The following is a 57,671-nucleotide window of genomic DNA, read 5'->3' as shown; positions in this document are numbered from 1 at the left end:
CCGGAACCCACGGAGACCCCGGAGACCACGGCGGCCTCGGAAACCCCGAGGACCCCGGAGACCCCGCTCGCCCAGGAGACCCGAACCGCCCGGGAAGCCGTGGCCGCCTGTGCCACCGCCGGAGATCTGCCCGGCGACTGGGACAACGAGCTGCGCGACCCCAGGGACCGCCGGCTGCCCCGTATCGCGGGCCCCTCCGGCCTGGTGATCTTCGGCGTGACGGGCGACCTGTCCCGCCGCAAGTTGATGCCGGCCGTGTACGACCTGGCCAACCGCGGTCTGCTGCCGCCCGGCTTCTCGCTGGTCGGGTTCGCCCGCCGGGACTGGGAGGACCAGGACTTCGCGCAGGTGGTGCACGACGCGGTGCGCGAGTACGCCCGTACGCCGTTCCGCGAGGAGGTCTGGCAGCAGCTCGCCGAGGGCATGCGGTTCATCCCCGGCGACTTCGACGACGACACGGCGTTCAAGCAGCTCCGCGCGGCCGTCGACGAGCTGGACGCCTCCCGCGGCACGTGCGGCAACTACGCGTTCTACCTCTCCGTGCCGCCGAGGTTCTTCCCCAAGGTCGTCCAGCAGCTCAAGAAGCACGGGCTCGCGGACGGCCCGCGGGGTTCCTGGCGGCGCGCGGTGATCGAGAAGCCGTTCGGCCGGGACCTGGCGAGCGCGCGTGAGCTGAACAAGATCGTGCACGAGGTGTTCGCCCCGGACCAGGTCTTCCGGATCGACCACTACCTGGGCAAGGAGACCGTCCAGAACATCCTGGCGCTGCGCTTCGCCAACCAGATGTACGAGCCGATCTGGAACCGGTCCTTCGTGGACCATGTGCAGATCACGATGGCCGAGGACATCGGCATCGGCGGCCGGGCCGGCTACTACGACGGCATCGGTTCGGCGCGCGACGTCATCCAGAACCACCTGCTCCAGCTCCTCGCGCTCACCGCGATGGAGGAACCGGCCGCGTTCGACGCCGAGTCGCTGCTGACCGAGAAGCTGAAGGTGCTCAAGGCGGTCCGGCTGCCGGAGGACCTCGGGGCGCACACCGTACGCGGGCAGTACGCGAGCGGCTGGCAGGGCGGCGAGCCGGTGCCCGGGTATCTGGAGGAGGACGGCATCGACCCGAAGTCGAAGACCGACACCTTCGCCGCGATCAAGCTGGAGATCGACAACCGCCGCTGGGCGGGCGTCCCGTTCTACCTGCGTACCGGAAAGCGGCTCGGCCGCCGCGTCACCGAGATCGCGGTGGTGCTCCAGCGGGCCCCGCACTCGCCGTTCGACTCGACGGCCACGGAGGAGCTGGGCGCGAACGCGATCGTCTTCCGGGTGCAGCCCGACGAGGGCATGACCGTGCGCTTCGGCTCCAAGGTGCCGGGCACCTCCATGGAGATCCGGGACGTGACGATGGACTTCGCCTACGGCGAGTCGTTCACCGAGTCCAGCCCGGAGGCGTACGAGCGGCTGATCCTCGACGTACTGCTCGGCGACGCCAACCTGTTCCCGCGCCACCAGGAAGTGGAAGAGTCCTGGAAGATCCTCGACCCGATCGAGGGGTACTGGGACGCGCACGGCACGCCCGCGCAGTACGCCTCGGGCAGCTGGGGCCCAAAGGAAGCCGACGAGATGCTCGCACGAGACGGACGGAGCTGGCGCAGGCCATGAAGATCGACCTGACCGACACCACGGCAAGCAAGATCAACAAGGCGTTGGTACGGGGGCGCCGTGCCATCGGCACCCCTGCTGTGGGCATGGTCCTGACGATGGTGATCGTCACGGACGAGGAGAACGCCTACGACGCGCTGAAGGCGGCAGAGGAGGCCTCGCACGAGCACCCCTCGCGCACCCTGGTCGTCATCAAGCGGCACGCCCGCACCCTGCGCGACCGCACCCATTCCCGGCTCGACGCCGAGGTGCGGGTCGGCTCCGAGGCGGGCACCGGCGAGACCGTGATCCTGCGGCTGTACGGCGAGGTCAACGGGCACGCCGACTCGGTGGTGCTGCCGCTGCTGCTGCCGGACGCGCCCGTCGTCGTCTGGTGGCCGGTGGACGCGCCGGAGAACCCGGTGAAGGACCCGCTGGGCGCGCTCGCGCAGCGCCGGATCACCGATCTGTACGCCGTCGACTCCCCGATGGACGTGCTGCACACCCGGGCCGCCTCCTACGCGCCCGGCGACACCGACCTGGCCTGGACCCGGCTCACCCTGTGGCGTTCCATGCTGGCCGCTGCCCTGGACCAGGCCCGTACGCCGGTGACCTCGGCCGCGGTGGAGGCCGAGGCGGACAACCCCAGCGCCGAGCTGCTGGCGCGCTGGCTGGAGGCCCGGCTGAAGGTGGACGTGGACCGGGTGGTGAGCGGCGGCCCGGTGGTGACGACCGTGCGGCTGGGCACGGACAAGGGCGAGATCGTCCTCGACCGCCCGGACGGCCCGCTGGCCACACTCACCCTGCCCGGACAGCCGCCTCGCTCCCTGGCGCTGAAGGTGCGCCCGCTGTCCGAGCTGATCGCCGAGGAGCTGCGCCGGCTGGACGCGGACGAGATGTACGAGGTGGCCCTGCGCAGCAAGGACGCCTCCGCCGAGGAGGCCGTGGCCGGTGTCTGAGCCCACGTCGAAACCCGCACCCGAAACGGTGACCCGGTCGGTGTCCGGGCCCGCCTCCGCCCCCTTTGGCCATCACCCCTGGCTCACCCGCCGCCCCGAGTGGACGGCGCTGGAGGACCACCGTGCGCAGGGGATACCGCGTCCCCGGCTGCGCGAGCTGTTCGAGACGGACCCGGAACGGGCCCGGCGCTACCGGGTCCGGGCCGGCGATCTGCTGATCGACTACTCCAAGCATCTGATCACCGACGAGACGCTGGCCCTGCTCCAGGAACTGGCCACCGCCACCGACGTGTTCGGGCTGCGGGACGCGATGTTCCGCGGCGAGCGCGTCAACACCACCGAGAACCGGGCCGTCCTGCACACCGCGCTGCGCGCCCCGCGTGACGCGGTGATCGAGGTCGACGGCGAGAACGTCGTGCCCAAGGTGCACGAAGTCCTCGACAGGATGGCCGACTTCGCCGGGCGGGTCCGCTCCGGCGAGTGGACCGGACACACCGGCCGCCGCATCCGCACCGTCGTCAACATCGGCATCGGCGGCTCCGACCTGGGCCCCGCGATGGCCTACGAGGCGCTGCGCGCCTTCACCGACCGCGACCTCACGGTCCGCTTCGTGTCGAACGTGGACGGCGCGGACCTGCACGAGGCCCTGCGGGACCTGGACCCGGCGGAGACCCTGTTCATCGTCGCGTCCAAGACGTTCACGACGATCGAGACGATCACCAACGCCACGTCGGCGCGCTCCTGGCTCCTCGCCGGGCTCGGCGCGCAGGGCAGGACGGGCGAGCAGGGCAGGACAGGGGACGAGGCGGAGGACAAGGCGGTCGCGAAGCACTTCGTGGCGCTGTCGACGAACGCGGAGAAGGTCGCCGACTTCGGCATCGACACGGCCAACATGTTCGAGTTCTGGGACTGGGTCGGCGGCCGCTACTCCTACGACTCGGCGATCGGCCTGTCGCTCATGATCGCGATCGGCCCCGACCGGTTCCGCGAGATGCTCGACGGCTTCCACGTGATCGACGAGCACTTCCGCACCGCACCCCCCGAGTCCAACGCCCCGCTCCTGATGGGCCTGCTGGGCATCTGGTACGGCAACTTCCACGACGCTCAGTCGCACGCCGTGCTGCCGTACTCGCACTACCTGTCGAGGTTCACGGCCTACCTCCAGCAGCTCGACATGGAGTCCAACGGCAAGTCCGTCGACCGCGACGGGCGGCCGGTGGAGTGGCAGACCGGACCCGTGGTGTGGGGCACGCCCGGCACCAACGGGCAGCACGCCTACTACCAGTTGATCCACCAGGGCACCAAGCTCATCCCGGCGGACTTCATCGGCTTCGCCGAGCCGGTGGCGGAGCTGGGCGAGGACCTGAAGGCCCAGCACGACCTGCTGATGGCGAACTTCTTCGCCCAGACGCAGGCGCTGGCGTTCGGCAAGACGGCGGAGGAGGTGCGCGCCGAGGGCGTGCCGGAGGAGCAGGTGGCGCCCCGCACGTTCCGCGGCAACCACCCCACCACCACGATCCTCGCCCCGGAGCTGACCCCCTCCGTCCTCGGTCAGCTCGTCGCGCTCTACGAGCACAAGGTGTTCGTGCAGGGCGCGGTGTGGAACATCGACTCCTTCGACCAGTGGGGAGTCGAGCTGGGCAAGGTCCTCGCCAAGCGGGTCGAGCCCGCGCTCAGCGAGGGCGCCGACGTCCCCGGCCTCGACCCGTCCACGGCCGCGCTGGTGGCCGACTACCGCGAACTCAAGCTAAGGGAAGTGAAGTGACATGCAGCTCGGCCTGATCGGTCTCGGCAAGATGGGCGGCAACATGCGGGAGCGGCTGCGCCGCGCCGGCCACACCGTCGTCGGCTACGACCGCAACCCCGACGTCTCCGACGTCAAGGACCTCGCGGAACTCGTCGGCAAGCTCGAAGCCCCGCGCACCGTCTGGGTGATGGTCCCGGCCGGCCACGCCACCCAGTCCGTCGTCGACGAGCTGAAGGACCTGCTCTCTGCCGGTGACACGGTGGTCGACGGCGGCAACTCCCGCTGGAGTGACGACGAGAAGCACGCCGCGGAACTCGGGGTCAGGGAGATCGGTTTCGTCGACGCCGGTGTCTCCGGCGGCGTCTGGGGCCTGGAGAACGGCTACGCGCTCATGGTCGGCGGCAGCAAGGAGCACGTGGACCGGCTCCGGCCGATCTTCGACGCGCTCAAGCCGGAGGGTCCGTACGGCTACGTCCACGCGGGCAAGGTGGGCGCCGGGCACTTCTCCAAGATGGTCCACAACGGCATCGAGTACGCCATGATGCAGGCGTACGCCGAGGGCTGGGAGCTGCTGGAGAAGGTCAAGTCGGTGGACAACGTCCGCGAGGTGTTCCGCTCCTGGCAGGAAGGCACGGTCATCCGTTCCTGGCTGCTCGACCTCGCGGTCAACGCCCTGGACGACGACGCCCACCTGGACGGGCTGCGCGGCTACGCCGAGGACTCCGGCGAGGGCCGCTGGACGGTGGAGGCCGCCATCGACAACGCGGTGCCGCTGCCGGCCATCACGGCCTCCCTGTTCGCCCGGTTCGCCTCGCGCCAGGACGACTCGCCGCAGATGAAGATGATCGCCGCCCTGCGTAACCAGTTCGGCGGCCACGCGGTGGAGTCCGCGAAGAAGTAGGCCGACGGAAGCGGGCCGCGCGGAGGTGCGGCCCGTCCCGTGAGGGCGGGCCGCACCTCCGCGCTGTCAAGGCGCTGTTGACACGCGGGGGCGGCCGGGCGAGAGTCCCCCGTGATGGAGATCGACGAGCTGACGGCGGCCGAACGCCGCGTGTGGGAGGCGTTCCCGGACGGCACGGAGGTGGACTTCCGGCGAACACCGGACGAGAACCCCGCCGACGGCACCGGCGGCGCCGACTGGGGCCCCGAACGCACCGTACGCGCGAGGGTGTTGCGGTCCCTGCTCCTGGACGGTCCCACCCGCGCCGGCGAGATACCGGTACTCAAGGTCGTGGGCGCCCGCATCACCGGCACGCTCGACCTCAAGTACGCGACGATCGACCACGCCGTGGAGCTGAAGCACTGTCACTTCACGGACGGGCCCGCGCTGTACGACTTCCGGGTGCGCCAGCTCAACCTGCGCGGCTCCGTGCTGCCCGGACTGCACGCCGCGCGCCTCCAGGTGGACGGCGTCCTGCGGCTGACCGACTGCCGCATCACCTATCAGGTGCGGCTCGGCGGCGCACGGATCGCCGGGGCCCTGTTCCTGGACGGCGCGCACCTCACCTCCTCGGACACCTCCGAGCCGGTGCTCCAGCTCAACCAGGTCACGATCGGCGACGCGCTGTGGGCACCGGGACTGCGGGTCGAGGGCGAGACCCGGCTGGAGAGCGCCACCGTCACCGGCTCGGTGATGCTGCGCGACGCCCGCTTCGAGAACCCCGGCGCCACCGCGCTCCAGGCCCGCACCCTCACCCTGGACGCCGACCTCCAGGCGGGCTGCCTCGTCGCGCGCGGCATGCTCGATCTGCGCGGCGCGCGGATCCCCGGGCAGTTGAACCTGTCGTACGCACGGCTGTCCCACCCCGAGGGCATGGCGCTGCGGGTGAGCAGCGCGGTGCTCGGCGAACTGTGGCTGCGCGAGCCCGAGGGGATCGAGGGCGCCCTGAACCTCCGCCGCGCCCGCGTCGACGCGCTGCACGCGGCGCCGGAGGTGTGGCCCGGGGAGCTGAATCTGGACGGCCTCACCTACACCGCGCTGACCCCGCACGCCCCGGCCGCCCGGCGCCTGGCCGTCCTCGAGCGCGACTCGGACGGCTATGTGCCCTACGCCTACGAGCAGTTGGCGGCGGCCTACCGGCGCGTCGGCGACGAGCGCGCCGCCCGCACGGTGCAGCTCGCCAAGCTGCGCCGGCACCGGGGGACGCTGCCGTGGTACCGGCGGCTGTGGGGGCAGGTGCAGGACGCGACGGTGGGGTACGGGTTCCGGCCGCTGCGGGCGGCCGGGTGGCTGCTGTCGCTGCTGGCGGTGGGGGCGGTGGTGTTCGGTCTGCACCCGCCCGCCGCGCTGAAGCCGGACGAGGCCCCGCCGTTCAACCCGGTCTTCTACACGCTGGACCTGATGCTGCCGGTCATCTCCTTCGGCCAGGAGGCCGCGTTCGCCCCGGCGGGCCCGTACCAGGCCCTGTCCTACGGCCTGACCCTGACGGGCTGGATCCTGGCGACGACGGTCCTGACGGGCGTCACCCGGGCAGTGAGCAGGCAGTAGTCTCCTCACCCACCCCCACCCCCACCCCGCGCCGCATCCAGCACCGGCCCCAACTCCCCCACCACCGCCTCCAACGCCCGTACATCCCGCTCGGCCCGGGCCACCACCACCGCCCCCTCCACCGCACTCACCACGACCACCGCGAGCCCCCCGGCCCGCCCCGCCGGCACCCCCATCCCGACCAGTGCCTCCCGCACCGCCCCCGTCCACCGGCCGAACGCCTCCGCCGCCGCCTCCCGTGTGGACTCCACCGACTCCGCGCACCCCACGGTCGCCGCCGCGACCGGGCACCCGCCCGCGAACCCCTCCCGCGCGTACTCGTCCGTCCACTGCCCCACCATCGCCGCGAGCAGCCCCGAGGGCGTCGGCTCCGCCATCCCCGCCATGAACCGCGGGACGCGCCTCGCCGCGTACCGCCCGGCCCACCGCACCGCCTCGTTGACGAGCTGTTCCTTCCCGCCCGGGAAGTAGTGCTGGAGCGACCCGCGCGGCGCGTGGGCGTGCGCCACGACGTCCCGCATCCCCGCCCCGGCCACTCCGCGCCGCCGGACGAGCTGAGCGGCACTGAACACCATCCGCTCCCGGGGCCCCCGCTCGGACTCCGTCATCGTCCACCTCCTCACCCGCCCGAACCGCACGGCGCGGCGTGACGCGGGCGGACAGCTTACGTCCCTCTCACCACCCGACCATGACGCCTGTCATAATCACCTCGCTATGACAGCCGTCATAGATCTGAGCCCCGACCCGGCGGTGATCGTGATGCACACGGTGGGATTCCTCGGCCTCGGCGTCATGGGCACCCCCATGGCCCTCAACCTGGCCCGCGCGGGCACCCCCCTCCTCGTCTGGAACCGCACGCCGCACCGGACGGAGCCGCTGCGGGCGGCCGGCGCGGCGGTCGCGGCCTCGGCCGCGGAGGTCTTTGCCGGGGCGGACACCGTCCTCCTCATGCTGGCGAACGACCGCGCCATCGACGCCGTACTGGAACGCGGCACCCCCGCCTTCGCCGGCCGCGCCGCCGGCCGCACGGTGGTGAACATGGGCACGACCGATCCGGAGTACTCCCGCGCTCTGGCGGCCGACGTCCGGGAGGCGGGCGGCCGCTATGTCGAGGCCCCCGTCTCCGGGTCGCGCGTCCCGGCCGAGCAGGGCCGTCTGGTGGCCATGCTGGCCGGGGACCCGGAGGACGTGGAGGACGTCGCTCCCGTCCTCGCGCCCATGTGCCACGAGGTGTTCGCCTGCGGCCCCGTACCGAACGCGCTGCTGATGAAACTGTCCGTGAACCTCTTCCTGATCACCCAGGTCACCGGTCTCACCGAGGCGTTCCACTTCGCGGACCGGCACCACCTCGACCGGCGGCTCTTCCTGGACGTCCTGGACGCGGGCCCCATGGCAAGCGCCGTCTCCCGTATGAAGGCGCCCAAGCTGCTGCACGGCGACTTCGCGGTGCAGGCGGCCGCCGCGGACGTCCTGATGAACAACCGCCTGATCGCCGACGCCGCCCGCGCGAGGGGCGTGGCCTCCCCGCTCCTCGACGCCTGCCACGCCCTGTTCGCCGAGACGGTCGCACTCGGCCACGGCGGCGAGGACATGGTGGCGGTCCTCCACGCCCTGGAGGACCGCACCCGCGGCCTCTGACGCCCGCCCTCAGCGTTTCGGGATGCCGTACGCCCGCTCGACCCGCAGGCGCAGCACCAGCCGCCGGTCGCGGACCATCGCGGCGCGGTAGTCGTCCCAGTCGGGGTGCTCGCCCTGGATGTCGCGGTAGAGGCGCACCAGTTCCTCGACGGTGTCGTCGTACGGGTCCGCCGCGACCGGTGTCAGGTCGGCGGTGCCCTCGGCGACCGCGTACGCCCACCGGTCCGCCGTCGTCACGTGGTACGAGGCGCGCGGGTCCCGCCGGAGGTTACGGGTCTTGGCGCGGTCGTCGGTGAGGGAGACCCGGAGGAGCCGCTCGTCCGGGTAGTACACATGGCCGACATTGGACAGCTGGGGCCGTCCGTCGCGCTTGAGGGTGACCAGCACCCCGCCCTTCTGCTCGGCGAGCAGCGCGAGCAGGGCGTTCTGCGTGGCATCGTCCTGCGCGGCATCGTTCCGTGTGGCGTCGTTCCGGGCCATGGTGACCAGCCTCCTGAGCGCGGCATCGTCTCCGGGAGGAGTACCCGGCAGGCGCCCGGCCACCCCTGCGGACGGACACCGCGACCGGCACGGCCGGGAGAGGACAAGGCGCGCCATCGGCCGGAGCGGCGGAGCGGCCGCGCGCCGCGCACCGGCGCACGACGGCCCCGCTCCCGCCGCCCCCGCGTCACGAGGACTGCACGACCGCGTCCAGATGCGGCAGGTAGTGGTCCATGCGCTCCCGCTTCGTGCGCAGGTACGTGATGTTGTTCTCGCACGGCGGTATGAGCAGCGGCACCTGCGTCTCGACCTTCACCCCGTGGCGCTCCAACGACTCCCGCTTGCGCGGGTTGTTGGACAGCAGCCGCACCGACCGCACCCCCAGGTCCCGCAGCATCTCCGCGGCCACCGTGTAGTCCCGCGCGTCCACCGGCAGTCCGAGCGCGAGGTTCGCCTCGACCGTGTCCAGCCCTTCCGACTGGAGCTTCATCGCGCGCAGCTTCGCCAGCAGTCCGATGCCCCGGCCCTCGTGCCCGCGCAGATACACCAGCACGCCCCGCCCCTCGGCCACGATCTCCCGCAGAGCCGTGGTGAGTTGGGGCCCGCACTCGCAGTGCGTGGAACCGAACGCGTCTCCCGTGAGGCATTCGGAATGCAGCCGGACGAGCATTCCCTCCGCCTGGATGTCGCCGTACACCAGGGCCACTTGCTCGTCACCGCGGTCGTTGTCCTGGTAGCCGACCGCTTCGAACTCTCCGTACTTCGTGTGCAGCGGGGCATTCACGACGCGAGTGACCCCGGTGGCGCCGGCCGGCGCTTTCACCACACGCGCGACCGGTTCGCCGACAACGTCTGTCATGATCAGTTCCTATCTGCTGAGCACAGGCGGTACATGAGGAAAGGAAGTTACGGAATGGAGAGGCCAGAAGGAACACCGGCGGACGACACCAGCGCCGCACCGGCCGTCCTCACGAGCACTTCACCGGCCGGCGTCGCGGGCGTCCTGCCGGCCGACACCACCGAGGACGTACGGCGCCGGGGCGAGGGCCTGCCGCGGCAGGTCGCCGTCCTTCCCGTCGGCAGTTTCGAACAGCACGGCCCCTGCCTGCCGTTGGCGACGGACACCCTGGTCGCCTGCGCGATCGCCCGCGCGATCGCCGCACGGTACCCGGTGCACCTCCTCCCCCCGGTGACGATCGGCTGTTCGCACGAGCACGCGGACTGGCCGGGCACGGTCAGCATTTCCTCCGTCACTCTCCACGCGGTGGTACGGGACATCGCGCACTCGTTGCGCCGCTCCGGTGTCGAGGCCCTGGTACTGGTCAACGGCCACGGCGGCAATTACGTGCTGGGCAATGTGGTGCAGGAATCCACCGCCGGCACGGGACCCGACATGGCGCTTTTCCCGGCTGCGGAGGACTGGGAATCGGCACGGGAACGGGCCGGTGTGAGCACCTCGTTGCTGACCGACATGCACGCGGGGGAAATCGAGACCTCCCTCCTCCTCCACTGTCATCCGGAGATGGTCCGCAGCGGATACGAGACCACCGATTTCGTCGCCGACGACCGCCGGCATCTGCTGACGACCGGTATGGCCGCCTACACGGAATCCGGGGTCATCGGCCGTCCCTCGCTCGCCTCGGCGGAGAAGGGCGAACGGCTGCTGGCCGCCCTGACCGACTCCTTCGGCCCGTACTTCGACCTGGTGACCGGTGCGGCGAATCCCACGGCGTGACCGGGATGCCGCCTCTCCCCCGGCTCCGGTTGCGGGGGCGACCGGGGTGAGGGGGCGTTCCGCACGGGCTCGTCGCGCACGGGGCGGGCACCTTCGGTCCGCCGCTCGCGCAGTCCGCCCCACCATCGCACCACCAGGGCGACGGCTCCCGGCAGAGCGGCGACGAAGCTGAGCACCCCGTAGACGACCGCGACGCTCAGACCGGTCCCCGCGCCGAGCCCCGCCGCCCCGAACGCCCAGGCGGTGACGCCCTCCCGGGGCCCCCAGCCGCCGACGTTCAGCGGCAGCCCCATCGCGATCAGCGCGAGCATGGCGAGCGGAAGGAGCCGCAGCGGGCTCACGTCCGCCCCGGCGGCCCGCGCCGCGACCCAGAACATCAGCAGGTACCCGCCGAGCACGGCGAGGGAGGCCGCGAGCACGCCCGGTCCCACGCGCCGGTCCAGCAGGACGTCCCGCGCCTCGGCCAGCCCCGTGCGCACGGCCCGCCCGCGACGCGCACCGCGCCCGGCCGGACGACCGTCCACCACGTTCTCGGACGCCGCGCCGTCCGACGCCGCCCGCCGCGTACGCCCCATCCGCACCGCGACGACGACCGCCGCGACACCGACGAGCACGGGGACGAGCACCGCGACGGCGTGCCGCGCCTCGTGCAGCACGGGCGACTCGGCGAGAAGCAGCACCGGCACCCCGGCGGCGACCAGGGCGAGTTGCCCCGCCGTCCGTTCCATGACCACGGCGCGCACCCCGCGCCCCAGGTCCCCCGCGTCACGTCCGTGCCGCACGGCCCGGTGCACGTCGCCGAGGACGCCGCCGGGGAGGGCGGCGTTGAGGAACAGGGCCCGGTAGTAGTCGGCGACCGCGCCGCGCAGGGGCAGCCGGATGCCCAGGCGCCGGGCCACGAGGCACCAGCGCCAGGCGGAGAGGACGGTGGTGAGCAGTCCGATGCCGAGCCCGGCGAGCAGCGTCGGGGTGTCTACGCGCCGGAGCCCGTCCACGAACACTCCGGTGCCGAGCCGCCAGAGCAGCACGATCATGATGGTCACGCCCGCCACGCTCCCGAAGTGCCGCCGCACGGCCGCCGGCACCCGCGGCCGTCGTGCGGCCCGGGACGCCTCGGGGGCCACCTCGGACACCGGAGAGCCCGCCGGTGCCTGTGCCGTGACGCCCGCCACCGGCACCCCGGCCGTCACGCTCGTCACCGCCGTCGTCATGACACCTCACCCGCCCCCGAGTCCTCCCGCGCACCGGACGCACCGGAGGCACCGGAGGCACCGGAGGCACCGGAGGCACCGGAGGCACCGGGCAGTGCGAGCACATCGCTGTGCCCCACGACCACCCGCAGCTCCCCGCCCTCGCACTGGGCGAGCCGCTCCCGCAGATACGTATCCGCACGCGCCGCCAGCTCCGGTCGCTGCTCGACGGCCGCGCCGACCCAGCCGCGCAGCCACTCGCCCGCCAGTTCCTTGTGCTCGGCCCCGAGCCGCCACGGGCTCGGCTGCACCCGCACCGTCGCACCGAGCCTGCCGAACGCCTCGCAGGCCGCGGTGACCGCGTCGGGGCCGAGGAGTTCGCCGCGGCGCTGGTGGGCGTCGAACGCGGCGGCGATCTCCGGGTCGAGCGGGTGGGAGGGCGTGAGCTCGACCCGCCCGACGACCGACAGCGTCAGCAGTGCGGGGACGCCCGCCTCGACGCAGGCCGCCGCGAGCGTGCCGATCTCCTCGCGGGTGAGCACGTCGAGCAGTGCGGACGCCGTCACGAGGGAGGCCCCGGCGAGGGCGTCGGCGGTGAGCCGGGCGAGGTCGCCGCGCTGCGTGGTGACCTCGATGCGGCTGCCGTCGGCGGCGGACCGGGGCGCTCCCACTGCGGCGAAGTGCAGCAGGTAGGGGTCGTGGTCGTGGAGGAACCAGTGCTGGGGCCCGTCGAGCCGGGGCGCCAGCCAGCGGCCCATGGAGCCGGTGCCGCAGCCGAGGTCGTGCACGACGGTCCCGGCGCCGCGCCGGCCGGGCCGGTTGGCGAGCCGGATGCGCAGCGGATCCAGCAGTTCCCGGGCGCGCGCGTCGGCGTCGGCGGGCTCGCGCAGCCGCAGCCACTGGGGGGCGTAGCGGGGCACGTCCGACTCACCGTCGACGGGCCCGGCACCGGACGCGGGACCGACGGAAAGCGATCCGCCGGGCCCCGCCCCCGCGTCCGCACCCATGTCCGCCTCCGCACTCGCACTCGTCGTCACGCCGCCTCCCGGGACTCGGGCCGCAGCCGCCCGAAGACCCCCGCGAGGCTGCGCGCGGTGGTGGCCCAGCCGTCCAGCGCGGCCCGGCGGCCACGGGCGGCGGCCTTCAGCCGGCGCCGCACGTCGGCCTCGCCGAACCATCCGCGCAGCTCGGCGGCGAGCGCGGCGGGGTCCTCCGGCGGTACGAGGATGCCGGGCACCCCGCCGTCCGGGGCCCGCCCCACCGCTTCGGGCAGCCCGCCCACGTCGGTGGCGAGGACGGGGATGCCCCGGGCGAGCGCCTCGGTGACGGCCATGCCGTAGGTCTCGGCGTAGGAGGCGAGAACCATCAGGTCGGCGGCGGCGTAACTGGCGTCGAGCGCGGCGCCGGAGCGCGGCCCGACGAGGTGGAACCGGTCGCCGAGCCCGTACGCGGTGATCAGCTCCCGTACCCCGGCGACGTACTCGGGGTCCTGTGTGAGCGAGCCGACGCACACGCAGCTCCACGGCAGGTCGGTGGCGGTCGCGAGCGCCTCGACCAGCCGGTGCTGCCCCTTGCGCGGGGTGACGGAGGCGACGCACAGCAGTTGCGAGAGGCCGTCAGTGCCGGAGGCGAGGGGGGCGATGTCGGCGCCGGGGGCGGCGACGTGCACGCGGTCGGGGGCGAGCCCGTGGTGGGAGACGAGCCGGCGCACGGCCCAGTCGCTGGTGCCGATCACGGCGGACACGGCACGCAGCGTCTCGCGCTCCTTGGCGTCGAGCGCGGCGGCGACGTCGGCTTCGAGCCCGGTCTCGTCGCCGAGCGGGAGGTGGACGAGGACGGCGAGGCGGAGCCGCCCGGCCTCGGGGACGACCACCTCGGGGACGCCGCAGGCGACCAGCCCGTCGAGCAGCACGACGGTGTCGTCGGGCAGTTCGCGCAGGGTGCGGGCGAGGGCGGCGCGGCCGTCGGCGCCGGGGTCGGGCCAGTCGCCGCCGACGGTGTGCTTGACGACCTGCCAGCCGAAGCCGGGGAGGTCGAGGCAGATCCGGCGGTCGTAGGCGTTGCCGCCGCTGGGCCTGGCGGGGTCGTCGACGCCGGCCGGCAGCACGAAGTGCAGGGTGTGCAGGGACATGGGGATGATCTCGGCGTTCGTGAGGGCGGCGTGCTGGACGGGGACGTAGTCCAGCGTGGGACGGGCCGTCGGGGCCACGGGAACTGCCGTCGGGGCCACCGAAGCCGTCGGCGCCACCGGAGCCGTCTGCATCGTCTGCGCCGTCGGGGCTGTCTGGGCCGTCGGGGCGCTCCGGTCGATGATCACGTCGCTCACAGCGCACGCTCGTAACTCGCCCAGGCGATGTGCGACTCGTGCAGGGTGACGGTGAGTCCGGTCAGCCCGCGGGCCCCCTCGCCGAGCCGCCCGTCCTCGATGCGCCGGGCCAGCCGGTCCGCGACGACCTTCGCGAGGAACTCCGTCGAGGTGTTGGTCTCGGCGAAGTCGGGCTCGTTGTCGAGGTTGCGGTAGTTCAGCTCGGCGACGACGGCGCCGAGTTCCTGCGTGGCCAGTCCGATGTCGACGACGATGTTGTCGTCGTCCAGCTCGGGGCGGCGGAAGGTGGCGTCCACGAGGAACGTCGCTCCGTGCAGTCGCTGTGCGGGGCCGAAGACCTCGCCGCGGAAGCTGTGGGCGATCATCAGGTGATCGCGGACCGTGATGCTGAACAACGGACGACCCTCCAGGTGCGGTGCGTCTGATCGCCCGGCGGGTGCCCCCGTTCCGGGAACGGAGGCCCTCGCCGGGCCAGGCATGCCGTGTAGTACGGCCGATCGGCGCGGGTTGTTCAGCGCGGGTTGCGCGGCTTGATCAGCGGTGGCTACGGGACCGGCCGACGCGGAACGCGCACCGGGGCACGGACCGGACCGGGCACCGAAGCAGACGCCGAGGGAACGCTCGCGGGAACCGGCCCGAGCAGCCGCCCGGCCCCGACTCAGCCGTACGTCACCCGATGACAAAGCCCGCCCAGCGCGCCCGAGGCGAGCCGGGGCAACAGTTCCGGCAGCTCCTCGAACGGGCTGTCCCCGCTGATGAGCGCGTCGAAGGCGGGGTCGGCGAGCAGGTCGAGGGCGAGGGCGAGCCGGTCGCCGTACGTCCGCCCCGACCGCGCCCGGGGCGACACCGTGCCGACCTGGCTGCTGCGCACGGTGAGCCGCCGGGAGTGGAACGCCTCGCCGAGCGGCAGCCCGACGATCCGGTCCCCGTACCAGCTCATCTCGATCAGCGTGCCCTCGTGCGCGAGCAGTTCGAGGGAGCGTCGTGCTCCCGCCTCGCTGGCGCTGGCGTGCACGACGAGGTCGCACTCGCCGAGCGCGTCCGCCGGTGCGGCGAAGTCCACGCCGAGCGCGCGGGCGACGTCGGCCCGCGCCGGATCCGCGTCGACGAGCTGGACGCGCACGCCCGGGAACCGGGCGAGGAGCGCGGCGACGCTGCACCCGACCATCCCGCCCCCCACCACGGCGACGCGGTCGCCGAGCAACGGCGCGGCGTCCCACAGCGCGTTGACGGCGGTCTCGACGGTCCCCGCGAGCACGGCCCGCCCGGCGGGCACGCTCTCGGGCACGAGGGTGACGGCGGAGACGGGGACGACGTACCGCGTCTGGTGCGGGAAGAGGCAGAAGACGTTCCGCCCCACCAGGTCGTCGGGCCCGCGCTCGACGACCCCGACGCTGAGGTAGCCGTACTTGACCGGGGCGGGGAAGTCGCCGTCCTGGAAGGGCGCGCGCATGGCGCCGTACTGGTTACCGGGCACGCCGCCCCGGAAGACGAGGGTCTCGGTGCCCCGGCTGACCCCGGAATACAGCGCCCGGACGAGCACCTCTCCCTCCCCCGGCGCGGGGAGTTCGAGCTCTCGGATCTCGCCCTGTCCCGGCTGCCGCAGCCAGAACGCCCGTGCGGTGAGTTCCGCGCGTTCCGTGATTTCCATGTGCGCCCCTCTGAACGATCGACGGATTCGCCACGTACCGCAGCTACGAGAAGTCACGAAGGCCGCGCACAAGGTACGCGGCGAAGATCCAATCTGTCACTTGTCTGAACTGTCACTCGGTGACACATGGCCGGAGGGTGAGCGGTGGCCCTGAACCACACATACGACGCGAGGCTTTTGCAGCAGGAGACGACCGTGGGGGCGGGCGTGCAGGTGTTGCTGCTCGCCGTGCTGGGCACGGCGACGGGCATGAGCCCGGCGGGCTGGCTGACCGGCCTGACCTTCGCGCTCGCCACGTGGGCCGTCCTCACCCGCGCCGTGCTCCGCTCCCGGCTGACCTCGTTCGGCCCCGCCAACCGGGTCACGCTGGGCCGCGCCACGCTGGTCGGCGGGGTGACGGCGCTGGTCGCGGACTCCTTCGAGACCGCGCCGCCGGTCACCCTGTTCGTGGGCCTGACGGCGATCGCCCTCATCCTGGACGGCGTCGACGGCAAGGTCGCCCGCCGCACGGGCACGTCCTCGGTACTGGGCGCCCGCTTCGACATGGAGGTCGACGCGTTCCTCATCCTCGTGCTGAGCGTGTACGTGTCGATGTCGATGGGGCCGTGGGTCCTACTGATCGGCGCGATGCGCTACCTGTTCGTGGCGGCGGCCTACTTCCAGCCCTGGCTGAACGCCCCCCTCCCGCACAGCATGGCCCGCAAGACGGTCGCCGCGTACCAGGGCATCGCCCTCCTGGCGGCGGCGTCGGGCTGGCTGCCGTACCAGGCGTCGGCGGTGGTGGTGTCCTCGGCGCTGGGCTGGCTGGTGTGGTCGTTCGGACGGGACATCGGGTGGCTGTGGGGCGAGCGGGGCGAGCAGCGCGAACGGCTCGCGGAGCGGGCGGAGGAGACGGCGTCGGCCGCGCAGCCGGGCGCGGGTACGGGCACGGGCGCTGGTACGGCCGCGGGTACGGGCTCGGCTGCGGCCCCGGTGACGGTGTCGGCGTCCCTCCCGGGTACGGTCCCGGCCACCGCCTCGCTGCCGGTCCCGGTCCACGTCCACGCGTCGGCCGTGTCGGCCGTGTCGGCCACATCGGCAGCCGCGCGCATCCCGCAGCCCGCGCCCGCGGAACGGACGAGGCCGGCCGCGCTGGCCGGCCACGCCTGACCGCGCACCGGCGTACTCACGCGCCCGCACACCGGCGCACCCGCGCGTCCGCCGAGCCGCATGACCGCCCGTCCGCCAGGCCGCCCGGCTCAGCCGTCCCGGCCTCCGGGCCCGGCGTCCCGGAGCCCGTCGACAAGCATGCCGAGCATGCGCCCCCGCCGCTCCAGAAACTCCGAACGCTCCAGCCGAACGGCACCGACACCGGCACCGGCACCGACACCGACACCGGCACCGGCACCGGACCCAGCACCCGCACCGACCCCGCCCCGGTCACGGCCACCACCACGACCAGCACCGTCTCCGCCTCCGCTTCCGCCTCCGGGATCGTCCGCAGGGCCCCCGCCCCCACCCGTCTCCCACAGGACCGACCCGAGCAGCAGCACCTCCTCGGCGGTGGCCTCCGCCCGCACCTGCCCGGCGTCCCGGCCCGCGGCGAGGAGCCGGTCCAGCGCGGCGACGACCGGCGGATGGCACCGCCCGTACCGCCCGCCCCCGTCGGCGAGCCGCTCCAGCCACTGCCGCAGCGCGACGAGCGGTTCGTGCCGGCTCAGCAGCTCCGGTACGGCCTCGACGAGCGCGGCGACCTCCGCCTCGTGGACGGCGAGCAGCAGCTCCTCCCGTCCGGAGAAGTGCCGGTAGAGCGTGCCCTGCCCCACCCCGGCCGCCCTGGCGATCGAGGCGAGGCTCGCGGCGGGGTCGGCGAGGAGGGCCGCGCGGGCGGACGCGACGAGGCGCGCACGGTTCTCCCGCGCATCGGATCGCGAGGCACGCGCCGCACACTCCCCATGGGGACCGGAACGCGGGCTCGGGTGAGCAGGGGGCATGGTGGGGTCCGGCGCCTCTCGGGTTGCCTGGCCTGATGCCCGCCATACTCATCCATTTGTTGGTCGGCTGACAAGTAAGTCGTCTAGGCTGTCCCCATGACCGCCCCCGCCCGCACCCAGAAGCAACGCCGTGACGAAGCCGAGTCCGCCCTGCTCGAAGCCGCCGCCGAACTGGTCGCCGAGCAGGGACTGCGCGGGCTCACCCTGGCCCGCGTCGGCGAGCGCGCCGGCTACAGCAGGGGCCTCGTCACCCACTACTTCGGCTCCAAGCAGGCCCTGGTCGAACGCCTGGCCCGCGCCGCCCAGTCCGGTTTCGTACCCGGCCTCGCCGACCTGCCCCCCGGCCTGGACCGCCTCATCCGCCTGATCGACGGCTACCTCGCCCAGCAGGCCAAGCACGCCCGCCCGCTGAACAAGGCCTTCCTGATCCTCTGGATGGAGGCGGCGACCTCCCCCGACCTGGCCCCCCTCTTCCGCGACCGCACCGAGGCCTTCCGCGCCGACCTCCGCGAGGACCTCACCGCCGGAATCGCCGACGGCACGATCCGCCCCGACCTCCCCGTCGACGAGACGACGGCCGCGATCGTCGCCCAACTCCGCGGCCTGGCCCTCCAGTCACTGGTCGACCCCGACTCCGCCCAGGTGCACGTGCACGACATGCGCCCGTACCTCACGAACCACTGGCGCCGGGCGCTGACACGGGAGTGAGCGGAACGAACGCCGGGCCGGAAGCGCCACCACGCAAGCAATGAACTGAAAGCACCGTCAAACACCTTGACGCCCTCCGTGAGTGCTGTAGGTTGTGGACCGTCCACCACCGAGAGGCCCGGAAACCGTCATGCCAGAGCAGCCGTCCGCGCAGGTGACCGCCGCCGAGATCTCCCGCATCGCGGGGGTCACGCGCGCCACCGTCAGCAACTGGCGCCGCCGGCACGAGGACTTCCCGAAGCCGTCCGGCGGCACGGAGAGCAGTCCGCTGTACGACCTCCAGGCGGTGCGCGCCTGGCTGGCCTCGCGCGGCCACGCCTCGGCGGCGAGCCCGGCGGAGGAGCTGCGCACCACACTCCGCCTGCACGGCGGCGACGGCGGCGGAAGCGGCCGTGGCAGCGGAAGCGGAAGCGGCCGTGGCAGCGGCAACGGCAGCGGCAACGGCAACGGCGCGAACGGCACCGCCGAGCTGCTGCTCCTCGTCCTGGCGGCCGCCCGCCGCTCCCCCGACGACCTCGCGGCGGCCGTCCGCCTCCCCGACGCGGACCTCGCGGCCCGCGCGGAGCGCGACGCGAGGTCCGTCGCCGACGCGGTCCCGGGGGACGACACCGGCCGGGCCCCGTTCACGGCCGCCGACGCCCCCGTTCTCCGCGCCCTGTACGCGTGTGTACGCGACGAGGGCGGCCAGGCCGCGCTCGGCGTCCTCGCGGAACGGCAGTTGGAGGACAGCGCGGCCAGCGGCGCCTACCGCACGCCCGCCCCGCTCGCCGACCTCCTCGCCCGCCTGCTCCCCGGCACCCCGGCCCGCGTCCTCGACCCCGCGTGCGGCAGCGGCACCCTGCTCGCGGCGGCCGCCCGGCGCGGCGCCCGCGCGCTCTACGGCCAGGACCTGCTCCCCGTCCAGGCCCGCCGCAGCGCGGTGAGCCTGGCCCTGACCGTGCCCGACGACGCCGACGCGACCACCGTCACCCCGGCCCGCGCCACCACGGCCGACACCCCCACCCCCCGCACCACCCCGGCCGAAGGCACCACCGCCCACGCCCCCGCAGCCGACGGCACCACCGCCGACGGCGCCACCATCACCGTCCGTGCCGCCGACAGCCTCCGCGCGGACGCCTTCCCGGATCTTCTCGCCGACGCCGTCCTGTGCAATCCGCCCTACGGCATCCGCGACTGGGGCCACGACGACCTCGCCTACGACCCCCGCTGGGCGTACGGCGTCCCCGCCCGCGCCGAGTCCGAACTCGCCTGGGTCCAGCACGCGTTGGCCCACCTCACCCCCGGCGGATACGCGGCCCTGCTCCTGCCCCCGGCGACGGCCGGCCGCGCCTCGGGGCGCCGGGTGCGGGCCGAACTCGTACGCGCCGGCGCCCTGCGCGCGGTCGTCTCCCTGCCGGTGGGCGCGGCCGTGCCGCTGCACGTGCCGCTGCAGATCTGGCTCCTGCAACGCCCCGAACCGGGCGGCGCCGACCGCACCTCCGTCCTCTTCGTCGACACGGCCGAGACCGCGTCCCCCACGGACCCGACGGCCGGTACGACATCCCGCACCCGGAGCAGCGGCGGCGGCCGCACGGCCCTCCTCGACTGGACCCGGATCGCCGACCGTGCGCTGCGCGCGTGGCAGGCGTTCCTGGAGAACCCGGACCCGGACACCTTCGACGGCGAGCCCGGCGTCGCCCGCGCGGTCGGCGTCGTCGACCTGCTGGACGACGTGGTCGACCTGACCCCCGCCCGTCTCGTACGGGCCTCACGCGCCGGGGCCGACCCCGCCGAACTGTCCGCCGAGATCGACGCGGCCCGCCTGGACCTGGTGAAGACGGCCAGGTCGCTGGGGCGCGCGGCCGGCTACGACGACTGGCACCCCGCCGACGGCCCGGCCCGCGACTGGCGCACGGCGACCGTCTCGGACCTCGCCCGGGGCGGCGCGCTGACGCTGCTGCGTACGGTGCCGGAGGGGGCGCGGGGGCGCGACGGGGACGGCGGCGGAGGCGGGACCGAAGTCGGGTCCGGGGCCGCGACCGGTGACGGCAGCGAATCCGGAACCGTGGCCGGTGACGGAACCCGGCCCGTGCTGACCGGCACGGACCTCGCGCACGGCTCAGGACCGACCGGAGACCCCGCACAACTCCGCAGCGCGACGGCACCGTTGATCGCCACCGGTGACGTCCTCGTACGGGCGGTGGCCAACGGCGGCGGAACGATGGCCCGGGTGGCGGGCGAGGCGGAGGCCGGGGCGCTCCTCGGCCCTCAGGTCCACCTCTTCCGCCCGGACCCAGCCCGCCTCGACGGGTGGTTCCTCGCCGGGTTCCTCGGCTCGGAGGACAACATCGCGGGCGCGTCGACCGGCAGTACGGTCGTGACCGTCAACCCCGGCCGACTGCGCGTCCCCCTCCTGGCACTGGAGGAACAGCGTCGTTACGGGGAGGCGTTCCGCCGCGTGCACGAACTGCGGGCGGAGGCGCAACGGGCGACACGGCTCGCCGAGGAGACGGCGAGGCTCCTCGCGGGCGGGCTGACGGGCGGGCAACTGCTGCCGTCGGCAGGCGCGAATGCGTCGCGGCAAGTGCGGTGAGTATCCGCACGTTCACACATCGACCACAATGGGGCACCACCCGCGCCGGGTGAACGAACGACCGAGCGGCGCGACGGGGCGGGGACAGCAACACCGGAAGGAATCTGGGGATTCAGTTGAACAGCAGCAAACACACGGAGTTGGCGAACCACGCATGGTCCGTCGCCGACCTCCTGCGGGGGGACTACAAGCAGTCCGACTACGGCAAGGTGATCCTGCCGTTCACGGTGCTGCGACGCCTTGAGTGCGTGTTGGAGCCGACGCGTGACGCGGTCACGGCGACGGTGGAGAAGTTCGCGGGCCAGGAGGTCAACGCGGACAGGTTCCTCAGCAAGGCCGCCGGCCACGCCTTCTACAACACCTCCACGCTGACGCTGAAGAAGATCGCGGACGACCCGGGCAGCGCGGCGAAGAACCTCCAGGTGTACGTGGCCTCGTTCTCCGACAACGCCCGGGGTGTGCTGGACCGCTTCGAGTTCGCGCAGCAGGTCAAGCGACTGGAATCCGCCGGGCTGCTCTACAAGATCATCGGTAAGTTCACGGACCTCGACCTGCGCCCCGAGGTCGTCTCCAACCACAACATGGGCTACATCTTCGAGGAGCTGATCCGCCGCTTCTCGGAGCAGTCCAACGAGACGGCCGGTGAGCACTTCACGCCCCGCGAGGTCATCCGGCTCATGGTGCGGCTGCTGGTCGCCCCGGACGGTGACGCGTTGCAGCTCCCCGGTGTGGTGCGCACGGTCATGGACCCGGCCTGCGGCACGGGCGGCATGCTCTCCGCGACGGACGACCTGATCAAGGAGCTCAACCCCGACGCCACGGTCGAGGTGTACGGGCAGGAGCTCAACCCCGAGTCCTGGGCGATCTGCCGGTCCGACCTCATGATCAAGGGCCAGAACCCGGAGAACATCGCCTTCGGCAACAGCTTCAACGACGACGGCCACGCGCGCCGGACGTTCGACTACCTCCTGGCCAACCCGCCGTTCGGCGTGGAGTGGAAGAAGGTCAAGGAAGACGTCGAGGACGAGCACGAGAAGCTCGGCTCCGCGGGCCGCTTCGGCGCGGGCCTGCCCCGCATCAACGACGGTTCGCTGCTGTTCCTCCAGCACATGATCAGCAAGATGAAGCCGGTCGACGTCAACGGCGGGGGCGGCTCCCGCATCGCCATCGTCTTCAACGGCTCGCCCCTGTTCACGGGCGCGGCGGGTTCGGGTGAGTCGGAGATCCGCCGCTGGATCCTGGAGAACGACTGGCTGGAGGGCATCGTCGCTCTCCCGGACCAGCTCTTCTACAACACCGGCATCTCCACGTACTTCTGGATCCTGACGAACCGCAAGAGCCCCGACCACAAGGGCAAGGTCGTCCTGCTCGACGCGCGCGACCAGTGGCAGAAGATGCGCAAGTCGCTCGGCGACAAGCGCAAGGAGCTGGGCAAGGACCACATCGCGACGGTGGTGAAGCTGTACGGCGAGGCCCTGTCTGCGGCGGAGGACGCGGAGCATCCGCTCCACGCCAAGGTGAAGGTCTTCGACAACACGGCGTTCGGCTACCAGCGCATCACCGTCGAGCGCCCGCTGAAGCTCCGGTTCGAGGTGACGGAGGAGACGTTGGCGGCGCTGGAGTCGTCCAAGGTCATCGCTAAGCTGCCGCAGGCGTCGGTGATGTCGGAGGCGTTCGGCTCGCTCAAGGGCAGTTCGTGGACGAAGAAGACGGACGCGTGGCTCGCCCTGAAGGACGCGGTAGTCCAGGCCGGCTCGACGTGGCCGACGGGCGCCCCGTTCAACAAGGCGCTGCGCGAGGCGATCGGCGTACGGGACCCGGAGGGCGAGGTCCAGCTCATCAAGGGCAAGCCGGAACCGGACGCGGAGCTGCGGGACTACGAGAACGTGCCGCTGGGTGAGGACGTCGAGGAGTACCTGAAGCGAGAGGTCCACCCACACGTTCCGGATGCGTGGATCGACCACAGCAAGACGAAGATCGGGTACGAAATTCCGTTCACGCGGCACTTCTACGTGTATCAACCGCCGAGGCCGTTGGCGGAGATCGACTCAGAGTTGAAGGCGCTGGAGGCAGAGATTCAGGGGCTTCTGGGGGAGGTCACGGAATGACTGGTAACCGCTGGCGCACAGCGCCGCTCTGGTCTCTCGCGTCAGAGAAGCGCACGACAGTCGAGCCCGCCGACCTCGGCGACAGGGTGGTGCATTACAGCATCCCCGCGATCGACGCGATCGGCACTGGCCGAGTTGAGTCGACTGCCGACATCAAGTCCGCCAAACTGCGGCTGCACGGCGGTGAAGTTCTAGTCAGTAAGTTGAACCCGCGAAAAAGCCGGGTCGTTACAGTTCAGGCATCAGCGCTACCCGTAGTCTCCTCCACTGAATTCGTCGGTCTCCGGCCTGAGAAGGACCTGGATGCCGGTTTCCTTGCGTACTTCCTTCAGTCAGAGGCAACGCGGCAGACACTTGACTCTCGCGTGCAGTCCGTAACGCGTAGCCATCAAAGGGCAGCACCGGAGGATGTTACGCATCTTATGGTGACTGTCCCACCATTGGAAGAACAACATCGCATAACTGCTTACCTGAACGACACGACCGCGCGTATCGATGGCCTAACACATGCAAGGCAGTCGCAGTTGCGCTGCCTGAGCGATCTGTGGCAGTCGAAATTGGCCGAGATGACCGAAGGGCTCATTTCGACCCATGGCGTGGTCGCCTTGCGCCGCGTCGTAATGTCCGTTGAGCAGGGCTGGAGCCCTCAGTGTGAGGAGACGGAAGCAGATCCTTCAGAGTGGGCGGTACTCAAGACCAGCGCCGTAAGTACCGGAACATTCCAACCTCAACAACACAAGCGCCTTCCGCCTGACATCACGCCCGACCTTCGCTACAAGGTCGTGGATGGCGACATTCTGATGACGCGAGGCAGCGGCTCGGCGGCACACGTTGGCGTCGCAACTCTTGCACGTACTGACGGGCGCAAATTGCTACTCAGTGATCTTTTGTACCGACTACGGGTCACCAACGATTGGGATCCTCGGTTCGTTACTATGCTACTGGGAAGCGCACCTGTCCGAGCTCATATGGCATTGCTTTTGCGCGGCCAGTCGGGACAGACTATCAAGCTGCGCGCAGATGACATCAAGTCCGTAGAGATTCCCGCGACACCAGCTGACTCTCAACTTGCGGTCGTTGCGGAGTTGGAAGCCTCCCGTCAATCCATCAGTGGAGTGCAGAGCGCAATCCGCCGTTCGCTGGCCCTATTCCGCGAACGCCGCCAAGCCCTCATCACCGCCGCCGTAACCGGCCAGTTCGACGTCTCCACCGCCAGCGGGCGCAACGTGACCGAAGGAGTCAGCGCATGAGTCCCGTGCACGACGAGTCCGCCTTCGGGTCTGCCATTGTTGCCGCGCTCAGTGAACGCGGGTGGCGGGAGGCGAGCCCTGCCGACTACCGCCCCGAACTCGGCCTCGACACGAACGAGCTGTACACCTTCATCGGGGAGACGCAGCCCGACGAGTGGGACGACCTCGTCACCGTCTACGGAGGCGACCCCAACGAGGCGCAGCGCGGCTTCGCGCAGCGCCTTGACCGGGCCATCGCCGAGGACGGGCTGCTGCACGTCCTCCGCAACGGGGTCAAAGACCGGGGCATCCGCCTCCGCGTCGCCTACTTCAAGCCGAACCTCATCTCCGCCGACTCCGTCCTGGACGACTACCGGGCCAACCGCCTCACCGTCGTCCGCGAACTCCCGTACGCCACCAAGCAGGCGGACTGGGGTCACCGTCTCGACCTGACCCTCTTCCTCAACGGCATCCCCGTCGCCACCGCCGAGTTGAAGAACCCGCTCACCGGTCAGGGCGTCGAGCAGGCCAAGGAGCAGTACCGCACGGACCGTGACCCCACCGAGCTGATCTTCACGCGCCGGGTCATCGCGAACTTCGCCGTGGACCCGGACCTGGTCTTCGTGACGACGCAACTGCGCGGCAAGAGCACCCGGTTCCTGCCGTTCAACACCGGCTCGAACGGCCCCGGTCAGCCCGGGGGCGCCGGCAACCCGGTTCCGACCGCGCACAGCAAGTACGCGACCTCGTACCTCTGGGAAGAGGTCTGGCAGCGGGACAACTGGTTGGACCTCCTCCAGCGGTTCGTGCACCAGCAGAAGCACAAGACCCCCGGCGGCGGCACGACCAAGTCGACGATCTTCCCCCGCTTCCACCAGTGGGACGTGGTCCGCAAGCTCACCGCGCACGCCTCCGTCCACGGCGCCGGCCAGAACTACCTGATCATGGCGTCCGCCGGGTCCGGCAAGTCGAACACCATCGGCTGGCTGGCCCACCGTCTCAGCGACCTGCACGCCCGCCAGGACCCGGCCGTCCTGCGCCCCGACGCACTAGCCGACGGGCGTATCAAGCCCGGCGAGCCCGTCTTCGACAAGGTCATCGTCATCACCGACCGGCGCGCCCTGGACGCCCAGCTCTCGGCGACCGTGGGCAGCTTCTCGCAGACGGACGGCCTGGTCGTGAAGGTGGACGAGAAGCACGGTGCCAAGAGCGAGCAGCTCGCCCGCGCCCTCTCGCGGGACACCGGCAAGATCGTCACCGTCACGCTGCACTCGTTCCCGGCGCTGCTGGACTACGTCAAGCGCAACCCGACGGAGATCAAGGGGAGCCGTTTCGCGATCGTCGTCGACGAGGCGCACTCGTCGCAGTCCGGCGACGCGGCCACCGCCGTCAAGTCCGCTCTCCGTGACCTCGGTCTGGACGCGGACACGGACGAGAAGGGCGCCACCACGGTCACCGTGGACGACAAGCTGAAGGCCAAGGCCGAGGAGCGCGCGCAGGCCGCGAACCTCTCCTACTTCGCCTTCACGGCGACGCCGAAGGCCAAGACGCTCGAACTGTTCGGCACGGAGGCGACGGAGAACGGCAAGGCGGTCTACCGCCCCTTCCACACGTACTCCATGCGCCAGGCGATCGAGGAAGGGTTCATCCTCGACCCGCTGTGCAACTACGTCACGTACAACACGTACTGGAAGCTCGCGAACCTGAACCGCGACGAGAAGGAGGTGGACCCCTCCAAGGCGAACAGCCTGCTCGCCCGGTTCGCGCTGATGCACGAGCACACGGTGTCGCAGCACGCGCAGGTGATCGTGGAGCACTTCGTGGCCCACTCCCGCGGCCTGCTCGGCGGACGGTCCAAGGCGATGGTGGTCACGGGGTCCCGCCACTCCGCCGTGCAGATGGCCCGCGCGATCCAGAGCTACATCGCCGACCGCGACTATGACACCAAGTACCCCGACCTCGGCGTGCTCGTCGCCTTCTCCGGTTCCCTCACCATCGACGGCGAGGAGACCACCGAGAGCAAGGAGAACGGCGGCCTGTCGGAGAGCGCGCTGCCGAAGGCGTTCGCGTACACGCGGGCCGACGACAAGGCGGCCAAGGCCGGCGGCAGGGGACAGCAGGAGTACCGCATCCTGGTCGTCGCGGAGAAGTACCAGACCGGCTTCGACCAGCCGCTCCTCACCACGATGTACGTCAACAAGACGCTGACCGGCATCGCCGCCGTGCAGACGCTGTCCCGCCTCAACCGCACCGCGGAACGCAAGTCGCAGGCGGACCTCGCCGTCCTGGACTTCGTGAACGAGGCCGAGGACATCCAGGAGGCGTTCCGGCCGTACTTCGAGGAGGCGCACACCCTCCCGTCCGACCCCAACCTCCTGTACACGGCCCAGAGTCGGGTCATGTCCGCGCCGATCGTCTCGGAGCAGGACATGGACGAGTTCGCCAAGGCGTACTTCGAGGCGAAGGAGAAGGCTGCCGGCTCCCAGGCCAAGTGGGAGAAGCTGCACGCCGAGCTGTACCGGCTGCTCTCCCCCGCCGTCACCCGCTTCACCGCGCTGCTGGAGAGCGAGGAGGAGGACGACGTCGAGACGGCCGAGGACTTCCGCGCCCACCTCAACGACTACGTCCGCAAGTACGGCTTCCTCGCGCAGATCGTCCCGTACCACGACCCCGAGCTGGAACGGCTGCACCTCTACGGCCGCTACCTGCTCAACCGGCTCCCCCGCCTGGCCGACGGCGGCGTCGACATAGGGGAGGTCGACCTCAGTCACATCACCGTGAAGAAGACGGGTGAGGTGGACATTTCCCTGAGCGCGGAGGGCGCTGCCGAACTCAAGGGCTTCAACGACGGCGTGGGTGGCGCGAAGGACGCGGACAAGTCGCTGCTGTCCGAGCTGATCGAGAAGTTCAACGCCAAGTTCGGCACCGAATTCACCGAACAGGACGTCCTTCCCGCCTTCAGGGCCACCGTGGAGGACAAGAAGGTCCGGGCCGCAGCCGCCGTCAACGACGAAGACAACTTCGGCATCGTCTTCGACAAGAAGTTCGAGGAGAACATGATGGACCACGTGTCCACCATCGACACCCTCGGCCGGCGCTACTTCGGTGCGGACCGCGACTTCAAGTCGAATCTCGACCGCAGCGCCCGACGCGCCGCCTGGCGGATGATCCGCAGTGAAGAAGGTCTGGACGACTTCTGACGGATGGTGGTGGGGTCCGGCTTGCCGCCGGGCCCCGTCCCGTGTCCCCGCGTATTCACTCGATTGGTGTATCGATGTCTGGCCGTCTTCTGGAACTGCACGTCGAGAACTTCCGCAGCCTGCGCGACGTGACCGTGCCGCTCGGGCCGCTCACGGTCCTGGTGGGCCCGAACGGGGCGGGCAAGTCCAACGTGCTCAAGGTGTTCGACTTCCTCGCCGACATCATCCGCACCGACCTCCAGCCGGCGCTCGACACCCGCGGCGGCTTCGACGAGGTGGCCTTCTGGGGCGGCACCAAGCCCCCGACCACCATGCGCGTGCGCGTCAAGGCGACCTGGACCACCAATGCGACGCTCACCGCACCGGACGAGTACGACCTCACCATCCGGCGCCGCGCCCTCCGGGTGAACCGGACCGGCGAACGGTCCCCGTACTACGCCCTGTCCCGCGAGGAGAGCTTCGCCTTCAAACGCAGGCAGGGACGCGGCCGACGCATCACCATCTCGGGCGAGGAAGCCCGCATCCTCGACGTACGGGCGGGCGAGAGCGACGACAGCAGCAGCCTGAGCATCCGCAGACTGAGCAGCGGGCTCTCCACACTCCCCCGCCTCGGCCCCGCCGAGGGCGGCAACGAAGTCACGCACGTCGCCGACCGGCTCTCCTCCTTCCGGGTCTTCGACGTGGACGTCGCGGCGGCCCGGCAACCAACGCGCATGCGCGGCGGCGACTCCACCACCCTGTCCCCGCACGCCGAGAACCTGGCCGGGTTCCTGACCCACCTCAGCAACCTCGACGACGGCACCTGGGACAACCTGGTCGCCGACGCCCGCACGGTCCTGCCGCAGTTGGAGGACATCGAGTTCGAGGAACTCGGCGGGTCGATGAGCCAGACGACCGTGGTGCTCCGCGAGCGCGGCCTGCGACGACGCACACCCCTCGCCGACGCGTCCTACGGAACCGTCCGCCTCCTCGGGCTCCTCGCGCTGCTCTACGATCCGAACCCTCCCGCCTTCACCTGCATCGAGGAGATCGACCACGGCCTGCACCCGCAGGCCCTGGAACTCGTCGTGCAACGGCTGCGCGAGGCCGCCGAGCACACGCAGTTCATCGTCGCCACCCACTCCCCCGCGCTCGTCAACCGGCTGCGACCGGAGGAGTTCGTCGTCTGCGACCGCGACGACGACGGCGCGTCCGTCATCCCCGCCCTCACCGTCGACGAGGTCAAGGCCATCGTCGAGGAGTCCGGCGAACAGCCACTCGGTGAACTGTGGTTCTCCGGTGTCCTCGGCGGCGACCTCACCGGCGGCGAGCTGTGACGCCGCCGAGGGGACGGGCGTCGCGCGACCGGCGTGTCATCGTCCTGGCCGGTGAGGACCAGAACGACTGCGACATCATGGCCGCGTTACTCCGCGCCCACCGGCCCGACCTCGCCGCGGCGGCCAAGCTGGTCCGCATCAACGACCCCGTACGGTTACGGAAGAAGTCCGGGCCGGACCTCGCCGCCGCCGTCAAGACACTCGTCGGCAAGGCGCGCGCGAAGGCGCTTCAACAGCGCGGGGAGTTGGCCGGGTTCGTCGTCCACGAGGACCTGGACGGCTACACGGACGCGCGGTACGCGCGGATCCGCAAGGCCGTGGCCGACGAGTTGTCCCGCCAGTCGCCCGGCATCCCGACCGCCCTCGCGCTGGCCGCCTGGGAGAGCGAGGGGTGGTTACTCCTCTTCCCCGACGCCTTCCCGTACGTCCGGCCCCGCTGGAAGGTCCCGGATCGCCTGCGTGACAAGGACACCGGCCGCGTCAAGGACGCGAAGGAAGAACTCAAACGGGGACTCGGCCGACCCGTCTTCCGCGAGAGCGACGGCCCCGCCGTCGCCCGCGAGGCGCTGGCGCACCGGCTGATCCCCTCACCGCGCGGCACGAATCGCTCCTACGCGGACTTCGTCGACGACCTCACGGTGTGGACCTGACCACGCACTCGGGACCCGGCGCGTGCCGGGCCCCGAGTCGTACGTGCGTCGCCGGTCAGCGCCCGGCGGCCATCTCCACGAAGCCGGCCCAGGCGCCCGCGCCGAACGCGAGCCTGGCGGCGGCGGGTTGCTTGGAGTCCCTGACGAGGACGGCAGCGGGGGTTGCGGCGACCTCGACGCATTCACCGCCCCCGCCGCTGCTGTAGCTGCTCTTGAACCAGGTCGGCTCTGTCCCTGCCGGTACGGATGACTGAATGGTCATGACTCTCCTAGTAGTTGCTCAATCAAGGCCATCGACTCACACGGAGTGAGTGCCTGTGACCGGAGAATGCCATATCGGGCTTCAAGCTCACGGACCTTGCCGGAGTCGGTGTACAAGCGGCTGTCGTCCTGGACCTCGGTGTACGCGAGCCGTCGCCCGTCGGCGGCGTCGATCAGGGTGAATGGACCGCCCAGACCCGCGTGATCCGTTCTCTCGGTCGGCATCACTTGGATCTCCACGTTTCGATTCTGTCCCACGAGCAAGATCTGCTCCAACTGCCCGCGAAGTGATGCCCGCCCGCCGATGGGCTTACACAGCAGGACCTCCTCGATGACGAAGCTCAGCAATGGAGCCGGGCGGCGCGTGAAGATGTCCTGTCGCAACATCCTTGCTGCCAGACGCTGTTCGATGACCTCGTCATCCAACAGAGGACGCTGCATCTGGAAGACGGCCCGTGCGTACTCCTCCGTCTGCAACAGGCCTGGTACCCCATGAGCGGCGTACAGACAAAGACTCACCGCCGTCGACTCCAGCCTCGCCATGTCCCGGAAGTAGGCCGGATACTGCGCCCGTGCCACCTCCTCCTTCAAGGCCACCAACAAACCCCCCGCCCCCAACACCTCATCCGCCTGCTCGATGAACCGTGGCTGCGGGACGCGCCGGCCCTGCTCCAGGGAGGCGATCGTCTCCGGCGAGTAGCCGAGCCGCTTGCCCAATTCCGGCCGTTCGAGCCCCGCCTTCAGCCGCAGCAGCTTCAGTTGCCGTCCGAACGCCGTGATCACCCCCGCCCCCTGCTCGCCCACCCGTCCGCGCTGCACCTGCGCCACGTCCTCGTCCCGTACCGGTACCGACCCCACCGCACTCACACCCCTCACGCGCATCTCGCTGTACCTCCACGTACCGGGCCGCGCGGCGCCGGGTACCGACGTACCGCGTCCGCGCGCCACCTCTGGTCACGCTATGCCACGACACGCGACCGTGTGTGCATGAATGCCACACAATCACCCCTGGTCGCACCCCGGTTCACCATGCGGTTCAGCTCGACCCCGCGCGGCGCCCGGCTGGCCCGCCGCATGTGCGGGAACCGGCTGGACGCGTGGGGCGTGCCGTACGGGAGCGACGCGCACGACGTGCTCACGCTCCTCGCGGCGGAGCTCTGCGCCAACGCCGTCCGGCACGGGCACGTGTCCGGCCGGGACTTCGCCCTGCTCCTGACCGCCGACCCGGCGACCCGCACCGTACGGATCGAGGTGAGCGACACCCGGGGCGAGCGGCTGCCGGTGCTGACGCCCCCGGGGTCGTCGGAGTGCGCGGAGGGCGGGCGCGGGCTGCTGCTCGTGGAGGCGCTGGCCGACCGCTGGGGACACGCCCCGCGCCCTGCGGGGTGCCCGGGGAAGACGGTCTGGGCGGAGTACGCCGTACCTGGCTCGATTTCGCTCACGCCGCACCCGTAGCCCCGTCCGCCCCCGTCCTCCGACTGGACCCTCCCGCCACGCACCGGCCAGACTGCACGCTGATCAGGCGAGACCGCGGTGGTGCGACGGGCGGGAGGGGCGGGACCAGGTGCCGTACGGGGACGGGGACGGGAACAGTGGCGGGGACGCGAACAGAGACCGGACCGGCAGCGGGACCGGCGGGCACGTTCACGGGAACGGCGGCGGGTCCGGCGCCCCGGACCAGCCCCGGCAGCGCATCGCGGACCGGTACGAGCTGCTCGAACCGCTGAACCACGGCGGCATGGGGGACGTCTGGCGCGGCTACGACGTCGTGCTGGACCGGCCCGTGGCCGTGAAGCGGATCCGCCCGCAGGCCGTGACGTCGCCGCACCTGGCGGAGGAGTTCGAGAAGCGGTTCCGGCGGGAGGCGCGGATCACCGCGCGCATCCAGCACCCGGGCGTGCCGCAGGTGTACGACGCGGTGCTGGACGAGTCGTACGAGCAGCTGTTCCTCGTCATGGAGCTGGTCGACGGGCTCCCGCTGACCGCGTACGTGCGCCCGGAGCGGCCGCTGCCGGTGAGCTGGGCGGTGGCCGTGGCGGCGCAGGTCGCGACCGTGCTGTCGTACGCGCACGAGGTACCGGTGGTGCACCGGGACCTCAAGCCGAGCAACATCCTGGTGGCGCGGGACGGCACGGTGAAGGTGCTCGACTTCGGCATCGCGGCGATCCTGCGGACGGACGTCACCAAGCTGACGTCGACCGGGAGCCCCATCGGGACGCACCGGTACATGGCGCCGGAGCAGGTGCGGGGCGCGGGTGTCACCCCGCGTACGGACCTGTACGCCCTCGGTTGTGTGGTGCACGAACTGCTGTGCGGGGAGCCGCTGTTCAGCGGGAAGAGCGAGTGGCAGCTCATGACGCAGCACGTGACCGTCGCGCCGACTCCCCTGCGGGAGCTTCGGCCCGACGTGCCCGAGGCGCTGGAGGAGCTGGTCCTGCACCTGCTCCTCAAGGCGCCCGAGGCACGGCCGGTGGACGTGCAGGAGGTGTACGAGCGGCTGCGGCCGTTCCTGCCCTCGCCCGGCGAGGAGCCCTCCGCCGCCGAGCGGGCCGCCGTGGAGGCCGGGCCCGAGGGGGTGCCCGATCCGACCGGGATCTTCCGCCGCCCGTACGCGCCGCGTGCGCGGGGCGGTACGGGCAGGGCGCGTCCGGCCGTGCCCGGCGACGACGCCGGACCCGGCGTGCCGCCCGGGGTGCCGCCCGTCGTGCTTCCCGAGGCGGAGCGGGAGGCGTGGCGGCAGCGGATCCGCGAGGTGCAGGCGCACTACGCGGCGTTGATGGACGAGGAGCGGTACGCGCAGGCCGCCGAGGTGATGGCCGAGCTGATCGAGCCGGCCGCGCGGGCGCTCGGCGCGGAGAACCGGCCGGTGCTGCGGCTGCGGATGTGGCGGGCGGTCAGCCTGCAGCTGGCCGGGGACCACCGGGCGGCGCTGCCGGAGTTCGAGGCGCTGGCGGACGCGTACGCGCGGTCCGGCGGGCGGGGCGGCACGGAGGTCCGCGACTGCCTGGCCCAGGCTGCCCGCTGCCGGGGCCAACTGGGGCAGGTGACGCAGGCGTTGTCGGGGCTGAGCAGGGTCCTGGAGATGGTCCGCGCGGCGGACGGCGACGTCAGCGAGGAGGCGGTGGAGCTGCGCCGCGACATCGGCATGCTGCTGTTCACGCAGGGCCGGACGGCCGAGGCGTACGACGTGCTGGAGCCCCTGCACGCGGACCTGTGCGTGGTGCTGGGCGCGCACCACGAACTCACCGAGGAGGTCGCCGAGACGCTGGCCGTGATCCGCCTCGACCTCGACGGCGAGGCCCCGGGCTCCCCGTCCTGACCGGTCCCCGGCCTGCCTGAACCGGGCCCTTCGCGCCCGCGGAGGGCCGTACCGCCCGCACCGCCCCGTACTGCCCCTTAGGATCCCGTTATGCCGCAGCTCGCCTTCGACATCGGTTTCTTCGCCGAACTGCCCAAGCTCCAGCCGCCCGTCCGGAAGGGTGTGCTGGACGCCTGGGAGAAGTTCCACCGGCTCACCCTGGACCAGCTGTTCAAGGACCCGGGGCTGAAGCTGGAGAGCCTGACGCGGGCGAAGGACAAGCAGATCCGGACCATCCGCATCGACCAGTTCTGGCGCGGTGTGGTCCTCGCCCCGCCCTCCGGGGACACGTTCGTGCTGCTGCGGGTGATGCAGCACGACAAGGCCATCGCGTGGGCGGAGGAAGCAGAGGGCGAGCATCAACGCGGTGACCCGGGCCGTCGAGATCCGGGACGCGGAGACCCTGGACGAGCTGACACCGGCGTACGAGCGGGTGGCCCAGGACTCGCCGAAGGAGCGGCTGTTCGCGCGCTTCTCCGACGGGGACCTCAAGGCACTGGGCATCGACGAGGAGACGCTGCGGCAGGCCAGGTCGCTGCTGGACAAGGAGCAGTTGGAGGTCTTCGCGCCGCTGCTGCCGCAGGACCAGCGGGAGGTGCTGCAGTTCCTGGCCGAGGGATGCTCGGTCGAGGAGGTGTGGCGGGAGATCGTCGCGCCCGCGCTGCAGGCGTCGTCGTCGGCGCAGGTGGACACCCGGGACTACGACACGGCGATCCGGCACAGCAGGGCACGCATCGCGCTGGTCACGGCGTCGGAGGAACTGCGGGACATCCTGGAGAAGCCGTTCGCGGCGTGGCGGGTGTTCCTGCATCCCTCGCAGCGGAAGGTGGCGTACCGGGCGTCGTACTCGGGGCCCGCGCAGGTGACGGGCGGACCGGGCACCGGCAAGAGCGTCGTCGCCCTGCACCGGGTCAGGCACCTGCTCGGCCATCTGCGTGACGGCGACCGCATCCTGCTGACGACATACACCATCGCCCTTGTCGACGCCCTCCGTTCGGGCCTCGAATCGCTGGTGGAGGACGCCGGGCTGCGGGACCGGGTGGACATCATGACCGTGGACGGGCTCGCGAGCCGGGTCCTCGCGGAGGTGCCCGGCGCGGTGCCGCTGCGGCCGCTGATGGGCGGCGAGGAGGAGAGCCGCTGGGGCGAGGCGGCGAAGGCGACAGGGTTCACGGGCAGCGCGCGGTTCCTCGCGCAGGAGTACCGGCACGTGATCCTCGCGCAGGGCATCGAGAGCCTCGCGGAGTACGAGGCGGCGGACCGGCGCGGGCGCGGCAGCCGGCTGACGGCCGCCGAACGGCCGCTGGTGTGGGAGACGGTGGAGCGGTTCACGGCCGACCTCGCCGCGGACGGGGCCCGCACCTGGCTGGGGACGTGCGTGGAAGCGGCGCGGCTGCTCGGCGAGCAGGGGCCGCGGTACCGGCACGTCGTGGTCGACGAGGCGCAGGACCTGCATCCGGCGCAGTGGCGGCTGCTGCGCGCGGCCGTCCCGCAGCGCCCGGACGACCTGTTCGTCGCGGGCGACCCGCACCAGCGGATCTACGACTGCCGGGTGTCGCTGAAGTCGCTGGGCATCGCGGTGACCGGCCGCTCCGTGAAGCTCCGCAAGAACTACCGCTCCACCCAGGAGATCCTGCGCTGGTCCACGGCCCTGCTCGTCGGCCGCCCGATCGTCCAACTGGAGGACGAGAACCGCAAGGACACCCTGCTCGGCTACCGCTCCGCCCTCCACGGCGAGGGCCCGGCCGTGCACGGCGCGGACACGGAGGAGGCGGAACTCGACGCCCTCGTCGACCGGGTACGGACCTGGCGCGAGGCGGGCGTCGCACCCGGCGACATCGGGGTCAGCGCCCGCTTCAACAAGACGTGCGCGAAGGCGGTGGCGCACCTCAAGGCCGCCGGCATCCCCGCGGCCCCGTTGCGCGCGGCCGACCCGGACGGCGACACCGACGCCGTACGCGTGGGCACCATGCACTCCTTCAAGGGCCTGGAGTTCCGCTGCGTCGCCGTCATCGGCGTCAACGAGGCCACCCTCCCGTACCCGAAGGCCATCACCCCGGCCGAGGCAGACCCCCAACAACACGAGGCCGACCTCCTCTCGGAACGCTGCCTCCTCTTCGTCGCGTGCACGAGGGCCCGCGACAGCCTGTACGTGTCGTGGACGGGGGAACGGAGTCCGTTCCTGCGCGAGGCGGGCGTCACCGCAGACTGAACGCGGCGGCTTCGGCGCGTCCCGAACGGCTTTCGGCAGACGCACTCAAGTGGCGCGAAAGCTCTTGTTAACTACGTCAACTGACACATACCTATTGACGCTTGCCTACCTCGTATACGGTGACGACCACGCAGTGCGCACGCGTGAGTGCGGATCACCACGTGCAACATCCCAGGGGGGACCATGAGCAACTCGCACCAGCCCGATTCGCTGCCCTCGAAGTACGAACTCGAGGTATGGGAGTCCATCCAGCAGTACAAGGGCCGACCCTTGTCACAGGCGATGCAGAACGCCGGCGAGCACGTGGCCAACGGCGTCGCGCAACTGGGCAAGCGGGCCGCCAAGCAGTTGGAGAAGCACCCCCGTGCCGTGTCGGCGGTCTCGCGAGGTCAGGATTTCGTCGCCAAGGGCGCGTCCAAGGCCGGAGCGAAGGCACGCGACGCCGCCGAGCACATGCCGGAATGGGGCGGCACCGCCGTGCAGTCCGTGCGGAAGACGGTGGGGAAACTTTCGCGCGCGGGGCTTTCCCCCAAGCGGGTCGTGACGCTCCACAACAAGCGCGGGCACGAGATCACCGCGCTCTCCGACGTGCGCCGCATGGACCTCGAAGAGGTCGAGAAGGTCCGCGGTCGGGGGGCGAGTTGGTACTACCCCATCGCGGCGGCACTCTCGGGCGCGGGCGCCGGTCTCGCGATCACCGGAGGACAGCTCGCCATCCCCGCCTCCGGAGGCGCCGCCGCGGCGCCGTCGGCCGGTGCGATCGCGGGGGCGTTCACGGCGGACACCGCGGTCGTCCTCGGCCTCTCCTCCCGGGCAGTCGGCCAGATCTCCCTCTTCTACGGCTACGACCCCGAAGAGCCGTCCGAGAAGCTGTTCATCATGTCGGTCGTCAACCTCGGAACCGCGAGTTCGGCCACCGCCAAGAACGCTGCGATGGCCGACATCTCGAAGCTCACCCAGGCGCTTTTCCGGGGCAAGTCCTGGGACGTCCTGAACAACGCGTTCATCACCAAGGTCGCCGAGAAGTTCACCAAGGCCTTCGGCGTCCGTCTCACCAAGAAGGGGCTCGGCAAGGCCGTACCCGCCTTCGGCATCGTCGTCGGCTCCACCCTGAACTGGGCGACGCTGGAAGGGATCGTGGACGCGGCCGAGATGGCGTACCGACGCCGGTTCCTCCTGGAGAAGTACCCGTACCTCGCCGAGGAGGAGGTACCCGTGTCGTTCACCGACCCGGACGACGACGCCCCGGACAACGCCGACGAGAAGATCAGCATCGTCGATGAAATCATCGAAGAGGGCGGCCCCGACCTCCGCTGACGCAACTCCCCGGCGGGCACGCACCCACCCGCCGGTACGGCGTGACTCACGCCCCGGCCGCGAACCGCACGGCGGCGGTTCCTCGTCCGGCGGCAGCGTCGACACCGTGCACCCCGGCTCCTCTTACGCGCCGACCGGGGACTCTGCGGGGAAACCATCCGTGTGGCTGGTTTCCCCGGCCGCTCTTGAACTCGTGCTGTGACTGCACGGATGATGCCAGTGACTCTTCGTGTGGCATCCGTCGACGAAGCGGAAACGGGCCCGGCACCGGGCGCGGAGAACGACGAAACGGGGACGTCGGAGTGGTGAGCAGGGATCATGCCGGTCGCCGACCGGAGGCCGATGCCGTATGAGACACCGTCTCCACGTGGTCCTTCAGATCATGCTCGCCCTCGTCGCCGTTCTGCTCGGTATCGCCACCAACTACGCCACCAGTACGGACGACGCGCCCTGGGCCCTGGAGGTCATCCGGCGCGGTTCCGTGCCCGCCGTGGGTGTGCTCATTCTGGCCATGGTCGTCGGTCAGGTGGTCGTGTACCGGCTGGAGAATCCCGAGCCCGAACGGACCGACTGGCCCCGTGACCGCATCCCGTACCCGGGACTTGACGCCTACGCCGAGGACGAGGCGGCCGTCTACTTCGGCCGGGAGGCACAGGCCGCCGAACTCACGCGGAGACTGCATGTCTCCGCGAACTCCCCGGCGGACCGGTGCCTGCTGCTGACCGGGGCCTCCGGCAGCGGCAAGTCCTCTCTCGTCCGGGCCGGGGTCATGCCCCGGCTCCGGCGGCGCCGCTGGACGATCGTGCCGACGTTCGCCCCCGGACCGAACCCGCTCGGCTCGCTGGCCGCATCCTTGTCCGTGGCCGGCGGCGGCCGGGAGTCGGCGAGCACCGTGCTGCGGCGGCTCCGGCAGGGGCCGGACAGTCTCGCCGCCGAGGTGGCACGGCTGCGCGGCGGACAGTTCCGGCGGGTGCTGCTCGTCATCGACCAGTTCGAGGAACTCGTCACCCTCGCGGGCGAGCGGGAGCAGGCTCAGTTCCTCGAGGCACTGCATACCTGCCTGCGACAGGAACCCTCCGTCCGGGTACTGGCCGCCTGCCGGGTGGACCTCCTGGGGCGACTGCTCGACACCGGGCACGCCGAGATGCTGCAACACCCCGTGGCCATCGGCACGTTGAGCCGGGCACAGCTCGCCCAGGTCGTCGAGCGGCCTGCCGCCCTGGTGGGCATCGACTTCGCCCCCGGTCTCGTAGCGACGATCGTGGACGACACCGGCACCGACGACGCGTTACCCCTCCTCGCCTATCTCCTCCAGGAGTTGTACTTCGACTGCGGGCCCGGCGGCACGGTCACCGAGGAGGCGTACCACCGGCTCGGGGGCGTCGCGGGGGCACTGGCGCGGCAGGCCGACAGCACCGTGGCCGCTCTTGGCTCGCCCGACGGCATCGAGTCCGCTCTGCGGGTGCTCCTGAGGTTCGTCACTCTGGAGGAACACGACCTCGCGCGCCGCCCCGTACGGCTGAGCGAACTCACCGACCGGGAGCGGCAGGTGGTGGATGCGTTCATCGACGCGCGTCTCATCCGATCCGACGCGACCTCGGCGGCGTCGGCGACCACCACCGCCCTCTCGGATGCGTACGCCGAGGTGACGCACGAGGCGCTGTTCCGGCAATGGGCCCCGCTCCGGCAAGAAGCGGAGGCGCGCGCGGAACGGTTGCGTGAGCGCGCCGAGTTGGAGCGGTGGGCCCGGGACTGGGAGCGGGCCGGCCACAGCGCGGACTACCTCCTCACCGGTGAGCGGCTCACCGTCGCCCAGCGGTGGCTGAGGGCGTTGGAGGAGGCCGGGCAGGCGTCGGCGCCCGCACGCGCGCTCGTCGACGCGTCACAGCGTCGGGACTCGGCCTTCCTCGGCCGGATCTCCGACAGCATCGGCCGGCAGGTCCTGGCGAGCGCGGAGACGGAACCCGAGCGCGCCCTGTTGCTCTCCCTGGCCGCGCTCGGCGAGTGCGCGCCGACACCGGCCGCACGGCGCGGACTGCTGACGGCACTGGCTGCCGGACACCTCCGTACGGTGCTCGACGGGCACACGGACACGGTCCGGAACGTCGCGTGGTCCACCGACGGACGGCTGCTGGCCACCGCGTCGCGGGACGGCACGGCACGGCTGTGGGACGCGGAGTCGGGTCGCCCTCTGCGTGTGCTGCCGTGCGACGGGGCCATGGTCGAGTCGGTGTCCTTCTCCCCCGACGCGGCACACCTGGCCACCGCGGGCCGCGACCAGGTCGTACGAGTCTGGGACACCGCCTCCGGTGAACCGGTACGGCAGCTCACCGGTGCCGGGGACATCGGCCGGCAGGTGGCGTGGTCACCGGACGGGGCACGGATCGCCGCCACGTTCAAGGACAAGGTCGTCCGGGTGTGGGAGGCCGGCACCGGACGGCTCGTGCACGCGCTCACCGGGCACACCGACGACGTCTGGGGCGTGGCCTGGGCCCCGGACGGGGCACGGATCGCCACCGCCTCGCACGACCGGACGGTCATCATCTGGGACGCGGCGACGGGAGCCGCCAAGGCGGCTCTGGTGGGTCACACGGAGTTCGTCGAGGGCATCGTCTGGTCGCCGGACGGAAAGCTGCTGGCCACGGGCTCCGGTGACCTCACCTCCCGCATCTGGGACGCCCGCACCGGCGCACTGCGACTGCTCCTGCGCGGCCACACCGACTACGTGTGGAACCCGTCCTTCTCACCGGACGGACGACTGCTCGCCACCCCGTCCTCCGACCGGACCGTGCGGATCGTGTCCACGGAGGACGCGAAGGTGGTGGCGGTGCTGCGCGGGCACAGCGACACGGTGTGGTCCGTGGCCTGGTCGCCGTCCGGGACCCGGCTCGCCACCGCGTCGACGGACGGCACCGGGCGCGTGTGGGACCTCAACCCGAAGGGTGCCGAGTCCGTGCTGGTCCACGGGCACGACGGCCCGGTCCATCAGGCCGTGTGGTCCGGCGACCAGACCCGTCTCGCCACCGCCTCGGACGACGGCACGGCGCGGATCTGGGACGCGGAAAACGGCACACCCGCCGGACCGACGACGGTGCTGGGCGAACGGGTGTGGAGCGTTGCCTGGGCCGCGCACGGTGACCGCTTGGCCCTCAGCACTGCCGACGGCCTGTTCCGTGTCCTCGACGGAACCGGCCGCACGGTGTTCGAGGCGCGCGGCGAACCCGTCGAGGGATGCGCGTGGGCCCCGGACGCCCGGCGCGTCGCGACCGGCGGCCACGACGGCACCGTACGTCTGTTGTCCGCCGTCGACGGCACGGAGCTGGCCAAGCTGACCGGGCACCAGGACTGGGTGGGGCGGGTGGCATGGTCCTCGAGCGGGCGGAAGCTGGCCAGTTGCTCCGACGACCGCACCTGCCGTCTGTGGGACACCGCCGATGGCACCCTGCTGACGGTGCTGCGCGGACACGGCAACTACGTGGAGGACGCCGCCTGGTCGCCGGACGAGGAGCGGGTCGCCACGGCATCCGGCGACTGGACGGCCGCCGTGTGGGACGCGGCGACGGGCCGGCGCATCGACGTGCTGAAGGGCCATGAGGGACGGGTCCGCACCGTCTCCTGGTCCCCCGACGGCAGTCGCCTCGCAACCGGCTCCGACGACCGCACGGTGCGGCTCTGGTCCGCGACGACGTACGAGGAACTTGCCGTCGTCGGCGTCCACCGGGACAAGGTGACCTCGGTGGCGTGGTCCCGCGACGGCGCACGGCTGCTCACGGCGTCCGCCGATGGCACCGCGCGGATCTGGCCCGCCGATCCCGACTTCGAACGGTTGGAGGCACGAGCACGCGGGCGCGTCTTCCGCACACTGGACGCGGAGGAACGGCGGCAACACCTGCTGCCACCGGATTCCGCCGACAGTCAGTAACGTTCCTCGACCGTACGGTCGTCGGTGTGTACGAGGTAGTCGTCCGGGTCGAGGCCCATCGCCTCTCGCTCGGGCGACGCCCAGTACAGCGCGCTGCGCTCGGCGAAGGTCTCCGGGCCCTCGTAGGAGATCAGCCAGACGAACTGGTTGCGCTCCCGGTCCACCCAAGCCCCGCCGATCTCGAAGCCCAACTTCAGCCGCAGCGGCACGATGTCACCGCGCCACCGCTCGACCCACTCGTCGAGCATCCCTTCACGGACGGTGTATGTACGCAGCTGAGTAGTCCTGGGCATCGCGCGCGTCCTCCCGCTCTCCTGTCGGCCCGTCCACCGACACCACCGATCGTGCCACTCAACGGTGGATGGCGACACGACGTACAGCCGCCAGGATCATCGAACAGTGGCGGATGTTCGGCAACATCCTCAGCCGTACGGACGACTGTCCTGCACGCCGTAGGGAATCGCGTAGCGGTTCTGCCGGTCCAGTGTCTCGAAATCTCGAAGAACGCCGCCGCCGGCCGGGTCGGCAGCCGGAGCCGCCGTGCGGTCGTCCGCGGTCGTGGCGCCTACCAGTAGGTGCGCGTGACCTTGTCGGGCAGCCGCCCCTGCCGCTCCGCCTCCCGGAGGATGGCCACTGCCACCACCATGAAAGCGTTACGGACCCTCGGATCCGCGTCCGGGTTCTCCATGCTTTCCCGGTTCTTGTCGAGGCGCATGCGACCGAGGGCTTCTCCCTCCGAAGTGCAGGGTCGGGCGACCGATCCCTCCGGGTTGATCAGGATATTGCCGATGTCCCCCTCCACGGTGCTCCATGCGTAGACGGATCCCGCCTCGGAAGAGAGAGTCCTCTTACTGATGAACGATGCGGTCACAGGCGTTGGCCTCATTTCCCTCTCGCTACGGTCGTTTCCGTTCCGTTCGGGCTCCCGCCCCTTGCACACCCTCACTCCTTGGCGCTCTCACCCCGTCATCCCGGACTCCGGATCCCAGCGGGTCGGTTGCCGGTCGCCGCCGTGTCTCAGGCGGTAGCGGCCGGGGGCGATGCCGTGGGCGCGTTTGAAGGCGTTGGCGAAGGCGTACCGCGAGCCGTAGCCGACGCTTCGCGCGACGGAGTCGAGGGGGGTGTCGCCGTTCTTGAGCAGGCGGGCGGCGACGCTCAGGCGCCACCAGGTCAGATAGGCCAGTGGCGGCTGCCCCACCAGGCCGGTGAACCGGCGGGCGAAGGCCGCCCGGGACATGGCGGCCTCCTTGCCCAGGTCCTCCACCGTCCAGGCGCGGGCCGGGTCCTTGTGCATGGCGTTGAGCGCGGCGCCGACGACGGGGTCGGCCAGCGCCGCGGACCAGCCGGGTGTGCCGCTGCCGGACTCGTCGTCGAGCCAGGCCCGGAGCATGTAGACGAGCAGCAGGTCGAGCAGTGTGGACAGGGCGGAGACGGTGCCCTGGCGCGGGGTGCGCAGTTCGTCGCCCAGCAGGGACACGGCCGAGCGCAGTGCGGGATGGCGCCCGAACTGCGCGCGCAGGTGGATGACTTCCGGCAGTGTGGTCAGCAGGGGGTGGGACCGCGTGCGGTCCAGGCGGTAGGCGCCGCAGAGCAGGGAAGTGACTTCGTCGGTGTGGCCGGCGCCCTCCAGGGTGTGCTGTGTGCCGTGCGGGGTGAGGACGACGTCACCCGTGTCCAGGGCGCGGGGCGGGGCGTCGTCCGTCAGCAGTCTGCAGGACCCGTTCAGCACGATGTGGAAGCCCGCTCCGGCGAAGGGCGCGAACGGGATGCGCCACGTGCCCGCGCGGTCCTCCCGGTTGGCGAACGGCCGGCCGGAGCGGAGGGAGGAGATGACGTCACTGAGCACATCCACGTCCACATCGACTTCCAGGTTTGCGTCCACGCCCACGGCCTGGTCCACGTCCGCCTGCCTCACTCCCCCGGCGCCGCCAGGGGTGCCCACTGCTTGATGACGAAGTCTGTGCCCTCCCGGGCGACTTCGGCCACTCCCGCGCCGCCCAGGTGGGCCGGGACGACGAGGGCGTTGGTGTCCGCTGCCCGCTCCAGCATGCGGCGGCGGGTGAGCGCCGCCTGCCGCTGGTCCTCGCTCAGGCAGGTGTCGTGGTCGGGCAGGAGGAACTGCAGCGGCGTGTGGACGACGTCGCCGACGAAGAAGGCACGGTCCGTACCGGAGTGCAGTTCGAGCACCGCGGAGCCGGGCGTGTGCCCGGGGGCATGGCGGAGGGACAGGCCCGCGTCGAGCGCGTGTGCGGCGCCGTCCCACAGGACGGCCTGACCGGCCCGGTGCACGGGCAGCACGCTGTCCTCGAACCCCGCCCTGCTGTCGGCGGGGTCCGCGAAGTCCGACCTGGGGGTGACGCCGTTCGCCGGGTTCCAGTAGTCGAAGTCTGCCTTGTGCATCAGGTACCGGGCGTTCGGGAACGTCGGGGCCCATTCGCCGTTCACCAGCCGGGTGTTCCAGCCGACGTGGTCGGTGTGCAGGTGGGTGTTGACGACCGTGTCCACGTCCTCGGGCCGTACGCCGATCGCGGCGAGCCGGTGCAGGAAGTCGCCGTCACGGTCGGCCAGCAGGGGGTGGACGCGCGGCTTGTGGTTGCCCAGCCCGGTGTCCACGAGGATCGTGCGCCCCTGCCCCCGCAGCACCCAGGTCTGCATGTGGGCCCGGTAGTCACCGCTCGCGGCGTCCCAGTGGTGCGGGTCCAGCCAGCTCCTGTGCTCTCGCCAGGCGTCGGCGGGGAGGGAGGGGAACAGCACGTCGGCCGGTGCGAAGCGGCCGTGCCACTCGGTGATGCGGGTGATCTCGAAGTCGCCGAGCGTGAAAGTCTGCATGCGTCGACCGTAGGAGCGCCCGATGAGACGTTCAATGCGCGAGAGTGCCTCGCCGATACGTCATCGTCTCGCACCGGGGGTCTGTCGGGTACGCCCGGCGGCGGTGCCTTTCCCCGCCGCCGGGCCGGCACGAACGGTGAAGCGGCCAGCGGGCCGGGCCGGTTCGAGCCGGTTCGGTTCGGGCCGGTCCTCACCGATCGGTCACGCGCCCAACGCGCTCACCCGCCCCCTCACCCGCTCACCCGTGCGTGCCCGTGTGGATCTCCAGGGCGACCCGCACCGCGGACTCCACGGCTCCCTCGATCCACGCCGGCTTGACCGACGTGTGGTCCCCGGCGAAGTGCAGCGGCCCTTCGTGTACGGGGATGGTGTGCAGCAACTCCGTGTGCTGGCCGGGCAGGAGCACGGATGCCTCCCCGTAGGCGTAGGGGTCGCGCAGCCAGCTCTGGGTGCGTCCGGCGCCGGTGTAGAACACCTCGACGCGCCGCCCGTAGACCTGCTGGAGACCGCACAGGGCGTGCGGGTACCGCGCCTCGTCGTCCAGGGAGTCCCAGCGCATGGCGTCGTCGGCCCAGCTGTAGGAGGCCAGCACCACGCCTCCCGCGCTGCCCGGAACCGGGTGGGAGGGGTGGAACATGAACCGGTTGGCGTTGTCCGACACCGAGCCGCCCCCCACGACGTGGACCGCCTCCGGCTCGTCGCGCGCGACCGCGCGGTTGGCGGCGTAGTGAGTGCGCTGGCCCGCCGTGATGTGCCCGTCGGGCACGGAGGGGTGGGCGCCGAGCAGGCTGCCGTCCGAGGCGGCGCGGCCGGTGCGGTAGGCGTCGTACAGGTCCGGGTCGATGGCACGCAGCTCGCGCTTCCAGTCGGCCTCGTCGAACTCCCACCAGCGGCGGCTGAATTCGAGCAGCACCTTGGTCGCGCTGTCGTGATGCAGTTCGCAGACCGCGCGGCGCTTGCCGTAGGACATGGGCGGGTCGATCTGTACGTGACGCAGTCCGGCGAACGGCACCGTGACCACGGCGACGTCCGCCGTGAACTGCTCGCGTACGACAGGGCCTTCGCGGCCCTCGGAGACGGTGTCGACCCACACGTGCGGGCCCTTGTCCCGGACGTGCTCGGTGTTGCCGGAGGGGCGGTCGGGGTGGTGGTACTCGATGCGCGTGACCCGCCGGTCGAACCGCACGTCCTTGCGTACCCGTTCCAGGAGGGCGTCCGGCAGTACGGCCGTGCCGCCCGTCAGTTCGTAGAAGGGGGTGTCGGGGCTGATGAGGGAGGACCCGATGAAGCTGTGGATGAAGGACAGGGGAAGCCGTGAGGTGAGGTTCTCCAGGGTGCCGATCAGGTCGACAGTCCGCTCGTCGAGGCCGGCGTGTTCGGTCAGGAAGCGGAACATCGACCAGTCGCCGAACCGCTGCACCACGCGCGCCCAGCCCCGCAGCCGCTCCGGAAGCGGCTTGTCGACCCGCTTGCCGTCGTGGCCGACGGTGCTGAACTCGTCGCGCACCGGGTCCAGCACGGAACGCAGGATGGTGGCGGCGGGAGTGTCCCAGTGGGCCCGGGGGACACCGAAGGACCGGTTGACCCGCCGGGGCGCGCGGGCGTAGTCGGCGCGCCGCACGCGGATGCCGTTGACGTGGAGCCAGGTGTGGTTGGCGGGACGTCCCTCGGAGTCGACGTCGACGTAATGGAAGGGCCGCTTCTTCAGGCCGAACTTGTCGATCAGCTCCATCACCAGGGTGTGGCTGCCGGGGATGCGCATCGCGCCCGCTTCGGCGTACTGGCGGGGGTCGGCGAAGGGCTGCTCGGCGCCCTCGTGGCCGCCCTTGCGGAAGGTCTTGATGCGTCCGCCCGCACGGTTGCCGTTGGCCTCCAGCACCGTCACCCGGTGACCGGCCTCCCGCAGCAGCCAGGCGGCCACCAGCCCGGCCGGGCCGGCGCCGATGACCAGGACGTTCTTGGGCCGCGTACGTCGCCCGGTGGGCAGTCCGTCGTGAAGGACGCGGTGGTAGCGCGGGACGAGGGGGTGGTCGTCGGAGTCGAGCACGAGCAGTGCGCGGGCGACGGAGAGACAGCGGTCGAAGTCGGGGCCGGGTGCGGCCGGTGCTGCGGGGGCCGCCGGCGCTGCCGCGGGCAATGCCGTGGCGGTTCCCGCGGACAGAGCCGTGGCGGTTCCCGCGGTGAGGGCGGTCGCCGCCGCGGCGGTCCCCGCCGCCGTCGCGAAGCTCCTGCGGGAAAGACCGTCCTGTGCGCGGATCACCGCGTGTTCTTCAGCCATGGCGGCTTTTGTACCGGCGGCCGCTCCCCCGCGCCGCAGTTCACAGCGGTGTTGACCCGAAGGAGCGAAACGACGACGAACCCTGACGCCACAACGAACCTGACGCCACAACGAACCTGACGCCACGACGAACCCTGACGCCACGACGGACCTCGACGACACGGCGAACCTGACGCCACGGCGAACCTGCGCCACGACGACGCCACGGCGGATCTGGCGCCATGGCGGACCCCGACGCCACGACCGACCCCGCGAGGGCGGCGGGAGACCCGAAGGGATGAACGCCACCCGGACTCCGTCCGCCGTCACGCCCGCTCCTCCAGACTGCCGGACAGGTGCCCGCATCAGCATCCGCGTCCGTGCTCTCCGGCGGCCCGCGCGGCGCACCACGTACACGGCGCCGGTCCGGCCCCGCGCGAGAGCGCCGACGAGGAGCCGGTGAGAGCGCCGACGAGGAGCCGGCCGAGGGAGCCGGCGAGGAAGGGGGAGGCATGACGCAGCGGCGCACTCCGTTCGGCGCGAGAGCCCGTTACTGGTTCGACAGCACGCTGGCCCGCGGCACCTCCGCCCTCTTCGGCTGGATGGTGCTGCTGTGCCTGGGCGTCGTCGTCCCGGCCAGCGCGGTGCTGGTGTGGACCGACCCCGCCGCACCGGCGTCCCTGACGGGACGGCTGGCGCTCGTGTGGCACCTCACCGGGGAGACGCTGCGGCTGGGCGGCACGACGGGCACACCGCTGCGCATGCTGATGTCGGTACTGCTCGCTCTGATCGCCCTGCTGTACGTCTCGACGCTCGTCGGTCTGATCACAACAGCGCTCACGGAGCGGCTCACCGCGCTGCGACGGGGCCGGTCCACCGTGCTCGAACAGGGGCACGCCGTGATCCTGGGGTGGTCGGAGCAGGTCTTCACGGTGGTCGGCGAGCTGGTGGCCGCCAACGCCAACCAACGGCGTGCGGCGGTGGCCGTACTGGCCGACCGGGACAAGACCGCGATGGAGGAGGCCCTGGCCACGAAGGTGGGCGCCCTCGGCCGTACGCGGCTGATCTGCCGCAGCGGTCCCACCACCGACCCGGCCGTGCTCGCCCTGGCCAGCCCCGCCACGGCCGGTGTCGTACTGGTCCTGCCCCATGACGAACCCGACGCCGACGCCGAGGTGGTGAAGACACTGCTGGCGCTCAGGGCGGCCCTGGCCGGGCAGGGGAACCAGCCGCTCGTCGTCGCCGCCGTCCGGGACGACCGCTACCGCCTGGCCGCCGCTCTCGCCGCCGGGCCGGGCGGCGTCGTCCTGGAGAGCGACACCGTCACCGCCCGGATGATCGTGCAGGCCGCCCGCCGCTCCGGGCTCTCCCTCGTCCACCAGGAACTCCTCGACTTCGCAGGCGACGAGTTCTACCTGGTCGCCGAACCCTCCCTGACCGGCCGCCAGTTCGGAGACGCACTCCTCTCCTACGCGACGTCGAGCGTGGTCGGGGTGATGCGCGGAGACACTCCCCTGCTCAGCCCGCCGCCGCACACGCTCCTGCTCCCGGACGACCTGCTCATCGTCCTCACCCGTGACGACGACACGGCCCGGCCCGAGGACTGCGCGGAGCCGGCCGAGGAGGCGGCGATGACTTCCGGTCCCCCGACTCCCGCGCGGCCGGAGCGGGTCCTGCTGCTGGGCTGGAACCGCCGGGCGCCGCTCATAGTCGAGCAGTTGCGCCGTCGCAGTCGGCCCGGGTCGGTCGTCGACGTGGTGGCGGACAGCGGCGGAGCGACGGCACGGCAGATCGACGAGGCCGCCGGAACCACCGGAACCACCAAAACCACCGGAACCGACAAGACAATCGAGACCGCCGTCAACGAAACCCACGAACCCACCGAAACCACAGAACCCACTGAACCCACTGAACCCACCGAAACCGAAGAAGCCGACGAAGCCGTCCAGTCCGCCGAGACCGATACTCGCGGCGACACCGCCCCCACCCCCGCCCCGACCCCACCCCTGGGCCCGGCCCCGACCCCGCCCCTGACCCTGACCCTGCACCGCGGGGACATCACCCGTCCCGACACCCTTCACCGCCTGGACGTCCACTCCTACGACAGCGTCATCGTGCTCGGCCAGGACTCCGCTCCCGGACAGCCGCCGGAAGACCCGGACAACCGCACGCTCATCACCCTCCTGCTCCTGCGCCGACTGGAGGAAGCCACCGGGCGCCCACTGCCGGTCGTCACCGAACTGATCGACGACCGCAACCGGGCACTGGCACCCATCAGCCCCGGAGCCGACGTGATCATCAGCGGCAAGCTCATAGGCCTGCTGATGGCGCAGATCAGCCAGAACCGGCACCTGGCGGCGGTGTTCGAGGAGTTGTTCTCCGCGGACGGCGCCGGGGTCCGCCTGCGGCCGGCCGGCGACTACGTACTGCCGGGGTGCGAGACGTCCTTCGCCACGGTCGTGGCCGCGGCACGCCGCCGCGGCGAATGCGCCATCGGCTACCGGAGCCAGGACGGCTCCTCGACGGGCCCCGGCTACGGTCTGCGGATCAACCCGCACAAGGCCGAGCGACGCCGCTGGACGGCCGAGGACGAGGTGGTCGTGGTCGGCCAGGATTGAATCCTCCCGTTACCGACCGACACATCCCGTTCTGCGCGCCCATTCACACACGTCACTCACCGAATGCGCTTTCGGACTCAGCGCACCGTATGGCTAATATCAAGCCACCCACCGCTACTTTCTGACGTGCTTTCGTCACTGGTACGGCTGAACAGTTATGAGGAGAGTGTCCTGCGCGTGAGCGGATTGAGCAGGCCCGGACGGCGCAGAACAGGCAGCGCTCGTGACGGTCGCCGACGGACGGGCCCGACGGACGGCACCCCGGGGGTGGCCGGCGAACGCCGACTGCCGCTGCGCACGGTGCTGCTGGTACTGCTCCTGGTGCCGAGCGTGGCGCTGGTCTCGCTGTGGGGCGTGTCCACGTACCAGCTGGGCACCGAGTACCGGAAGCAGTCCGCCCAGCACGATCTGACCACGACCGTCGTGCCGTTCGACGCCGCACTGTTCAACGCCCTGCAGCAGGAGCGGCGGTTGACCCAGGAGGCGCTGGCCTCTCCCCGGGCGTCCCGGGCCGCCCTTACCCGGCAGCGCACCATGACCGACCGGGCGGTGCGGGCCTTCGAGCCGCTGGCCTCATTGGACACCAGCGACGGCCAGCAGGGGCTGGCCGCCGCGCTCTCCCGGACGGTGGAGGTGACCGGCCGGCTCTCGCAGGAGCGCCGCGCGGTGGACGTCGGGACCTCCGACGAGGACCGGGCGTACACCTACTACACCGAGGCGATCGACGCCGGCATCAACGTCTTCGCGGCGCTGTCCCGCGGCGTCAACGGTGAGGTGACCGGCCTGTCGCAGGTCCTGTTCGACCTGAACGGGGTCGTGGACATGATCGGCCGCGAGGACGCGGTGCTGGCCCGCGACTGGCCTCTGGGGCGGATGCCCGCCGGGGACTTCGACCTGATCGCCGACGCCGTCGGCACCCAGGAGTACCTGCTCGAGTCGCGCGTCGCACCGAACCTCACCCCCGAGGGGAGCCGGCTGTACGCGGCGATCACCGAGAGCAAGGCGTGGAAGGACCGGGTCGCGCTGCAGGAACGGCTGGTGGCCGCCAAGGCCGACGGCGACGACCGGGTGCTGCCACAGATCCGTACCGAGTGGCGGACCGCCACGGACGCCTCGGTCGCCCAGCTGGGGAAGCTCATCGTCGTGCACAGCAAGGTCTCCGACACCGCCGGCGCCGACGGCGTGGAGCGCTTGCGGCTGTACCTGTTCGCCACCGCGGCCCTGGGCCTGGTCGCCATCACCCTGGTCGTGCTGGTGAGCTGGCGGCTGACCAACAGACTGCGGCGACGCGTCACGGCCGTCCGCGACCAGGCACAGGACCTGGGACAGCGGCTGCCCCAGGTGGTCGCCCGGCTCGAACGCGGCGAGGACGTCGACGTGGACGCCGAGGTACCGGTACTCCCGTCGGCGTCGGACGAGTTCGGCCAACTGAGCCGGGCCCTGAACCAGGCCAGCCGCAGCGCGGTGCACACCGCGGTGCGCCAGGCCGAGCAGCACCGGGGATTCGAACGGCTGCTGCAGCGCATCGCGCGCCGCACCCAGCTCCTGATCGGCCTGCAGTTGAAGAAGCTGGACGAACTGGAGCGCCGGCACGAGGACCCGCAGGTGCTGGAGGGGCTGTTCGACCTGGACCACCTCACCGCCCGGCTGCGCCGCTACGAGGAGAACCTGGTGATCCTCGGCGGCGGCCAGCCCCGGCGCCGCTGGCGCAAGCCGGTGCCGCTGCTGGACGTCCTGCGCTCCGCGCAGGGCGAGGTGCAGGACTACCGGCGCATCGAGATCGACGTCGAGGGCCGGCCGTGGATCTCCGAGCGGGCGGTGGGGCCGCTGATCCACATCCTGGCCGAGCTGATGGAGAACGCGACCGCGTTCTCCAAGCCGCCGACCCCGGTCGAGATCAAGGCGGCGCCGGTCAGCCGGGGTGTCGCGGTGGAGATCGAGGACCGCGGACTGGGCATGGAGGCCGCGCAGTACGAGGCCGCCAACGCCCTGATGCAGGCGCCCCCGCAGTTGGACGTGATGACCCGCGCCGACGATGTGCGCCTGGGCCTGTACGTGGTGGCCCGCCTCGCGGCGTCCCTGGGCCTGCAGGTGGAACTGCGGCCGTCGGCGTTCGGCGGCACCCGCGCCATCGTCCTCGTCCCGCAGGACCTGGTGGCCGAACGGCCCCGGTCCGTGGCGGACGCCCCCGACGGTCCGCCGTCCGACGACGTCGGCGCCTCCTTCCCCGCTCCCGCGCCCGCGCCGCGCCAGGACGCCGTCCTCCGTGCCGCGGACGACGTCCCCCACGCGAGCGCCCCGGAGGAGTTGCCGGTGCGCTCGCGGGGACGGGCGATGGCCGACGTCACCGCTCCGGTGCCGGCACCGGGACTGGAGGCGGCACCGGAGGCGGAGTCGGCACCGCAGAGCGAGCCCACCCCGCTGCCCCGCCGCACGCGCCAGGCCAGCCTGGTGGCCGAACTGCGCACACCGGCTCCGCCGGACACCCCGGCTCCCCAGGCACCGCCCGGTGCCCCGGCCCGCTCCGGTGCCACCATCGCCGCGTTCCAGCGGCAGTCCCGCAGGAACCGCGCCGACGGCACGTGGCCCCCCGCGCCCGGTACCGACCAGTCCGAACCGCCCACGACGGAAGACCGAGGATGACTCAGCGAACCACCGCCACCGACGCAGACCTGGACTGGCTCCTGGACGGACTGGTCGACCAGGTCGCCGGCACCCGACACGCGATCCTGCTGTCCGACGACGGCCTCGTGATCAGCCGTTCGAATACCATCGACCGCTCCGACGCCGAGCGCCTGGCCGCGATCGCGACCGGTCAGCAGAGCCTGGCCCGCGGCGTCGGACAGCTCTTCCAGGGCGGCGAGGTCCACCAGGTCATCGTCGAGATGGCCGGGCTGTGGCTGTTCGTCACCTCGGCCGGCCGGGGCACCCACCTGGCCGTGATCGCCTCCCAGGAGGTGGACGCCGAGGTGATGGCGGTCGCCATGCACACCCTGGTCCAGCAGGTGGGCCAGAAGCTGGGCACCGACACGCGTACCCCGCCGGCCGATCCGCCGTCCCCCGCCGCCGGCCCCCGGGCCGGAGCATGAGGCACTGGACGGAGGACCTGGACGAGGACGCCGACGAACCTCTGGTCCGCCCCTACACCATCACCGGCGGACGCACCACCGCCGGCCGCGACGATCTGACCCTGATCACTCTGATCACGGCACAGACCCCGACCGGCACGGACACCGCCGCCGACCGGCAGGCGCTGCAGCCCGAGCACCGCGCCGTCCTGCGCATGTGCGCCCGCCGGCCCGTCGCGGTGGCCGAGATCGCCGCGGAGCTGAACCTGCCGGTGTCGGTGACCAAGATCCTCATCGGTGATCTGATCGACAGCGGCCGGGTACGGGCCCGGCCGCCCCTGACCTTCGCACGGAACGGCGAACAAGCCGACATGACGCTTCTGGAAGCGGTGAGAAATGGGCTCCGCAGACTCTGACCCGGCACAGACGGCCCAGGCCGTGAAGATCCTCATAGCCGGCGGCTTCGGTGTGGGCAAGACCACCATGGTGGGCGCCGTCAGCGAGGTCGCTCCCCTGCACACCGAGGAATACCTGACCCGTGCCAGTGTCGGCGTCGACAACCTGGCCGGCATCGACGCCAAGACCACCACCACCGTCGCCCTGGACTTCGGGCGCATCACCATCAACGACGAGTTGGTGGTCTACCTGTTCGGCACCCCCGGCCAGGAACGCTTCTGGTTCATGTGGAACGACCTGGTCCACGGCGCCCTGGGAGCGGTGGTACTGGCCGACACCCGCCGGCTGGAGGCCAGCTTCGCCTCCATCGACTTCTTCGAGAGCCGTGGCATCCCGTTCGTCGTCGCGGTCAACTGCTTCCACAACGTCCGCGACCGCACGCCCGCGGAGATCCGCGCCGCCCTGGACCTGGACCCCCACGTCCCCCTGGTCATGTGCGACGCCCGCGAACGCGCCGACGGCCGCGACGTCCTGCTCGCCCTGATCGAACACCTCATGGCCCGTCACTCCACACCGGAGCCCGCCGTCTGACCCGCCCCTCGCGCACGGGGGCGCGGGGCACCGGGGCACCGGGGCACCGGGGCACCGAGATCTTCGGCGCCGGGAAATGGGGTGGTGGGCCCGGCCGCCCAGCCCCACCATGGGACGCATGACCGAGCAACCCGCACGATGGACCCGGGCGACCGTCTACCCCGACATGTGGCTCGACCCGGCCGACGACCCCCGCAACAGCGAGGGCCCCGCCCCGGACGGTGAACTCGCCACACTCCAGGACTTCCTGGCCAACTACCGCATGACCCTCCGGATGAAGTGCGAGGGCCTGGACCCGGAACAACTGGCCCGCCGGTCCGCCCCACCTTCGACGATGTCCCTGCTGGGCCTGGTCCGCCACCTCGCCGAGGCCGAACGGGACTGGCGCAACTGGATCAGCGACGACACCCCACTCCCGAAGCTGTACGGCCCACGCGACGCGGACTTCGACGAAGCCGTCGCCGAACAGCAGATGGTCGACGCCGCGTTCAAGACGCTGGAGCACGAACAGACGGCGACCGACACGGCGTTGGCGGCCCACCCGGACCTCGGCACCCGCCTGGGCAAGGACCGCATCGCCGTCCGCGAACTCCTGGTCCACAGAATCGAGGAGTACGCCCGCCACTGCGGCCACGCCGACCTGCTCCGCGAACGGATCGACGGAAGGGTGGGGCAATGACGGGCAGCGCCCGGAAGCCGGGACGGTGACCGTGAGCACCGGGAGAGCCCCTCACGGTGACGCACCCGCCGTGCCACGCGCCCCCGCACTCCCCCGCCCCGCCCCTCACCGAGCCCCTCAACTTGATCAGGCAGCAGACTCATTCTCACGGCCTTCGTCTCGGTCACGTGCACCTTGATCGGAGCACAGGATCAGACGAAGGCCGCCCCCGCGTCCGGCGAATCCCCAGGCGAGCGAATCCGTTCGAGACGCCATTCGAGACACCTTGCGAGATCGCGGCACCATGTACCGCATGACGACGAACCGAAGGGTCCGTGCCGCGTAGACGGCCGGGACGGATCCGTGTCGACGCCCCCGGCAGTCACCGGACCATGGGTGCAAAGCCCGTCATCGACGGCCTCTCTTCGTATGCACTGTCCGAGACCACCCGTCTCGAGCGCACCCGCAACCATCTGCAGCAAGGTGATGTCAGCACGGCTGTGGGCCTGTGGAAGAGATACGTCCACCAGCCCGAGCGGAATCTGTGGCACGACTACGAGTGGGGCTCTGTGCACTGGTACTGCTGCGACAACCCGCTCGAAGCCCGAGCCCTCCTCGACACCGTAATGCAGGCCATGTCGCCCCGAAGCGGCGCCGAACTCAGAAAGCTTGTCAGCCGGTCAGACGCCGTCTGGAACCTTCCGTCCCCGCCCTACGACGCGGACGGAAGATAAAGAACGAGCTCAGACGTCGTGCTGGAACCGCACCGGTTCTCCGAGCACCGCGCCGACACTGTCGAAGTCCGCCAGCCGGACCGCGACGGTGGCGATGGCGGGGCGCTCGGGGAGCGCGGCGGAGAACTGGCCGCGTGCGGCACACGGATCGACGTCCGGCGGTACGAGCCGAGGCCACGGCGCACCATGGAGGGTCTTTCTTCTGGGAACAGCTCGCCAGGGCTTCACTCGTCGTGAGCGTCGTCGAGTCGAGAACTGATGAGTCGGCGGACCACCGGATACTCCTTCAGTCGATCTGGCGGAAAGTGTCTCTCCGCCTCAGGGTCGCCCTGAGCACGCAAGGCGGATTTCTGTCCTCTGTCCACCGCGTCGAGCGCCGCCGGTGTCACGCGTGCGCCCCGGTCGATGAGTTTGCGGACAATCTCCGTACGGCCGTTGTGAGCAGCCGCCGTCAGCGCAGTACCGAAAGGAGGGACAGTCAGATCGATGTCCGCACCGTGATCGAGGAGCAGGTCCACTATGTCGGGATATCCCTGCCCTGCTGCCCCCAGCAACGCCGTGGTCGTTCCCTGATGATGATTGGGTCGGGCCCCGACTGCCAGAAGTGCGCCGACCGCGTCGAACCGGCCGAAGGTCGCGGTGAAGCGCAAGGGTGTCGTCTCCCGGTACTCCCCGATGGGTTGCTCCGGATCGGCCCCTGCGGCCAGCAGCAGTTCGACCACGGCCAGGTGGTCCCCCCAGATCGCCACGTCGAGAGCCGTGCGGCGCCCTCCCCCCGGATCGTCCACACGGGCACCCGCACGCAGAAGGCGTTCCACCGCGGCACGGTCTCCCGCACCGGCCGCCGCGACCATTTCGTCCTCTGGCGAATCCACTGTCCACCCACCTCTCGGCCCACGTGGCCGGACCGGCCACTACGCGACTACGGGTGCAGCTTCTCGCGTCTCGCCGGCATCGCCACGTACTTCTCGATCCGGGGTGCCCGGGTCTCGGCCCTCTCGGCGTCCTGGACGCGGTACAGGATCGCGTAGCGGTTCTGCCGGTCCGGCGTCGCGAAGAACGCCACAGCGGCCGGGTCGGCGGCCAGGGCCGCCGCGAGGCAGTCCGGCACCGTGGCGGTCCTCTCGCCGCCGTCGGCCGGCAATCGGGCGTGACGCCTACCAGTAGACGCGCGTGACCTTGTCAGGCAGCCGCCCCTGCCGCTCCGCTTCCCGCAAGATCGCCGCTGCCACGACCAGGAAAGTGTCGCGAATCCTCGGGTCCGAGTCCGGTTCCACGTTCTCCACATTCCCGACGTTTTTTTCCAGGACCATGCGGCCGGTGATCGTTCCCTCTGGCGTGCAGGGGCGGGCGACCGATCCCTCGGGGTCGGTCAGAATATTACCGGCATCCCCTTCCCCGGTTTCCCAGGCGTAGACGGATCCCGCTTCGAGGGAGAGGATTTTCCTGCACATCAGTGAGGCGGTCACAGGCATCACCCTTCTTTTTCATCTCACTCGGGCCAGGATCTCAATGGGGGATTCGGACGGTCATGGGCCCGGTACGATGACATTCTGGAAGAAGCAACGGGAGGAAGTGCATGGGGCATTGCTACCGTCTTCACGGATCCGACCGGATGGGGCTACCACAGATGCGCGATGCCTTGTCGGCTTCCCTGGGGATTCGGTTCGACACTCGGGAAAGCGGCTTCAAAGGAGGTGAATACTATCTTGCGCGAGTGGGAGGAAGCGGGAAGGTCACGATCGAAGCGAACTGGGTGGACGATGAGGGGTACCTCGCCGAGCCCGATTTCCCGAATCACTCCACGCTCGTGTACGCCACCGACCTGGACGCACGCATGCTCTCAGCATTGGAGAACGCGGCCGGTCTTCCATGCTTGCGGGTGGAGCACGTCGATTGAGGTCACCGGGCCTGCCGTGCCGTCCGCCCGCTGTCACGGATCCCACCGTGTCGGCTCACGATCGCCGCCGTGTCTCAGGCGGTAGCGGCCGGGGGCGATGCCGTGGGCGCGTTTGAAGGCGTTGGCGAAGGCGTACCGCGAGCCGTATCCGACGCTCCGCGCCACGGAGTCGAGAGAGGTGTCGCCGCTTTTGAGGAGGCGGGCGGCGACGCTCAGTCGCCACCAGGTCAGATAGGCCAGCGGCGGCTGCCCCACCAGACCGGTGAACCGGCGTGCGAAGGCCGCCCGGGACATCGCGGCCTCCTTGCCCAGTTCCTCCACCGTCCAGGCCCGTGCCGGGTCCCTGTGCATGGCGCTGAGCGCGGCGCCGACGACGGGATCCGCCAGCGCCGCGGACCAGCCGGGCGCGCCCCTGCCGGACTCGTCGTCGAGCCAGGCCCGGAGCATGTAGACGAGCAGCAGATCGAGCAGCGTGGACAGGGCGGAGACGGATCCCTGCTGCGGGTTGCGCAGTTCGTCGCCCAGCAGCGACACGGCCGAGCGCAGTGCGGGATGGCGCCCGAACTGTGCTCGCAGGTGGATGACCTCCGGCAATGTGGTCAGCAGGGGATGGGACCGCGTCCGGTCGAGCCGGTAGGCCCCGCACAGCAGGGACGTGGAGCCGTTGGCGTCGTCCACGGCGGTATGGCCAGGGCCCTCCAGGGTGTGCCGGGTGCCGTGTGGGGTGAGGACCACGTCACCCACGTCCAGGACGCGGGGCGGGGCGTCGTCCGTCAGCAGCCTGCAGGACCCGCTCAGCACGATGTGGAAACCCGCTCCGGCGAAGGGTGCGAAGGGGATGCGCCATGCGCCCGCGCGGTCCTCCCGGTTGGCGAAGGGCCGGCCCGAGCGGAGGGAGGAGACGACATCACTGAGCACGTCCATGTCCACGCCCCGGTCCACCTCCACGTCCGCCGTCCTCACTCCCCCGGCGCCGGCGCGGCCAGGGGTGCCCACTGCTTGATGACGAAGTCTGCTCCCTCCCGGACGACTTCGGCCGCTCCCGCGCCACCCAGGTGGGCCGGGACGATGAGGGCGTTGGTGTCCGCGGCCCTCTCCAGCATGCGGCGGCGGCTGATCGCCGCCTGCCCCTGGTCCTCGCTCAGACAGGTGTCGTGGTCGGGCATGAGGAACTGCAGCGGCGTGTGGACGAGGTCTCCGACGAAGAAGGCACGGTCCGTGCCGGAGTGCAGCTCCAGCACCGCGGAGCCGGGCGTGTGCCCGGGGGCGAGCCGGAGGGACAGACCCGCGCCGACGGAGTGCTCGGTGCCTTCCCACAGCAGGGCCTGACCGGCGCGGTGCACGGGCAGCACGCTGTCCTCGAACCCCGCCCTGCTGTCGGCGGGGTCGGCGAAGTCCGACCTGGGTGTGACGCCGTTCGCCGGGTTCCAGTAGTCGAAGTCGGCCCTGTGCATCAGGTACTGGGCGTTCGGGAACGTCGGGGCCCATTCGCCGTTCACCAGCCGGGTGTTCCACCCGACGTGGTCGGTGTGCAGATGCGTGTTGACGACCGTGTCCACGTCCTCGGGCCGTACGCCGATCGCGGCGAGCCGGTGCAGGAAGTCGCCGTCACGGTCGGCCAGCAGACCGTGGATCCGCGGCTTGTGGTTGCCCAGCCCGGTGTCCACGAGGATCGTGCGCCCCTGCCCCCGCAGCACCCAGGTCTGCATGTGGGCCCGGTAGTCACCGGTCGCGGCGTCCCAGTAGTGCGGGGCCAGCCAGCCCCGGTGCTCCTGCCAGGCGTCGGCGGGGAGGGTGGGGAACAGCACGTCGACCGGTGCGAAGCGGCCGTGCCATTCGGTGATGCGGGTGATCTCGAAGTCGCCCAGTGTGAAGGTCTGCATGCTTCGACCGTACGAGCACCGTACGAGACGCTCGATAATCCAGAGTCCCGCACTGATACGCC

The 57,671-nt window shown here is 71.3% G+C and carries 46 protein-coding genes and 3 pseudogenes (1 of these 49 cut by a window edge); 27 read left to right on the top strand and 22 right to left on the bottom strand.

From position 1 onward, the window contains the following. From zwf to QFZ64_RS29820, 5 genes are all read left to right on the top strand, one after another. On the top strand, positions 1-1,656 hold the 3' portion of the coding sequence (gene zwf / locus QFZ64_RS29840) for a glucose-6-phosphate dehydrogenase (RefSeq protein WP_307070576.1). The gene continues 225 nt to the left of window position 1, outside the view; the window shows 1,656 of its 1,881 coding nt (coding positions 226-1,881); its start codon lies beyond the left edge, outside the window; the stop codon is at positions 1,654-1,656. After that, positions 1,653-2,594 (top strand): glucose-6-phosphate dehydrogenase assembly protein OpcA, encoded by a 942-nt coding sequence (gene opcA / locus QFZ64_RS29835; protein ID WP_307070575.1) that lies wholly within the window; start codon positions 1,653-1,655, stop codon positions 2,592-2,594. The genes zwf and opcA overlap by 4 nt, the downstream gene beginning before the upstream one ends. Positions 2,595-2,634: 40 nt before the next feature. Continuing rightward, positions 2,635-4,359, top strand: a complete 1,725-nt coding sequence (gene pgi / locus QFZ64_RS29830; protein WP_307071916.1) for a glucose-6-phosphate isomerase — start codon at positions 2,635-2,637, stop codon at positions 4,357-4,359. A gap of 1 nt (position 4,360) precedes the next feature. Continuing rightward, positions 4,361-5,242, top strand: coding sequence for a phosphogluconate dehydrogenase (NAD(+)-dependent, decarboxylating) (gene gnd / locus QFZ64_RS29825; RefSeq protein WP_307070574.1), 882 nt, complete (start codon positions 4,361-4,363; stop codon positions 5,240-5,242). Positions 5,243-5,356: 114 nt separating this feature from the next. Beyond that, positions 5,357-6,829: a membrane-associated oxidoreductase gene (locus tag QFZ64_RS29820; protein ID WP_307070573.1), complete on the top strand. Its 1,473-nt coding sequence runs from the start codon at positions 5,357-5,359 to the stop codon at positions 6,827-6,829. A 5-nt stretch (positions 6,830-6,834) separates the two neighbouring features. Here QFZ64_RS29820 and QFZ64_RS29815 read toward each other — a convergent pair whose 3' ends face one another. Then, entirely contained in the window at positions 6,835-7,437 is a 603-nt protein-coding gene (locus QFZ64_RS29815) for a TetR/AcrR family transcriptional regulator (protein WP_307070572.1), read from the bottom strand. A 106-nt stretch (positions 7,438-7,543) separates the two neighbouring features. Here QFZ64_RS29815 and QFZ64_RS29810 point away from each other — a divergent pair, with 106 nt between their 5' ends. After that, positions 7,544-8,467 carry an NAD(P)-dependent oxidoreductase gene (locus QFZ64_RS29810; RefSeq protein ID WP_373430684.1) on the top strand — a complete coding sequence of 308 codons (924 nt, stop codon included), beginning with the start codon at positions 7,544-7,546 and terminating at the stop codon, positions 8,465-8,467. 9 nt (positions 8,468-8,476) lie between these two features. Here the strand turns inward: QFZ64_RS29810 and QFZ64_RS29805 are convergent, their stop codons facing one another. Next, the gene (locus QFZ64_RS29805; RefSeq protein WP_307070571.1) at positions 8,477-8,947 is read right to left on the bottom strand and encodes a PPOX class F420-dependent oxidoreductase; all 471 of its coding nucleotides are present in this window, start codon (positions 8,945-8,947) and stop codon (positions 8,477-8,479) included. A gap of 187 nt (positions 8,948-9,134) precedes the next feature. Then, complete coding sequence (ribA, locus tag QFZ64_RS29800; RefSeq protein WP_307070570.1) at positions 9,135-9,806, bottom strand: GTP cyclohydrolase II; 672 nt, start codon at positions 9,804-9,806, stop codon at positions 9,135-9,137. A gap of 54 nt (positions 9,807-9,860) precedes the next feature. Here ribA and QFZ64_RS29795 point away from each other — a divergent pair, with 54 nt between their 5' ends. Continuing rightward, positions 9,861-10,682, top strand: a complete 822-nt coding sequence (locus QFZ64_RS29795) for a creatininase family protein (protein WP_307070569.1) — start codon at positions 9,861-9,863, stop codon at positions 10,680-10,682. A gap of 158 nt (positions 10,683-10,840) precedes the next feature. Here QFZ64_RS29795 and QFZ64_RS29790 read toward each other — a convergent pair. From QFZ64_RS29790 to QFZ64_RS29770, 5 genes and pseudogenes are all read right to left on the bottom strand, one after another. Next, a pseudogene (locus QFZ64_RS29790) lies at positions 10,841-11,893 on the bottom strand (YbhN family protein); the annotation flags it as partial. Then, positions 11,890-12,879 carry a class I SAM-dependent methyltransferase gene (locus QFZ64_RS29785; protein ID WP_373430779.1) on the bottom strand — a complete coding sequence of 330 codons (990 nt, stop codon included), beginning with the start codon at positions 12,877-12,879 and terminating at the stop codon, positions 11,890-11,892. The gene QFZ64_RS29785 and the pseudogene QFZ64_RS29790, both read right to left, overlap by 4 nt. A gap of 26 nt (positions 12,880-12,905) precedes the next feature. Further along, positions 12,906-14,198 (bottom strand): glycosyltransferase family 4 protein, encoded by a 1,293-nt coding sequence (locus tag QFZ64_RS29780; protein WP_307070567.1) that lies wholly within the window; start codon positions 14,196-14,198, stop codon positions 12,906-12,908. Then, a complete protein-coding gene (locus QFZ64_RS29775) occupies positions 14,195-14,593 on the bottom strand; it encodes a 6-carboxytetrahydropterin synthase (RefSeq protein WP_307070566.1) in 399 nt (132 codons plus the stop codon). The genes QFZ64_RS29780 and QFZ64_RS29775 overlap by 4 nt, the downstream gene beginning before the upstream one ends. 263 nt (positions 14,594-14,856) lie before the next feature. Further along, positions 14,857-15,849: a zinc-binding alcohol dehydrogenase gene (locus tag QFZ64_RS29770; RefSeq protein ID WP_307070565.1), complete on the bottom strand. Its 993-nt coding sequence runs from the start codon at positions 15,847-15,849 to the stop codon at positions 14,857-14,859. Positions 15,850-15,993: 144 nt separating this feature from the next. Between QFZ64_RS29770 and QFZ64_RS29765 the strand changes: the two are divergent. Continuing rightward, positions 15,994-16,692 (top strand): annotated as a pseudogene (locus QFZ64_RS29765) (CDP-alcohol phosphatidyltransferase family protein); the annotation flags it as partial. Positions 16,693-17,087: 395 nt separating this feature from the next. Here the strand turns inward: QFZ64_RS29765 and QFZ64_RS29760 are convergent. Further along, positions 17,088-17,822 carry a TetR/AcrR family transcriptional regulator gene (locus QFZ64_RS29760; RefSeq protein ID WP_307070564.1) on the bottom strand — a complete coding sequence of 245 codons (735 nt, stop codon included), beginning with the start codon at positions 17,820-17,822 and terminating at the stop codon, positions 17,088-17,090. Positions 17,823-17,918: 96 nt separating this feature from the next. Between QFZ64_RS29760 and QFZ64_RS29755 the strand changes: the two genes are divergently transcribed. The 7 genes from QFZ64_RS29755 to QFZ64_RS29725 all read left to right on the top strand — a co-directional run bounded on the left by QFZ64_RS29755 (position 17,919) and on the right by QFZ64_RS29725 (position 29,605). Then, on the top strand, positions 17,919-18,530 hold the full coding sequence (locus QFZ64_RS29755; RefSeq protein WP_307070563.1) for a TetR/AcrR family transcriptional regulator: 612 nt from the start codon (positions 17,919-17,921) through the stop codon (positions 18,528-18,530). Positions 18,531-18,660: 130 nt separating this feature from the next. Next, positions 18,661-21,102: an N-6 DNA methylase gene (locus QFZ64_RS29750; protein ID WP_307070562.1), complete on the top strand. Its 2,442-nt coding sequence runs from the start codon at positions 18,661-18,663 to the stop codon at positions 21,100-21,102. A gap of 116 nt (positions 21,103-21,218) precedes the next feature. Next, the gene (locus QFZ64_RS29745) at positions 21,219-23,210 is read left to right on the top strand and encodes a class I SAM-dependent DNA methyltransferase (protein WP_307070561.1); all 1,992 of its coding nucleotides are present in this window, start codon (positions 21,219-21,221) and stop codon (positions 23,208-23,210) included. Continuing rightward, positions 23,207-24,460, top strand: a complete 1,254-nt coding sequence (locus tag QFZ64_RS29740) for a restriction endonuclease subunit S (RefSeq protein ID WP_307070560.1) — start codon at positions 23,207-23,209, stop codon at positions 24,458-24,460. Before QFZ64_RS29745 ends, QFZ64_RS29740 begins: the two co-directional genes overlap by 4 nt. Then, positions 24,457-27,639, top strand: coding sequence for a type I restriction endonuclease subunit R (locus QFZ64_RS29735; protein ID WP_307070559.1), 3,183 nt, complete (start codon positions 24,457-24,459; stop codon positions 27,637-27,639). The genes QFZ64_RS29740 and QFZ64_RS29735 overlap by 4 nt, the downstream gene beginning before the upstream one ends. A 74-nt stretch (positions 27,640-27,713) precedes the next feature. Continuing rightward, positions 27,714-28,955 (top strand): AAA family ATPase, encoded by a 1,242-nt coding sequence (locus QFZ64_RS29730; RefSeq protein WP_307070558.1) that lies wholly within the window; start codon positions 27,714-27,716, stop codon positions 28,953-28,955. Next, positions 28,952-29,605: a hypothetical protein gene (locus tag QFZ64_RS29725; protein WP_307070557.1), complete on the top strand. Its 654-nt coding sequence runs from the start codon at positions 28,952-28,954 to the stop codon at positions 29,603-29,605. The genes QFZ64_RS29730 and QFZ64_RS29725 overlap by 4 nt, the downstream gene beginning before the upstream one ends. Positions 29,606-29,660: 55 nt before the next feature. Here QFZ64_RS29725 and QFZ64_RS29720 read toward each other — a convergent pair whose 3' ends face one another. Then, on the bottom strand, positions 29,661-29,867 hold the full coding sequence (locus tag QFZ64_RS29720; protein WP_307070556.1) for a DUF397 domain-containing protein: 207 nt from the start codon (positions 29,865-29,867) through the stop codon (positions 29,661-29,663). Then, the gene (locus QFZ64_RS29715) at positions 29,864-30,694 is read right to left on the bottom strand and encodes a helix-turn-helix transcriptional regulator (protein WP_307070555.1); all 831 of its coding nucleotides are present in this window, start codon (positions 30,692-30,694) and stop codon (positions 29,864-29,866) included. Before QFZ64_RS29715 ends, QFZ64_RS29720 begins: the two co-directional genes overlap by 4 nt. Before the next feature lie 159 nt (positions 30,695-30,853). On the opposite strand from QFZ64_RS29715, the gene QFZ64_RS29710 reads away from it, so the two are divergent. From QFZ64_RS29710 to QFZ64_RS29690, 5 genes and pseudogenes are all read left to right on the top strand, one after another. Next, complete coding sequence (locus QFZ64_RS29710) at positions 30,854-31,321, top strand: ATP-binding protein (protein ID WP_307070554.1); 468 nt, start codon at positions 30,854-30,856, stop codon at positions 31,319-31,321. A gap of 238 nt (positions 31,322-31,559) precedes the next feature. Continuing rightward, positions 31,560-33,185: a serine/threonine-protein kinase gene (locus QFZ64_RS29705; RefSeq protein WP_307071914.1), complete on the top strand. Its 1,626-nt coding sequence runs from the start codon at positions 31,560-31,562 to the stop codon at positions 33,183-33,185. Between the two features lie 90 nt (positions 33,186-33,275). After that, a pseudogene (locus QFZ64_RS29700) lies at positions 33,276-35,436 on the top strand (UvrD-helicase domain-containing protein). 183 nt (positions 35,437-35,619) lie between these two features. Further along, positions 35,620-36,753 (top strand): EcsC family protein, encoded by a 1,134-nt coding sequence (locus QFZ64_RS29695; RefSeq protein ID WP_307070553.1) that lies wholly within the window; start codon positions 35,620-35,622, stop codon positions 36,751-36,753. Positions 36,754-37,120: 367 nt separating this feature from the next. Continuing rightward, positions 37,121-40,675 carry an AAA family ATPase gene (locus QFZ64_RS29690; RefSeq protein ID WP_307070552.1) on the top strand — a complete coding sequence of 1,185 codons (3,555 nt, stop codon included), beginning with the start codon at positions 37,121-37,123 and terminating at the stop codon, positions 40,673-40,675. Here QFZ64_RS29690 and QFZ64_RS29685 read toward each other — a convergent pair. From QFZ64_RS29685 to QFZ64_RS29665, 5 genes are all read right to left on the bottom strand, one after another. Beyond that, positions 40,669-40,968, bottom strand: a complete 300-nt coding sequence (locus QFZ64_RS29685; protein WP_307070551.1) for an NIPSNAP family protein — start codon at positions 40,966-40,968, stop codon at positions 40,669-40,671. The two genes, QFZ64_RS29690 and QFZ64_RS29685, sit on opposite strands and share 7 nt — an antisense overlap. Positions 40,969-41,240: 272 nt before the next feature. Further along, entirely contained in the window at positions 41,241-41,546 is a 306-nt protein-coding gene (locus tag QFZ64_RS29680) for a hypothetical protein (protein ID WP_307070550.1), read from the bottom strand. An 87-nt stretch (positions 41,547-41,633) separates the two neighbouring features. Continuing rightward, on the bottom strand, positions 41,634-42,563 hold the full coding sequence (locus tag QFZ64_RS29675) for an AraC family transcriptional regulator (RefSeq protein ID WP_307070549.1): 930 nt from the start codon (positions 42,561-42,563) through the stop codon (positions 41,634-41,636). A 23-nt stretch (positions 42,564-42,586) separates the two neighbouring features. Next, positions 42,587-43,504, bottom strand: coding sequence for an MBL fold metallo-hydrolase (locus QFZ64_RS29670; RefSeq protein WP_307070548.1), 918 nt, complete (start codon positions 43,502-43,504; stop codon positions 42,587-42,589). A gap of 238 nt (positions 43,505-43,742) precedes the next feature. Then, positions 43,743-45,782: an NAD(P)/FAD-dependent oxidoreductase gene (locus tag QFZ64_RS29665; RefSeq protein WP_307070547.1), complete on the bottom strand. Its 2,040-nt coding sequence runs from the start codon at positions 45,780-45,782 to the stop codon at positions 43,743-43,745. 491 nt (positions 45,783-46,273) lie between these two features. Here QFZ64_RS29665 and QFZ64_RS29660 point away from each other — a divergent pair, with 491 nt between their 5' ends. The 6 genes from QFZ64_RS29660 (at position 46,274) to QFZ64_RS29635 (ending at position 53,113) form a co-directional block, all read left to right on the top strand. Further along, complete coding sequence (locus QFZ64_RS29660) at positions 46,274-48,379, top strand: NAD-binding lipoprotein (RefSeq protein ID WP_307070546.1); 2,106 nt, start codon at positions 46,274-46,276, stop codon at positions 48,377-48,379. Positions 48,380-48,646: 267 nt separating this feature from the next. Next, positions 48,647-51,022 carry a nitrate- and nitrite sensing domain-containing protein gene (locus QFZ64_RS29655; protein WP_307070545.1) on the top strand — a complete coding sequence of 792 codons (2,376 nt, stop codon included), beginning with the start codon at positions 48,647-48,649 and terminating at the stop codon, positions 51,020-51,022. Continuing rightward, the gene (locus tag QFZ64_RS29650; RefSeq protein ID WP_307070544.1) at positions 51,019-51,468 is read left to right on the top strand and encodes a roadblock/LC7 domain-containing protein; all 450 of its coding nucleotides are present in this window, start codon (positions 51,019-51,021) and stop codon (positions 51,466-51,468) included. The genes QFZ64_RS29655 and QFZ64_RS29650 overlap by 4 nt, the downstream gene beginning before the upstream one ends. Beyond that, positions 51,465-51,863, top strand: coding sequence for a DUF742 domain-containing protein (locus QFZ64_RS29645; RefSeq protein WP_307070543.1), 399 nt, complete (start codon positions 51,465-51,467; stop codon positions 51,861-51,863). Before QFZ64_RS29650 ends, QFZ64_RS29645 begins: the two co-directional genes overlap by 4 nt. Then, complete coding sequence (locus QFZ64_RS29640) at positions 51,844-52,434, top strand: ATP/GTP-binding protein (protein WP_307070542.1); 591 nt, start codon at positions 51,844-51,846, stop codon at positions 52,432-52,434. The genes QFZ64_RS29645 and QFZ64_RS29640 overlap by 20 nt, the downstream gene beginning before the upstream one ends. A gap of 118 nt (positions 52,435-52,552) precedes the next feature. Beyond that, positions 52,553-53,113, top strand: coding sequence for a DinB family protein (locus tag QFZ64_RS29635; RefSeq protein WP_307070541.1), 561 nt, complete (start codon positions 52,553-52,555; stop codon positions 53,111-53,113). 722 nt (positions 53,114-53,835) lie between these two features. On the opposite strand, the gene QFZ64_RS29630 is transcribed toward QFZ64_RS29635, so the two are convergent. The 4 genes from QFZ64_RS29630 to QFZ64_RS29615 are packed head-to-tail and all read right to left on the bottom strand — an operon-like array spanning position 53,836 to position 55,295. Continuing rightward, entirely contained in the window at positions 53,836-54,054 is a 219-nt protein-coding gene (locus QFZ64_RS29630) for a hypothetical protein (protein WP_307070540.1), read from the bottom strand. After that, complete coding sequence (locus QFZ64_RS29625) at positions 54,051-54,701, bottom strand: ankyrin repeat domain-containing protein (RefSeq protein ID WP_307070539.1); 651 nt, start codon at positions 54,699-54,701, stop codon at positions 54,051-54,053. The genes QFZ64_RS29630 and QFZ64_RS29625 overlap by 4 nt, the downstream gene beginning before the upstream one ends. A gap of 47 nt (positions 54,702-54,748) precedes the next feature. Beyond that, positions 54,749-54,937 carry a YdeI/OmpD-associated family protein gene (locus QFZ64_RS29620; protein ID WP_373430682.1) on the bottom strand — a complete coding sequence of 63 codons (189 nt, stop codon included), beginning with the start codon at positions 54,935-54,937 and terminating at the stop codon, positions 54,749-54,751. Positions 54,938-54,983: 46 nt separating this feature from the next. Beyond that, positions 54,984-55,295: a hypothetical protein gene (locus QFZ64_RS29615; protein WP_307070538.1), complete on the bottom strand. Its 312-nt coding sequence runs from the start codon at positions 55,293-55,295 to the stop codon at positions 54,984-54,986. Between the two features lie 161 nt (positions 55,296-55,456). Here QFZ64_RS29615 and QFZ64_RS29610 point away from each other — a divergent pair, with 161 nt between their 5' ends. Next, positions 55,457-55,726, top strand: coding sequence for a hypothetical protein (locus QFZ64_RS29610; protein ID WP_307070537.1), 270 nt, complete (start codon positions 55,457-55,459; stop codon positions 55,724-55,726). 33 nt (positions 55,727-55,759) lie between these two features. Here QFZ64_RS29610 and QFZ64_RS29605 read toward each other — a convergent pair whose 3' ends face one another. Further along, positions 55,760-56,674 carry an AraC family transcriptional regulator gene (locus tag QFZ64_RS29605; protein ID WP_307070536.1) on the bottom strand — a complete coding sequence of 305 codons (915 nt, stop codon included), beginning with the start codon at positions 56,672-56,674 and terminating at the stop codon, positions 55,760-55,762. 11 nt (positions 56,675-56,685) lie between these two features. Continuing rightward, on the bottom strand, positions 56,686-57,609 hold the full coding sequence (locus QFZ64_RS29600) for an MBL fold metallo-hydrolase (protein WP_307070535.1): 924 nt from the start codon (positions 57,607-57,609) through the stop codon (positions 56,686-56,688). Positions 57,610-57,671 lie beyond the last annotated feature (62 nt).

Origin of the sequence: Streptomyces sp. B3I8 (genome assembly GCF_030816915.1) — a bacterium.
Taxonomy (GTDB): domain Bacteria; phylum Actinomycetota; class Actinomycetes; order Streptomycetales; family Streptomycetaceae; genus Streptomyces.
The sequence above is the reverse complement of the archived record's forward strand: the minus strand, read 5'-3'. Positions and strand labels throughout refer to the sequence as shown.

Coding starts and splice junctions, on each gene's coding strand:
- opcA (WP_307070575.1), top strand. CDS start 1,653: ATGAAGATCGACCTGACCGACACCACGGCAAGCAAGATCAACAAGGCG.
- gnd (WP_307070574.1), top strand. CDS start 4,361: ATGCAGCTCGGCCTGATCGGTCTCGGCAAGATGGGCGGCAACATGCGG.
- QFZ64_RS29820 (WP_307070573.1), top strand. CDS start 5,357: ATGGAGATCGACGAGCTGACGGCGGCCGAACGCCGCGTGTGGGAGGCG.
- QFZ64_RS29815 (WP_307070572.1), bottom strand. CDS start 7,437: ATGACGGAGTCCGAGCGGGGGCCCCGGGAGCGGATGGTGTTCAGTGCC.
- QFZ64_RS29810 (WP_373430684.1), top strand. CDS start 7,544: ATGACAGCCGTCATAGATCTGAGCCCCGACCCGGCGGTGATCGTGATG.
- QFZ64_RS29805 (WP_307070571.1), bottom strand. CDS start 8,947: ATGGCCCGGAACGACGCCACACGGAACGATGCCGCGCAGGACGATGCC.
- ribA (WP_307070570.1), bottom strand. CDS start 9,806: ATGACAGACGTTGTCGGCGAACCGGTCGCGCGTGTGGTGAAAGCGCCG.
- QFZ64_RS29795 (WP_307070569.1), top strand. CDS start 9,861: ATGGAGAGGCCAGAAGGAACACCGGCGGACGACACCAGCGCCGCACCG.
- QFZ64_RS29785 (WP_373430779.1), bottom strand. CDS start 12,879: ATGGGTGCGGACGCGGGGGCGGGGCCCGGCGGATCGCTTTCCGTCGGT.
- QFZ64_RS29770 (WP_307070565.1), bottom strand. CDS start 15,849: ATGGAAATCACGGAACGCGCGGAACTCACCGCACGGGCGTTCTGGCTG.
- QFZ64_RS29760 (WP_307070564.1), bottom strand. CDS start 17,822: ATGCCCCCTGCTCACCCGAGCCCGCGTTCCGGTCCCCATGGGGAGTGT.
- QFZ64_RS29755 (WP_307070563.1), top strand. CDS start 17,919: ATGACCGCCCCCGCCCGCACCCAGAAGCAACGCCGTGACGAAGCCGAG.
- QFZ64_RS29750 (WP_307070562.1), top strand. CDS start 18,661: ATGCCAGAGCAGCCGTCCGCGCAGGTGACCGCCGCCGAGATCTCCCGC.
- QFZ64_RS29740 (WP_307070560.1), top strand. CDS start 23,207: ATGACTGGTAACCGCTGGCGCACAGCGCCGCTCTGGTCTCTCGCGTCA.
- QFZ64_RS29735 (WP_307070559.1), top strand. CDS start 24,457: ATGAGTCCCGTGCACGACGAGTCCGCCTTCGGGTCTGCCATTGTTGCC.
- QFZ64_RS29730 (WP_307070558.1), top strand. CDS start 27,714: ATGTCTGGCCGTCTTCTGGAACTGCACGTCGAGAACTTCCGCAGCCTG.
- QFZ64_RS29720 (WP_307070556.1), bottom strand. CDS start 29,867: ATGACCATTCAGTCATCCGTACCGGCAGGGACAGAGCCGACCTGGTTC.
- QFZ64_RS29710 (WP_307070554.1), top strand. CDS start 30,854: ATGAATGCCACACAATCACCCCTGGTCGCACCCCGGTTCACCATGCGG.
- QFZ64_RS29695 (WP_307070553.1), top strand. CDS start 35,620: ATGAGCAACTCGCACCAGCCCGATTCGCTGCCCTCGAAGTACGAACTC.
- QFZ64_RS29685 (WP_307070551.1), bottom strand. CDS start 40,968: ATGCCCAGGACTACTCAGCTGCGTACATACACCGTCCGTGAAGGGATG.
- QFZ64_RS29670 (WP_307070548.1), bottom strand. CDS start 43,504: ATGCAGACTTTCACGCTCGGCGACTTCGAGATCACCCGCATCACCGAG.
- QFZ64_RS29665 (WP_307070547.1), bottom strand. CDS start 45,782: ATGGCTGAAGAACACGCGGTGATCCGCGCACAGGACGGTCTTTCCCGC.
- QFZ64_RS29660 (WP_307070546.1), top strand. CDS start 46,274: ATGACGCAGCGGCGCACTCCGTTCGGCGCGAGAGCCCGTTACTGGTTC.
- QFZ64_RS29650 (WP_307070544.1), top strand. CDS start 51,019: ATGACTCAGCGAACCACCGCCACCGACGCAGACCTGGACTGGCTCCTG.
- QFZ64_RS29645 (WP_307070543.1), top strand. CDS start 51,465: ATGAGGCACTGGACGGAGGACCTGGACGAGGACGCCGACGAACCTCTG.
- QFZ64_RS29640 (WP_307070542.1), top strand. CDS start 51,844: ATGGGCTCCGCAGACTCTGACCCGGCACAGACGGCCCAGGCCGTGAAG.
- QFZ64_RS29635 (WP_307070541.1), top strand. CDS start 52,553: ATGACCGAGCAACCCGCACGATGGACCCGGGCGACCGTCTACCCCGAC.
- QFZ64_RS29610 (WP_307070537.1), top strand. CDS start 55,457: ATGCGCGATGCCTTGTCGGCTTCCCTGGGGATTCGGTTCGACACTCGG.
- QFZ64_RS29600 (WP_307070535.1), bottom strand. CDS start 57,609: ATGCAGACCTTCACACTGGGCGACTTCGAGATCACCCGCATCACCGAA.